Here is a 57,671-nt window from a genome sequence, read left to right on the forward strand (position 1 = left end):
AACCATCTGTAGGATCGTTCAACTGATCAGGAAAATGCTTAAATGATCAGTGTTATCCTGTGAGAGGGCTTTTTTATGTCTAAGCAGTCATAGCCGCGTCGTTTAAGACTTTCGCTCCGCGCAACATGGCTTCGATTAATTCGCCTGCATTGAATTTCTCTAGCGCTTCATGTGCACCCACCTGATTAGCTCGGTCAACACAGATCTCACTGGATAGTGAAGTATGTAAAATACAGTAGGCATGACTGAGTGCGCTGTCGTTTTGTACTTCAAATGCAAGTTCATAACCATCTAACCCGGGCATCTCGATATCACTCACGAGAAGATCAATTGCTGTACCTTTTGCAGCCTCACCTCGCATCAGGTCAATAGCATCTAAACCGTTGTTACAAATGCTATAAGGGATGTTGATGCTGTCTAAGGCATCAGACAGCTGCTTTCGTGCAATCAAAGAGTCATCAACCAATAGAATGTTCAGAGCTTTTAGGCGTTCTCTCTCGACATCAGTCAGCATCGGAATATGTGCGTTTTCATAAGCAGGGTAAATCTTAGAAAGTAATAACTCTACGTCGAGCATCTGCACGATACGATCTTCAAAACGTGTAATGCCGGTAACAAACACATTGGTTCCTACACTTGCGGGTGGCGACTCAATACTCTTCCAGTCACATTCAATGATTTTATCAATCGAACGAACCAAGAATGCTACAACGGTTCTTAAGCAATCTGTCACGATGAGCACACAGTCTTGGTATTCCGTCGGTGTGATCGGCCGAAACCCAATAGCTGCGGACATATCAATAACTGGAACCGTAAGATCGCGAATCGTGATGGTACCAATCACATGGTGATGAGAGTAAGGAATTTGGGTCATTGGCTGGAAAGGAACGATTTCTCTGACCTTAAGCGTGCCTATCGCAAAACTTTGAGTGAGGGATAACTTGAACATCAGCATTCCCTGTGACTGACTCGCTTTACTTATCGGTTTGGCCATAAGTGGCTCCTACTTAATACGCGCTTAATCTATAAGGATTAATTTAAAGGGAAATGGCATCCGCAGCAAGTCACTATGCGGTTTTTAAAGATCTTTAAGGGGGTTGTTTTCGGTTATAGAGTGAAGAATGATGATTCTTGGGTTAAAATCACGCTAAACGCAGGCGTTTGATGGACTTTTGTCGACAAGTCGTTAGCCGTAAGCTGAATTACAACAGTCAGTACTCTGATGAATTCTACGTAATCATCACAAATAAACTGACCGCAACAAACTGAGAATTATCATGGCAAGAACAGCAGCAGCGCTTCATATATTGGTGAAGCATAAAGAATTAGCAGAAGACATCATGACGCAGCTTAAAAAGGGCGCTAAATTTCAAACGCTAGCGAAGAAGCATTCAACCTGTCCATCTGGTAAAAAGGGCGGCGACCTAGGCGAGTTCAAAAAAGGTCAAATGGTGCCTCAGTTTGATAAGATTTGTTTCTCTGGCGAGACGCTTGTACCACACCTGGTAAAAACAAAATTTGGCTGGCACGTAGTGAAGGTTCTTTACCGAACTTAGTTATTAATATGTGTTAGATTGAATAAAAGGAGCGTAGATACGCTCCTTTTTTGTCATTTTTGGGCGCATTTAAAAACATTATGGCTGAGTGTTCATCCCGGACGTTATGCGATAATTGGCGCTACGCCCTTAGCTATCCACCTTGACTAATCGGTGGGAGGAGGAGGGGTTTTAATGAGTAACTCATATAATAAATACCATTCTTAAGGAAATTTATGCAGCTTTGCCTTTTAGCCTTTGTATTTATCTAGAAAGCTGTAAACGAGTTTGGTAGGAGAACAACATGGAGAGTTCAGCTATGTTAAGCACCCCAGCGACAGATGTTATATTGCATGCTTTTGACTGGTGCTACGCTGACGTAATGAAGAACGCCCCTCTGATTCAAGAGTTGGGTTATAAATCTGTTTTAGTCTCGCCGGCAATGAAGTCGTTACGAGGGCCTAAAGGCTGTGATCGAGATACAGGTACCCAATGGTGGCAGCGCTATCAACCCCAAGATTATCGTGTGATCGATAATCAGCTTGGTGATACGCAAGACTTCACTGCAATGGTGAACACGTTAAAGCAACATGGGCTTCGTACCTATGTGGACGTTGTGTTTAACCACATGGCTAACGAGTCGAGTATTCGCGGTGATTTGACGTATCCAAATCAACAAGACATGGCGTCTTACCAACAAGATTCTGAGTATTACGAATCCGTTCGTTTGTTTGGTGATCTTTCTAAACCTTTGTTTGATGAGAACGACTTTGTCGAAGCGTTTGGTATCAAGAACTGGAAAGATACTTGGGAGGTGCAAAACGGACGTATTACTGGTGGAGCAAGCGATCCAGGCCTGCCAACGCTGTTAGACAACGACAATGTGGTTACACAGCAGCGAGCTTACCTAAAAGCCTTGAAAGTGATTGGTGTGAAAGGGTTTCGCATCGACGCAGCGAAACACATGACACTGTCACATCTACGTAAGGTTTGGACTGATGATATCTGTGAAGAAATGCATATCTTTGGCGAGATCATTACTGACGGTGGTGCAACCAAAGAAGAGTACGAACTGTTCCTCGAGCCTTACCTTAAACACACTCGTTTAGGGGCGTATGATTTTCCGCTATTCAATACCATCTTCAAAGCTTTTGAAGAGCAGGGCAGTTTTAAGTCTCTGATCAACCCATACTGTTTTGGTCAAGCTCTGTCGAACATGCGAGCGATCACTTTTGCTGTCACTCATGACATTCCAAATAACGAGGTGTTTTTGGAACATGTGATGGATGAAGTCGACGAGCAATTAGCTCACGCCTTTATTCTTGGACGAGATGGCGGTGTGCCGCTTGTTTACAGTGAGCTCAGCACCAGCGGTATTCTGGACAAGAGTGGCCAACCTCGTTGGCTTAACGACTGGCAAGCGCCTTATATGAAAAACATGATTCAATTCCATAACCATGTTCATGGCGAAGCGATGCAGGTGGTTGAAGCGAATGATGACTTGTTGGTGTTTGTTCGTGGCGACAAAGGCATTGTGGTGATTAATAAATCGAAACGAAGCAAGACGGCCTCATTAAATTGGACAGGCGCTGTGACGGATCTGTTGTCTGGCGAAGTGTTCGAATGTGTTGGTAAGGACTTAACTATTAAGGTTGAATCCAACCAGTGCATGATGCTGACGACCAACTAGCTCGAGCCTGTTACGAGTTAGAAAGCAAATTTTGCAAAGAAAACCCCGCTTACTGATTACCAGTAAGCGGGGTTTTTATTTAAAGCTGTTTATTGCTTACTAAACAGGGTGTTAGTTAAACAAGGTGTTAGTTAGCTAAACGCTAAGGCGGTTAAACCGTAAACTTGTTTAATAGTTCGTCTTGTTGGCGAACATTGTCAGTTTGAACTTGCATTGCTGTGTTTGCGTCTTGAGCTGCGTTCGATACCTGTGTTGAAAGGTCTTTGATCTTAACTGTGTTGTTGTTGATCTCTTCCGCTACTAAACTCTGCTCTTCAGCTGCTGAAGCAATCTGAATATTCATATCAGAGATGCGCTGAATCGCGTCGCGGATGCGGTCAAGTGAAGAGTTTGCTTGCTGAGCGCGTTCAACGGCGTCAGTGGCTGTGTCTTTACTTTGATTCATCGCGTTAGATACAGAGCTTGCACCCGCTTGGAGCTGCTCAATCATGTTGCGGATCTCTGTGGTCGATTCTTGAGTACGTTGCGCTAGTGTGCGAACTTCATCGGCAACGACAGCGAAACCACGGCCCGATTCACCAGCACGCGCCGCTTCAATAGCAGCATTCAATGCAAGTAGGTTGGTTTGGTCTGCGATATCGTTGATTACTTTAAGAATCGTCTCGATATTTGCTGTTGCTGATTCAAGTACTTGTACTTCTGCAACCGCTTGGTCGATACGCGCTGAAAGGTTATCAATCGCTTGAGTCGTGTCACTTACTACAGATGTACCGTCTAGTGTCGCATCGTCAGCTTCACGAGCCGCGGCGGCTGCGCCTTGAGCGTTGTTTGCTACTTCCGTTGCGGTAACGGCCATCTCGTTCATTGCGGTGGCTAGCTGTTCAAGCTCTTGCAGCTGAGTATTCATCGCATTCGCTGACTCACCCGCGCCTTTTACTGTGATTTCAGTGCCACGTTTAATCTCAACACCAATCGCTTTGGATTGAATGATTTGATTTTGCAGGTTTTCAGTAAAGGTGTTGAAGCCTTTCGCAAGGTCAGAGAACTCTTTATCTGTATTGGTATCTAGACGTTTAGTTAAGTCACCTTGTCCGCTCGCAACATCTTGAATGGCTTGGTTAAGCGTCTCAAGCGGGCGCATTAACACACGAATAAGGACGGTTAATGCAATGATGCTGAGAATAACCGCAATTAAAGAGTAGATTATCGAGCTGTTTTTCAGATCTTCAACCGTTTGGAATGCGATCTCTTCATCAAGTATTGCGCCGATGTACCAATCTTCACTTGGGATGTGAGTGAAGTTCACTAGGAATTTTTTACCGTCGACTTCAATTTGTTGAGATCCCTCGCGAATAGTCGCTTGTGGCAGGTAGCTTGATAGCGTTTCGCCATTGTTCTTAGCATTAGGGTGAGCAATCGTCGTGCCGTCGGCAGTGACTAGGAATAAGTAACCCGCGTCAAATAAGTTCACTTGGTTTACCAAGGTCGCAAGGTTGGTTAGTTCTAGGTCGTAGAACATACCTGCAGTGAAACGGCCGTTTTCTTGCACTGGCGTACCAATTGAAATGATGACTTTCTTGCTTGATACGTCCACATAAGGGTCGGTAACAACTAAACTGTTTTTGGACTTAGCATCAATGAACCAAGGGCGGATTCGTGGGTCGTAATCCGGGCCAGCTTCCCAACCATCATCATTTTCAATAACGAAACCGTTTGCGTCATAACCAAAACCAACCGCGAGAAAGCTGCCTTTAAGTTTTGGCTTTTCTAGGATGTTTTGAACGTATGTACGATCTTGAGGGTTGATTTCGATGACTTCAGTCGTCGACTGAGCCAGTGCTTTTTTAGCATTCATCTCTGATGCTACGGTGTTCTTAATCCCAGAGACCATCTCTTTCAGGCTTGCATTGACGTGGTTCTCTACAGCACTTTTTACGGTGTAAAGTTGCTGTATTGAAAGCAATGATACTGTCACTAATAGCAAGGCTGATGATGCTGCAACCACCTTATGGCTAAATTTCATTGTGTTTTCCTCTTCTCACAAGCTTTGCGAAAACTAAAGTTAATCGTGTTTTGTAGTTATATATATCGACAGGGTTGAAGTTTACTTGAATGTAATTTCACAAAATAGACTACAAAAATACAACAACCCGCACAACGTAAAATTCAGTTAATTACATACTTGCTACTTTTGCTATTTGGTTCAATGAGTTGAAGAGTTAGCTTAATCAAAGGTAAAGAAAGTGAGGAGGGTATTAATTTGGCGAGTATGCGTGTGGTTTATTATATGAGGGAGAGGTGTAAGGGAATTAATATGAAATCAAATGATATTCTCAATTCGTATATTGGCGATATTTTAAACCGGAGAGTGAATATATTAGGCGAAAAAAAGCCCCACAAAAGTGAGGCTATTACAAATCAGGTTATTTATTACACTGTATCAGTACGTCTAATTTAAAATATTAGATGCGCTACACCTGCGATAACTGGAAGCGTAATTAACGTACGTAGAATAAAGATAATAAACAGTTCTAAGATGTTCACTGGAATCTTACTGCCTAGAAGTAGAGCGCCTACTTCAGACATGTAGATCAGCTGAGTTACCGACATTGCTGCAATAACAAAGCGAGTCATCTCGTTGTCGATAGAAGCGGCAAGGATCGCTGGGATGAACATATCCGCAAAACCAACAACAATGGTTTCAGATGCTGCAACCGCTTCAGGTACTCCAAGTAGCTCAAGGAATGGAATGAAAGGCTGACCTAGGAATGAGAACACAGAGGTGTATTCTGCAATCACCAATGCCATTGTACCTAGCCCCATTACAACAGGAAGAACGCCGAATACCATGTCGACTGCGTTACGAATGCCTTCACCAAATACAGACTTAGCAGACTTCACTTGTGATGCCTTATTTACCGCGAGTTCAAGACCCCAAGAGAAAGTCGAGTGACCCGCTGGGATTGCATCAGCATCTTTGTGAGGCTTTGTACCATCAATGAAGGTGTCTTTCTTCATGCTCAGTGGAGGAAGGCGAGGGATGATTACCGCGGCCACAATACCTGCTAAGCAGATTGCTGCGTAGAAAGGTAGGAATAGGTGCTCTAGTTCTACTTGAGCAATCACTACAAGGCTGAACGTGATAGATACTGCTGAGAAAGTCGTACCAACAACAGCGGCTTCACGTTGAGTGTAGAATTTCTTCTCGTACTGTTTGCTTGTAAGCAGGATACCAACGCTGCCGTCACCTAACCAAGAAGCCATACAATCGATAGCACTACGACCCGGCAGGTTGAAGATTGGACGCATCACTTTACTTAGTAAGGTGCCAAACAGTTCTAACAAACCGAAGTTAAGTAGAAGTGGTAATAGTAAACCGGCAAAGATGAATACTGAAAATAGAGTCGGCAATAGGCCCTCTAACACCAGACCACCGGTGTTTTCTTCCCAGATAAACTCAGGGCCAACTTGGAAGAAAGCCATGAATGCTGCAGCACCACCGATAATACGAACCAACAACCACAGTGGAGATGGGTTGAAAAGGCCGTTTAGAAATGAATTCGATGTAATGAATGTAGGTTTGAAAATGGTGCTTAACACGGAAGCTACAGACATGAAGGCAACGATTGCAGTGATAATAGCAACTAGAGACTCACCGAAAACCGCTTGAATTGATTTGGCTAGAATAGCGACAGGGATCGTGAGATCACCTTGGTAGCTAATTGGCGCCATGAAGAGGAACAAACCAATTAGAGATGGGATTAAGAAAACCCAGAAACTGCCTTTAGATTTCTCTGGTTGAGCAGTATTCGTGTTGTTAGACATGTTAATTATTCTCGTATTTCTACATGTAAAAAAGCCACATCCTTGGCATTTTTATTCTCTAAACATCCGTATTTTCTCATTGGGTGCAAGATTACCGAGTATTAATATCACTTGCAATACTATTCATCAAATATCGCTAAATATTCACGCAGGTTATTCTGCAACAAATTATGAGTTTAGAATAAAGTGTTGCAGATGTTACATATTCTCATGGTTATTACTAGGCGTTTATAAATTTACTGAGGCTTCAGTTCGATAAGTTAGGTAGAGCCAGTAGCTAAACGCGACAATGAACGCGAAAGAGGCAGGGAAAGCCAGTGCCAAAATTTCAAAGCGCTGGAACAGGCAAGCACCACTTAAACCACCAAACAGAAAGCCAACAACGATGAACATAAGAAGTTTGGCTTTACGGCGGTCAAAAGGCATCCCCTTTAAGCGTGCGCCAATCATGATCCCAAGGTCTGTGATGATCCCGCTCATGTGTGTGGTGCGAATGATCGCCCCGCTATAGGTGGTGATCATTGCGTTCTGCAACCCACACGCGGCTGAAGCGAAATACTGGCCTGAAGTGTAGCCTTGTAACAGTGCCCAAAGCGCCAAGAACAGCAATCCACCCTCAATACATAGCGCAACACCGTAACGGCGTCCTAACTTCAATGCTTGATTTTCGATAAAGAATCCGCTGAACGCGGCACCTAGCATAAAGCTCATAATGATTAGCAGGAGGTGCATAGAAGTTGAAGTCGGCGTGAGCAGGCTGCTGCCAAGTAAAGACATGGTGCCTGAAATATGGGAGATAGCTTGATGTTGGAAGCCGAGTAAACCAATAGCATTAACGCTGCCAGCAAGGCCCGCTAACAGTAAGGCGCCGTATTCAACCCAGCGAGGTAGTTTAGAAATCATGTGGTTCACCCTGGGTTAAAAAGAGGAGCAGATTATAACGCTAGCGAAAAGATACGCTAGCGTTGTAGAACGTTGATATTTGATCTTAGGCAACAGTCTTGCAGTTTGTTCCAATACTGTTGCTTTATAGAGAAAATGGTCAGTAACAGGCTAGTTGTAGTGACTCATCTGGTGGTCAAATTTGACCCATCCGTGTTTGCGTTCTTCGTAGACTGAAAAGCTTGGTAGCGGAAAGTCTTGCTCTTTAAATAGTCCGAGCGGGACGACATAAAAATCGGCGGCGGCAACCGACTGCAATAGCATGGCAGTGCCACATTTAGGGCAAAACTGGTAGGTGACTTCATTGCCCGTGTCACTGATACGTGAAAAGGAGGTGACCTCTCCGTTGAGTGTCACTTGTTCTATGGGAAATCGAGCCTGAACCCCGAACACACTTCCGGTGCGCTTCTGACATTCATAACAATGGCATACGGAGGTGCGTTGAGGCTCGCCTCTGCAGACTAAATTGACGGCTCCACAGCGGCATTCGCAACTTCTGATATTTCTCTCTTTAATATGATTGATATCCATCCATGCTCCACTTCTGGTTAACCCTGTATTGATAATTATACTAAAGCCCTTTATGGTCTGCACAACTGGATGAAAACAAAAGAATATAATTGCTCATGAAAAAGAAAATCTTACCTATACCTCTGATTTTACTGATTCCTATTATCATGCTGGTTGTGGTGATACTGGCGGGTATTTATCGCTTTAGCTTAAGTGACGAAGAGATCTTGGCGAAGTTTCCTTCTTCTCAAGTCAGTTATGACCCTGTTGTTGAAACCGTTTTTGATTTGAAGACGACTAACCCATGGACAATCAAAGTTCCTGAAACCAACGCGTACGCCTTTATTAATGAAGTCGATGGACCAAGATCAATCGCGTTTGGGCGGTATGACTCCGGTGTTGAGCGTGGTGTGGTCACCGTAGACACCAACAACCTTTCAAGAGTCATACTCGGCGAGGCGAGTTTCTTTGTTGCACCTATGTGGGTATCTAACCAAGGCAGTGGCGTTTTCTATTATCTTGGCCTGTTTAAACATGACCAGCATCGAAGCCGTGTCGTGTTAGTTGACCAATTCTTTCTTGGTGACCGTGTGAGAATCCAAACTTTAGAGATTACTCAACTGCTCGATTCACAAAGCAAACTCTCTGGGGAAGGTTTTATCGGTTTTACTCGACATTCTGCGGAACAATCTTTTCCAGAATTGCAATCTGAAAAGGTGTTAATGAGTTTTTCTTTCAATGCGCAATCAATTGATGAGCAATGACATTTTTGTTAGGGCAAGGAACTGTTGTTTATGTGAGCTAAATTACATATTATCTTAAGTAGATGAATGAAATTTAGACACACTTAGCTTTGTGTCTGCTTACTTTACAAATGGAGCTTGCGAATGATTAATAAACGTTTTTTTAAGACGAAAGATGAAGTTGAAGTGACTTTCGAGCTAGAAGCTCAAGAAGCTAATTCCGTATCTATCGTTGCCGACTTTCTGGATTGGAAAGCGACCCCAATGAAAAAACTGGCGAAAGGGAAGGTTTACAAGTTTAAAACTCGTCTTCCGAAAGATGGCGAGTTTCAATTTCGCTACCTAGTTGATGATCAACAATGGGTGAACGATGCGAATGCTGATCGTTATATCCCGAATGAATTTGGTGAAGATAATTGCTTGGTATCGACAGTTAACGTTTAATTGAAATAGCATGACTTAATTGAAATAGTATGAATTAGTTAAAAAGCAGGAACTAGATGTTTCTGCTTTTTAATGTCTAAATCGTTGGTTCATTAATTTTTTGAGTTGTGCCTATTTCATTAACGGTAACTCAATGACTTAGCCGAGATTGCGCAGATTCACATCATATTATGACAATGCAATGATGATTTATACGCCTGAAAAGCATATCCTGTGCTTTTATATCGTAGAAAGACCTGTTTACCGTGTATTCAAAAATATTTTCCTCTCCGTTTGCTGAGCTTTCACCTGTAAAAAAAGCAGCAATTTTAGGACTGCCACTTATTGCAGTGATTAGTGTTGCTTTGCAATATTCACAATCAAGTCTGACGAAAACGATCGATCTTGATTTGCCAGACTCAACCGTTATTGAGTCAATTCTGTCACCTCCTTCTGCTACCGTTATTGAGCCACCGACGTTTGAATATCAAATTCAATCAGGTGATAACTTAAGTAGCATCTTCACTCAGCTTGGGTTTTCTTATAACTCGATGATGAGCGTGATGGAAACCGATTTGAACTTCCTTGCGTTAGACACGCTTCGTCCGGGTAATACATTACGCTTTTGGCGTGACGAAGCGACGGGCAACCTTTCAAAAATGGAACTTCAATTTAGTGTCGCGGACAAAGTGGTTTATCGACTGCTTGATGACGGCAGCTACGAATTCGAAGATATTTCTATTCCGGGTGAATGGAAGCAGAAACCTCTAGTGGGTGATATTCAAGGCAGTTTCTCTATGTCAGCGAACAAAGTTGGCCTGAACAGTATTGAGATTGACCATATTGTGACTCTTCTCAAAGATAAGCTGAATTTCAGCCGAGACTTACGTGCGGGTGATCAGTTTGAAGTGCTTCAAAAAGCGCAATTCGTTGATGGTGTCGCAACCGGGAAACGTGAAATAGAAGCCATCAAGATCATGAACCGTAACCGTGTTGTTTCAGCGTACTTACACACTGACGGGCAATATTACGATGCCAATGGTGATAGCTTACAACGCGCTTTCCAACGTTACCCTGTGAGCAGTGGCTGGCGTCAAAGTTCTCAGTTTAATCCTAAGCGCTTACACCCTGTGACTGGGCGAGTCTCTCCGCATAACGGCACAGATTTCGCGACGCCAATTGGCACACCCGTTCAAGCAACAGGTGATGGTAAAGTGATCATGACTCGTAAGCACCCATATGCGGGTAACTATGTGGTGATTCAGCATGGCAGCACATACAAAACACGCTACCTACACTTGAGTAAGATCCTCGTTCGTAAAGGACAAACGGTATCTCGTGGTCAGCGTATTGGCTTATCAGGTAAAACGGGCCGAGTGACGGGGGCGCACTTACATTACGAATTGATCGAACGTGGTCGTCCTGTCAATGCAATGAAAGCGAATATTCCTATGGCCGACTCTGTGCCGAAAAAGGAAAAAGCGACATTCGTAGCCGCTAGAGATGAAGCCGACAAGCTATTAAAGAAAGCTTTAGAAACACAATTGAATAATAGTTAATAGTTAATAGTTAATAGTTAATAGTTAATAGTTATTAGCTGACTGTATGCCGTCAAGGTAACCGTTAGCTAGATGGTTGCGAGTAATGATGTAGCCTTTAAAGCCGTGAGTGCAGAACTAAATACTTAAATGTTTAGTGATACGCTCGCGGCTTTTTGATTTTAGGTTGAGGTAGTAAACGGCGTTTAGGCTAGAGGTTCTGAGTGAGTGACGTAGCTAACGATAGCTTCTGGTCGCATAGGTGGAGAGTAGAGGTATCCTTGAATTTTGTCACACCCCATTGCGTGCAGCTTTTCTAGTTGCTCAAGCTTCTCTACGCCTTCCGCAACCAATGACACATTGAGTCTGTGTGCCAGTTGAATAATCAACCACACAACACTTTCGGATGTTGAGTTTGTCAGCAAGTTTCGAATAAAGGTGGCATCAATTTTAATACAATCGATAGGATAGCTATGAATGTAATTTAAGCTTGAGTAACCAGTACCGAAATCATCTAGAGCGATCGTGAACCCTTGTCCCCTTAGAAAGTCGAGTGCTGACTTTGTTTCTTGAGTTGGAGATAACAGCACGGTTTCGGTTAGCTCAATGACAAACTCGTTTGCTTTAAAGTGATGCTGTTCAATCGTTCGAGTGAGATAGGAAATATAACGCTTAGAATCGGTAAGCTCGTGAGCGGAGCAGTTTATTCCAAGCTTAACTTTGTAGCCTAAGCCTCGCTCCAATATTGTTTTAGCGCGGCATACCAATTCGATGATCCGTTCACCCAGTTCCACGATCAACCCCGACTCTTCCGCTACCTGAATGAACTCCACTGGCGAGATGTCGCCATGTCTTGTGGTTTTCCAACGAGTTAACACCTCGAAGTAATCCCATCGTGTATCAATGTGATCAACGATTGGTTGTACAACCACGTACATTCCATTGTCATTAGGTGCCTGACTGTCTGATATGGGGCTGTCAAGCTCACTTCGTAAGGCGGCGATTAACTCGGTTTTCCTTTGGTAACGAACCCTTAGGTGAGTGTCGTAACATTGAATGTATGTATCTTGACTATGCTGGCACTCTTTTAGTGCCAAACTGGTGTTGAAGATGATTTGTTCTACGTCTTTATTATCTCCATCTGACCGGGCAATGCCGATACTGACGTCGAAATCGATTTTGATATCAATACTATTGTAACCTTGCTTTATCTTATCCAGTATTTGCTCGCAAACCGCTATTGGGTCTGAATGATAGGTAATGAATGCGAACTCATTGCCAGCCGTCCGGAACGTCAGGTTGTTGTCGGGCAAGGTTCGGCGCAAGGTCTCTGCAACGAACTGAAGCACCTTATCGCCAATATAATTACCGTGCATATCATTAATGGCTTTGAAGCTATTGATGTCGAGCAGAGCGAGCGTGAAGGGAGTGACACTCTGCTGAGTGATCGATTCTAAGGTGTCTGATAAGCAGCTACGGTTTAATAGCCCAGTTAGACTATCGTGTGATACTTCGTAGCTGAGTTGATTAACCAGTTGCTCAGAACGGTCGTTGAACCACATTTCACGCAAGGTGTGAATGACGATATCTGCGAACAACTGGTGGTGTTTTATCACGTCTTGTTGCTGATCTGTACTCATAGGCGAACTAAAGGTTGAGAAAAGCACACCCATGACTTCGCCACTTTGACTGCGTGCTGGGATAGCGATTGAGTTTTGTGAGGTGATTTCTTGCCTAAATGCTGATGTTGGGAGTGACTGAACGATATACTGAGCAAATGAGCAATCTGGGTGTTTTTGATTAACGGCTTGTTGGTATATGTGACCATGGCGTGCGTTTATTTTGTCATGTAGTACATGGTCAGAATGGGCAATGACCAAAGGAACCATTTGATCGGGAAAGTGCTTTTTCTCAATGATACTGGTGTATTGAGTACCGAAGGTTTGATGCAAAGTAAGCACGGCAGACTCTAAAAGGTCGATACCTTCCAATTTGAGTAAGCGCCCAATGCGCTCTGTGTCTATCATGCTATTGCGTGTATGTTGAGTCATAGTCACCATCCGTAGCCAACCAGAATCGTGTGTAAGCTGTATGTGTATGATCTTGTGTATACGATCTTGTAGCAGCACCGTCTTAAATATTAACAATGCTACTTGCATTAATAATCTTGATATGCGTCTAGTTTATTATTGGTCGTGTTGTGTGATTTTTCAAATTTAGTGCGATATATTTCACAAAATTTGACTATTTCTTTCTTTGTCTAGCCTATCTTTTAGGTGGTCTAAAAATAGCTTGGTTCGTGTATGTGAGTAGTCAAGCTTAGGGTAGTACGCGTAAACCATCACTTCGTCAGCTGTTATATTTGGTAATACTGGAACCAGTGTCCCTTGTTTAAGATCCTCTTTGATCATTGCTTTGATGGTTAACAGTACGCCCATTCCTCGCTTGGCGGCATGAAACAAAGCCTCAGGGTTGGTGGTCGCAAAGTTACCGTTCAAAGTGATGCGCTGCCCTTTGGTGAGTGTGACTTCACGGGTAGGGCGCTCTCCCCATATTAAGGAGTTGTGTTGTTCTAAATCTTGCTCGTTGATGGGATAACCATGTTTAGCCAAGTAACTTGGTGCGGCATAAAAGCTGGCTTTGTGTTCAAATAGTGGTGTTTTCTTGAAGCTTAACGAGTTGAGTTGTTCCAGTTCACGACTGATCACCAGGTCCAAGCCAAGCTCAGGTAATTGACCTGGCGTGGTGGTGATAAGCTGTACTTTAATGTCTGGATACTTTTCTAAGAAGTCGTCCATGTATTGCACGAGAAACTTAGAACCAACAGCAATGGTTGCGCCAATCTTTAGCAGGCCCGCAGGCGTTTGGTTAACCGATCGGGTTTCATCAATAATCGATTGCCAATTATCGAGCTGATCTTTGGCTCGCAGATAAAAGAGAGCTCCCGCTTCGGTTTGGCTGATTGAGCGCGTGGTGCGCTTTAATAGTTGAGTGCCAATACGTTCTTCTAACCAGTTCACTCTTTTGCTGATCGCTGAGCTGGTGGTATTGAGTTTACGCGCTGCGCCATTGAAGCTGCCTTCTTCCACCACTTTTACATAACTTTTTACGTTAAGAATCCAATCCATACTATTTCCTGTTGGGACTTAATTAAATTCCAATTTAGCTAATTATCAATTATTGGTTTTGAATGTAAACTCATCTGATGAACAAATAACAAACGAATAGGGAATTTTTTGAGCCAATCGACCTTTAAAAAAACACCGCTACTCTTAGCCATGATGATCATAGCTACAGGACAGGTAGGGGTGAGTATCTATTTACCATCATTGCCGCTAATTGCTTCAGACTTAAGTGTGACTCAGGTAGATGTACAGCTGCTCGTTACGCTGTTTCTTGTGGGTTTTGGCTTGTCTCAGCTATTTTACGGGCCGATGTCCGATGCCGTGGGGAGAAGACCTATCTTCTTGTTAGGTCAGGGTGTTTATTTGATTGGTACTGTTGTTTGTGTTGTTTTTTCCGACAACATGACGGCGTTAGAGGTTGGTCGCTTGTTGCAAGGTCTAGGTGCGGGTAGTGCCTCGGTTCTTGGGCGAAGTGTGCTGCGCGACAGCTATGATGGCCTTCAACTGACCAAAGCACTGTCTTATATTTCGGTCACCGCTTCGATCATGCCGATTATTGCGCCCGTGTTTGGTGGTTGGATCTCATTCCACCTCGGTTGGCAGGCGGTGTTCCTGTTTGTTCTTGTGTATTTACTGGCGATATTCACTCTCGGCTATTTTGTTCTTCATGAAACTTTACCATACGGGAAGAGCCGCTTTGAAGTCAGTCAAGTGGTCAAGAACTACGGCCGTTTGTTGACGAATCGCCAAGTGTTGACCAGTGCCAGTTATAATTGGATGAGTTACATGGCGAGTTTGGTGTCGCTATCACTGTTTCCATTCTTAATGCAAGAGCAATTGGGGCTGACAGCCGCTGAATACGGATCGTTGATGATAGTCCCTTCGGCTGGCTTACTGATTGGTAGCGTGGCTTTGAACTTGCTCAATCGTAGGTTTAGTACACCACAATTGATGAGTCTTGCGATTTTGATCATTTTAGCTTCAGGGACTTGGTTACTTACTCATGAGTTATCCATCTTTAACTTAGTGTGGGCATTTACGTGGTTAGCTATCGCTCAAGGTATCTCCTTCCCTCTATCGATCAGTATGCTATTAGAACCTCATAAGAAGAAAGCGGGCGCAGTGTCGGCACTGTCAGGTTCAATTCAGATGTGTTTGGCGGGTTTACTTGGTGGATATCTAGTCGAGAGTTGGGTGACGACTCACCTACAGCTCGGCGTGTTTTATCTGATTATTGGTGCTTGCATGGCTACAGTACTTTGGTCTTCAACGAGAATGAACAAGAAAGCCACGGCTACCGAAGTTGAGTACAGTTAAGCAGCTGAAGTACAGACCAGTTAAACAGCTAGCTCGCTATAGTTCAGCATACAGTCGTTAATACGTTGTATTTGTATGGATGGTTTTCTACAATACCTGCGTCCATTTAATAGGTAATAAACATGCAGCAAAATGAATTTGAAGTACTGGTAAAAGCTATCTGCGCACTAGATGGCCTGCCTCAAGCACTTGAGTTATTGAAATCCAATGAGGATACAGAAGTCGCTGAGGCTGCTGGATCACTAACAGGTCAATTTGCGCTAGCTGAAGTTGAAGGCGAAAAGCGTATTTACCACGTGACGCTTCAAGAAAATGAACAAGGCGAAGAGCAAGAGTACATCGAACATGTGATGAATGAAGGCGATGACTTAATCAAATTTGCAGCTTGGTTCTTTGAAACTATGTTCGAATTAAAGCAAAAAGACACATACCAAATTGCAGGTAAAACTTACAGACAGCCAAAGCGTAGCTAGTTTTTTTAACTGTTTGTTTTCTAAGTTATTTCTTCATGTTGGTTGATTTCTAAGCAATTAGGTTTCTAAAAAACTATTTTTAAAGCAGCTCTCTTGAGCTGCTTTTTTATGGATGTTTAAATGAAAATTTTAATTGTAACTTAATGGTGATATTACACTAAAAATGTGATTTAGATCTTGTTTTTGGGCGCTTTAAGTGTAGAATCCGCGCATAAGAAAATCGATTATGTGCGGAGATAAGCATGAATTACGAACTAGGCCACGCATACCTTGGTCAAATGGTAGCAAAAAACATGATGCACGAAGCATTGTATGGCAAGCCAAAGCCAAAAAAAGCATCATTCATTAAGCGAATGATGAAGAAAATGGCGAAATAAGCATTTTCAAAAACGGATTTTAAAAAGGCCTTAAACTTATTTAAGTTTAAGGCCTTTTGCGTTTTAGCGATTAATGAAGGTCATCGCTCGTTTTGTTGTGGATGGACACAAAAAACACTGATAAAGCTTCTGACTAATGACTGTTACTGAATTCAGCCTGTCGATTGGTTGGATAGGTCGACAACATTATTCGGGATGGTATCTAAACCGTTCTCTTTCATCCACGCTTCTAAGTTGTCAGCTCCACCAATGTATTTACCATCAAGCCAAATCTGAGGAACTGTTACTGGTGTTTTCTCACCAATGTGCGCTTTTACCTCTGGAATCATACGATACAAAGCTGCGCTGTCTTTTACGACATCGTGGTATTGGTATTCAACACCCGCTTCATCAAGCATTTTCTTGGCCTTAACGCAGAATGGGCAGGTCGCTTTTCCGTAAACAATGTTGCCTTTTAGGCTGTCTCGTTTGGTCCATTCTTTAATTACAGATTGAACCAAAACACCGCGATTAAGCGCTTCACCTTGGCTGACTACCTTGCCTTCAACAACAAGGATAGGAGCATGCCAAGAACCCAGTTTTAGCGGCTCCCACCAGTGAGATAACCAATCTTTCACTTCCAGTTCAACATCGACATCTGATAACTCATTCTCAAAAGTATCCTTAAGAATGTCTTTGGTAAGGGTGCATTCTCCACATGGGATGTTAACTTTAAATGGACCCCAGCTGCCTGCCCAACGGTATAGTGTAATCTTGACTGGTTTCTTCATGCTTACGGCCTCGTTTGAATTCTCTTATCCATATAGAACGGACAGTCGAACTATTTATTTCATCGATCCTAAACTTTCTTTATTTTCGCCGGTTTTTTCGTTTCCCAATGGGTAATAAATGCAACTGACGCAATAATAATAGCAGCCCCTAGCCATAAACGACCCGGTGGAACCCAACTAAATACAATCCAACCCGCTAGAACATTTAACGGTAATTTTGCGTGGTCAAAAGGTTGCACAAACGAAGCATCAGCAACAGAATAGGCTTTTACAATTGCCCATTGAGCGAGTGCCGTCATAACACCGATAACAATCAAGATAGCCCAAATTGTACCGCCGCTTGGAGTCTGCCAATCTGGCGCGGCAAGCAGGATGTTAAATGGTGTGATTAATAGCAGCAAGTACACCACCATGGTTGAAGGACTGTCTTGCGAAGAGAGTTTTTTCACCATGAGTGAGTAGCATGCCCAGAAGAAAGCGGCGCCAACCGGTAGCAGTGTTGCCCAGTTAAAGTCTTCTGCCCACGGCTCTAGAATCACCATAGCACCAGCGAAGCCGGCTAAGGTCGCGCCCCAGCGAGCTGCCCCAACTTTCTCTTTGAGGAAAAGTCTTGAGCCTATGGTTGCAAACAATGGCGACGTCATGAGAAGGGCAATGCCTTGCCAAATAGGTACTGGGTAAGCCAATGCCCATATCCAAAGTTGAATACCAATAACAGACAAGAAGACACGGAATACGTGCAACTTTAGGTTGTCGGTTTTTAGCGCGCGGCGAATGCCCAGCGTTTTCAGATAAGGAAGAATAGCGAACAACGCGATGGCGTATTGAATGACGGCAACGGTGGTAGAAGTAAGTCCGAAATGAATGCTAGCGACTTGAGTTAGGCTATTAATAACGGCAAAGGCTAGGCCTGCGGTTAGCATCCAGCTAGCGCCTTGGATCGGATGGTGTTGTGACATGATGCTTCTAATTATTTGATGTGGTTCACCTATGATACGGATTTAGCACCACTTAACCAGAAAAAGCATTGATGAAGTTGGTCAGAATATTTGAATATGAAAAAGGTTGAGCAACCGCCCAACCTTTCTAGTCTCTATCTAAAGTCGATTTAGATTAGAAATCGTAGCGGACACCTAGGCGAAGTGTGTCTTCACCAGCTGTCACGATACCTTTTGCATTTTTAACTTCGTCTAAACCGTTAACGTAGTAAGAAAGGTATGTGCGGAAATTGCTGTTTAGTTTGTAGTAACCGGCTAATTCAATACCGTCGACAGCGTCTACTTTTGCTCCGCTGTTGATTTCATCTTCCTGGTAAGTATATACGACTGCAGCAGATACTTGCTTGGTGAATTTGTATTGCGCTGCAAACTCCATAGCAGTGAATGACTTAGCATCGGTACCTGTCGCTTTATCATCTAGGTCGCCTGTTGAATAAGTCGCTGCTAAGTACAGGTTGTCTAGAGAATACGCTAGGCCGGCAAGGATTTGGTCTGCGCTACCTTTATTTTCCCCTAGGTCTTCACCTGAGTAGGCTAGGCCAAGATCTAAGCCCATTGGCAGTGAGTAAACACCAGAAATGCCGTAGCCGTCAGAGTCTTTTTTGCTGTTGGTTTGGTAAGTGGCTTCTAGTTGCAGGGCATCAAAGCCGCCACGGTATGCAAATACACCATCTTCTTTATCAGAAGCTGCACCGAATGCTTGCTGCACACCAGAAAACTCAGTGATATCTGTAAAGTCAGATACGATAACTGAAGCCATATCTTGGCGACCGACAGAAACGGCTTGGCCGTCAAAATCAACACCTGCGTACATGTAACGGTTTTCAAACTTATCAGAACCTGTGTCTTGCTCTGCTTCGTAGAAACCGAATGCCGTTGCAGTATCTGTAAGTTCTGTTTTACCACCAAGGTTTAAACGGAAACGAGTTTTATCTTTCATTGAACCTTCAACTTCAGCACCACCGGAACCAATGAAATCACCACGGAATTCTGCACGACCGCCAATTTTAAGTTCTGTACCATCAGAGCTATAAACCGTTGCTGCTAACGATGAACCTGAAACTAGTGCCGCTACCACTGCAGAAGCTAGAACTGCCTTTTTCATAATCACTTACCTTGTATTTTAAAATCCGTGAGCAATGCGCTCTCCGTTTCGATATGAAACTAATTTAGAGCAGCTAAATTAAGCTTTCATTTCTGTAAAATTACATTTTCGTGAATAGGGAACTTTTTAAGTGTTGATTTTATTGTACTTTTATTTCAGGGACCTGAGTGGTTTGTGAATGGGTATACCACTCGTATTTCCTTATTCGGTTACTTTTTCAAGTTTCTATTTGGGTGAGGTGATAATGATATGGGTGAACCTTATGGTGAGGTTAGAGCTTCTTCATCTTATTAACTGTTTGTACTGATTAAGATATCCTCTATGATGCCAAAACTTAGAAAAGAATAAATTTTGCTCAACAAGATGGAGACGTTGGATGAAAACAGAGTACTTAGGCGATGTTTTACAAGGTAGGCAGGTTATTGGCGCCTTAAATGTTGAAGACTTATTGATTGGAGAGCATCAGTTTTGGTTTCAAGTAACCAGTGATGGGTTAGGGCAACCTAAAAACATGCCGGTTTCTGTTTTCAAAGGCAGTCAAGACGGCCCGAAGTTGCTGATCACTGCCGGGATTCATGGTGATGAGCTAAACGGTGTGTTGGCTGCTCAGCAAATTATCCGAGATTTAGTAGGCAACACATTAAAAGGCACGGTGACAGTTGTACCAACTGTGAATTTGTCTGGCTTGCTTAACCACAGCCGCGATTTTATCTCTTCGGATCCGGGCTCTTGCCCTGCCAACCTTAATCGACTCTTTCCGGGGGATGCACACGGCTTAGCCGCGGAGCGATTCGTCGCATCTCTGTGGGATCGCTTACTCAAACACAACGCGACATTTGCTGTTGATCTGCATACCCAAACTCGTGGTGCCGTGTATCCACTTTATGTGTTTGCTGATTACCGAGTAGAGCAATGTTTGGAGATGGCGAGGTTAATGCAGCCCGATTGTGTTCTTAATGATCCCGGCGATCCGGGTATTCTTGAAACGGTCTGGAATCGAAGTGGAATTCCGAGCATTACAGTGGAAGTCGGGATGGGGAAATTTACTCAACCTGACATGATTCAACGAGCCGTAGATGGTGTTTTTAATATTCTTTCTTACTACGAGATGCTTGATGCTGAAGGTTTACGAGACAAAAAGCCACTGCCAAGTATAGATTGGATAGAGGGCAATAATGTGGTGTCTATCCGCGCTGATATTGGTGGATTTGTGTTGCCTCAGGTCGAGCTTTTACAAAGCGTAGAGCAAGATGATCTTTTGGCGATTCAATACGACGCTTTTGGTAACGAATGTCGTCGTTATCATGCGCCGTCTGCCGGACGTGTACTTAGCTATAACGTGGATGCATTAAGGGAGCCGGGGGCGCTTGTCTGTCGACTATTGAGTTGAGATGCTTTTAGTTGAGAAGCTCCCAGTTGAAAAGCTCTTAAGTAGTAAGCTCTTAATTGGTAAGCTCTGAGTTGAAAAGCTCTTCGGCGGGCATCTCTTTGTTAATCTGGTGCATCGTCATTTGAAACGTGTAAAAAAAAGACCGAGCAGGGCTCGGTCTGATAGCTTTTCTCTGGAGTAACAGCTTTTAGCGTAACTAGTATCGCTTTAAGATCTCGATGATCTCTTGCTCTGTTTCCGCTGCGATAATGGCATCAATGTCATCATCATTTTGGAACAACTCTGATAGCGCCATAATAGTATGGATATGGCTATCTGAGTCCATCGCTGCCAGAGTGATTGAAAGGTAAACGTCACCGTTGTCTTCCGACTCTAAATCAACACCCTTTTTGAATACTGTCACCTGCAGTGATGCTTCGTTCACACCATCTTCAGGACGAGCATGAGGCATCGCAATCTTTGGTGCTAGAACATAGTACGCGCCGATGTCTTTGTGCTTTTGCTTGATAGCTTCAACATAGCTTGCTTCAATTTTCTTGCTTGCTAACAGTGTTGAACAGGTTAAATCAATCGCAGCATCAACCGTTAGGTTCTCTTCAGAGTTGATGATAACGCCTTGGTTACCGATTAAATCGAATAGGCTCATGAAACAATCCATCCTAGAATCAGACCAACAACACCGAAGTCGAAGTCAGCAAATGTTGTTGCTTCAAGCCCAAGACCACCCAGTACTGGAAGTAGTAGCATTGGTAGGAAAGAGATACACAGACCTTGCGTGAATGAACCTAGAATTGCACCACGTAGACCGCCAGTCGCGTTACCGTAAACACCTGCCGCACCACCTACGAAGAAGTGTGGAACCACACCCGCTACAATGATTGTCCAACCAAGTGCACCTTGAACTGCCATTGCTAGTAGGCCAGCCGCGAAAGAACAAAGGAAACCGATTAGTACCGCGTTTGGTGCTACTGGGAATACCATAGGGCAGTCTAGAGCAGGTTTTGCTCCTGGTACTAGTTTGTCAGAGATACCTTTAAATGCAGGAACGATTTCAGCAATTAGCATCTTCACACCTTGCAATACGATGTAAACACCACCAGCAAAGATTAGAGATTGCATGAAGGTAAATACAACCCAGTTTTGACCGCTTGATACTGTTTCTACAAACTCGCCGCCCGCAATAATAGACGCAAGCATGAAGAAGATAGCCATTGTTGTTGCTACGGCTACTGGCGTATCACGCAGGAACATTAAGCTTTTAGGAACTTGGATGTCTTCTGTTGATTTTGATGTGTCACCGAATTTGCTACCAATGAAGCCAGACACGATGTAAGACAGTGTCGAGAAGTGACCAATAGCCAGTTGATCAGTACCCATCACTTTTTCAGTGTACTTTTGGCCTAGCGCTGGCATCACAACCATTAATGTACCCACAATGATAGAGCCGATTGCGACTAGAACTGTGCCTTCAATGTTTGCTGTAGACAGAATTACCGCTACTAGCATAGACATGAACATTGTGTGGTGACCCGTTAAGAAAATATATTTTAAAGGAGTAATACGAGCCAATAAAATATTCACAACGAATGCGAAGAACATAATTAGAGCCATTTCATAACCGAATGCTTCTTGTGCTAATGCAACAATTGCTTCGTTATTTGGAATAACACCACTTACGCCGAATGCTTCAGTAAATACAACTGAGAAGTTATTTAGTGCGCCAACAAGAGCGCCAGCACCAAAACCTAAAATTAGGAAACCCATTACGGTTTTAATTGTGCCTTTTAGAATGGTGGAAATATCAGCTTTCTGTGCAACAAGGCCAATGAAAGCAATTAAGCCTACCATGATTGCTGGCTCTTTTAATAAGCCGAGCATGAATTCGAAAAAGTTCTGCATAATTTTGACCTTACATGAAAGTTTTTAGTTGTTCTTCGATTGATGCTTTGTCAAAAATATTTTTAAGGCTGATTATGTTCTCTTTTCCGCCTTCTTTCAGTTGGTTTGCAACGTCTGTCGCTGCTACCCAAATATCCGCGTTGCTTGATGCAGCTGATGACAGATCTTCGTGATCAACTTCCGCTTCGAAACCGATTTTTTTAGCCACTTCTTTCACTGCCATTTCCATCATTAGTGAAGTACCAAGGCCGTTACCGCAAACTACAAGAATCTTTTTCATAATATTTGTCTCAATTGGATTTTAGGGGTTGAGAAACTGCGTTCTCTTATTGTGTGGGAGCATAGTAATGGAAATATTGAGATTTCAATAAGATCTCTATCACAAAGCTAAAATGAGATTGTGACGGAGGTCTCGCTTGTGTGTGGTAAAAATCCAGAGTGAGACTTTGATCAAATTTAACTTTTCACACGAATATGCAACGTATCTATTGAGAAAGGTTGGGGGGGAATGTATTTGTCTATTGGAATGTAAATATATAGAGGGTCTGTTGAAGAAAATAGAGAATTAATCGTATCGACCGTAGTCGGTAAGCATTTTCTTAAGCATGCTATTAACGTCTTTGGTCTTTTTATTTCTTTTAGTTAGTTGGCTAAGAGAAGTCGGTTTTGGCGAGGTAACATTTTCACCATCTATTTCTTCGGTTTTATCTTTCATTTTCTGTACGGCAGGCAATAACATTCTAATTTCTTCATTATTGATATTGGTCAGAACCACAATATTTTCAGATTCAACTTGGGTAATAGTTAATATGCCATGCTTAACGGATTCAACCTTTTCACCAATCATAATTGATTCAGGTGCGACAGAGCGATCGGTTAACTGACCTGTACGTAATTTCGCCGCACTGATAGCGCGGATATTTCCGGTGTTTTCAAACGCAACAATAACAGTATAGGTATTATAATACTCAACTACTGTCACATAGCCGTGTCTATTTGTTTTGAATCTAGCTCCATTGTTCATGTCGTGCGGAGCTTCCATTTTCTTCACGTGTTTCCTCTCTTAGTCTCAATGGCAGTTATATCTAATCAGCTCGTCTCGTTTTATAGATAATGAATGGGTGAGATAATACAAAGTATATACGCATCTAAACTTAAGATGAATCTTGAAGTCATAGTAAATGAGGGAGAACACAGAAAAGTGGTAATAATCACACAGAATTAACCGAGAGGTTACGCAGCTCTCTACATAGGTTGAACATATCACATTCATTTCATGATCTTCATTTACAACGCCTGCTGCTTAAAGTTTTATTGGGTAATTACTCAATAAAACCAACCTGATATGTGAGCCAATTTATATAAATAAGAATTGTATAAATTATTGATTTAATGAATGTTTACTGAGTAAGACAATTTTTGTTAGAACACCATCTTCAAAACAATAAGATAGGTAAATCTAATGACAAAACTCGTCAGTTTGCTCCTTGCCACAATCACGCTAGGGCTTTCAGGTTGTGCAACAGTATTAACTCCAGAACAGAGTGCGCCACAATTGAGTGTCGTACCTCAAGAAAAAGCACTGACTATTGCAGTGATTGATAAACGCCCATACGTTTTAGACCAAGATAAAGAGCCAAAGTTTGAGGGCATTATTCGTAGTTCTCTCGGTATTCCTTATTCACACAACACGGCGACACAACAGCCGATGTCTCAGTTTTTGACGGATAGACTTGTTGCGGGCTTAAAGAAGCAGCAAGTGACGGTGGACTCAGTCGAGACGACACCAAACGAAGACATCACTAAAGTCGCTGAGCAGATGAAAGCGTTCGACAATAAGTCGATGATGTTCGTCTTGAATGAATGGAAATATGATTTCCATGCGTTTACGGATAACTCTTGGTACAACGTAAATGTGATTATTTACGACGAAGTAGGTAAGAAACTGCTGAGCAAAAACTTCCAAGGCGAGAACGATGTGCCAGATGGTGGTGTGATCATTAATGAAATGCAGCTTATCTATAAACAACGTTTCGAAGAGATCTTCCAAGACGTTGAAGTGAAAAGTGCATTGCTTAATTAATTTTGCCCATTTCGATAATATCCTTTAGAAAGCCACACTTTGTGGCTTTTTATTTTAAACTTCCTGCCTCGACGTTCTTTTTGACTGATAAGTTAAAAATGACGATAAACACTGCGTTTTGTTTAATCCTTGACCGCGCGATCGTTTGCGTTGAAAAATGTGATGAAAGTCTCACTTAACTGTTTATACTTCTTTTCCGGTTTTAAGCCGGTGCTTAGCCAATACAAGCCGTCACATGGATATGTGAATGACCCCACGGACCGGACCAGCTACGTTCCACTGCTTGTATAAGGTGATTTTTACATGAACAACTCGTTGTTACATTCGCTAACCCTGTTAGCTCCTTCATCGCGTAGCGTTTTGCTTGCGGTTCTTTGTCCTATTCCTTTGATGTCATTCGTTTGGCTCATGTTCACTCTTTAAGGATTACTAGGACACATTATGAATATTCTATTTGGTTTTGTCGGTGTTCTTGCACTGATTGCTTGTGCGTACCTGCTATCTGAAAGTCGTTCTTCGATTAACTGGAAAACAGTCTCTCGTGCACTATTACTTCAAATCGGCTTCGCGGCTTTGGTGTTATATTTCCCTTGGGGACAATTGGCGCTAACAAGCCTAAGTAATGGCGTTTCTAGCCTGCTTGGTTTTGCAGACGCTGGTATCGCATTCCTTTTCGGCGACCTTGCAACTGAAGGTTTCATTTTCGCGATACGCGTACTTCCAATCATTATCTTCTTCAGTGCTCTGATTTCTGCACTTTACTACCTCGGCATCATGCAAAAAGTGATTCAAATCTTGGGCGGAGCGGTGCAAAAACTGCTAGGCACCAGCAAAGCTGAATCCTTGGTAGCGACAGGTAATATCTTCCTTTCTCAGGGTGAGTCTCCTCTTCTTATTCGTCCGTTTTTAAAGTCTATGACTCGTTCGGAACTGTTTGCTGTAATGGCAGGTGGTATGGCGTCGGTAGCGGGTAGTGTGCTTGGTGGTTATGCTGGTTTAGGTGTTGAACTTAAATACCTTATCGCCGCAAGCTTCATGGCAGCTCCGGGTAGTCTGTTAATGGCGAAGATCATCGTTCCTGAGCGCAGTACACCAAGTGACTACGACCATATCGAACTCGATAAAGCTGACCAAAGCAACGTGATCGATGCACTGGCAAGCGGCGCGATGAACGGTATGAAAGTCGCAGTGGCTGTCGGTACTATGTTGATTGCATTCGTGAGTGTAATTGCGATGGTGAACACTGGCCTAGAAAGCTTAGGTGAGACGTTCGGTTTTGCCGGTATTACGCTGCAAGCTATCTTTGGTTACCTGTTCTCACCACTAGCATGGCTGATCGGTATCCCAAGTGATGAAGTATTGATGGCGGGTTCTTACATTGGTCAGAAGATCGTAATGAACGAGTTTGTTGCTTTCATCGACTTCGTTGAGAACAAAGCGCTGTTATCTGAACATAGCCAAGTCATCGTCACTTTTGCTCTATGTGGTTTTGCTAACATTGGTTCTATTGCTATTCAGCTGGGTTCAATCGGTGTTATGGCACCAGAGCGTCGTGCTGAAGTGGCAAACTTAGGCTTGAAAGCAGTCGCTGCTGGTACGCTTGCAAACCTAATGAGTGCGTGTTTAGCGGGTATCTTCATCCTGCTTTAAGCGAGATTCAGTTCAAGCGCCTAAATTCAGTTGAAGCGGGCACCTTTCTTGCGGATTTAACGTGAGAAGGGTGTCCGCTTTTTTGTGCCTGCTCGTTAAGTTGATTCAGATTTTGAACCACCACTTTTATTGCTATTCGGTGTATAAGGCTCACTCGGAAGAGTAATAGAGCAAGCCTGTTTTATCCGATATACTTGAATATCATTAGGTTGCGATTAATAGCATTCGGCTTCAATTAAGAAAATCCGGTTTCTATTAAGAACACTCGGTTCCGAATAAGAATATTCCGTTCCGACTAAGAATACGGCAACCAAGCTCAAATTTATCAAGGGTCTCTCTATGAACATGCGCGTTCTCATCGGTCTTATTGCTACCTTCATTGGCTTGTTTGCGATGGTTTATCTTATTGCTGGTGGTACTCAGTTTCCTATCTATCAGTGGCCGCAAGAAGCGTATCTCGGTTTGGTGTTTAGCGTAGTATGGGGCGCTGGCGTCGCTGCATCGGTGGCTTATGTCTTCTCAGCTTTGGTGTTTGTGACTGTCGCCGTGGTTTGTTATGCGGTCGGTTATAAAATCGGTGGGCTCTTTTCTTCAAATTCTGACGTCTAAGTTTATTGAGGCGTACTTATGTTCATTGAAGTGAGATTTGTTTGAATGCACTGGCTCGATCGTTGGAAAGTGTATCGCTATCATCGAAAGCAGGCTAACCGCTCGAATGGCGATAAGGCTAAAGCTTTAGGGTGGACCAGCGAAGAGAGCCAATTATGTCGCTTTGAAGTGATTGCTCGTTCGGCTGACTTCGAAAAGAAGAGTATTTTAGATTTAGGTTGTGGCTATGGCGAGCTGTTTGAGCTGCTCGATAGCATCTATCGCATTCAATCTTACACCGGCGTTGACCAACACGCAGGCTTTTTAAAGAAGGCGAAGCAGAGCTATACAGAAGATCGTTGTCGGTTTTTGTCGGGTGATATGAGCCAAATGAGCCTTGAGGTACACGATGTAGTTATCGCCAGTGGCTCATTGAATTACATCTCTCGCGACTCGGATTATCTGACTAACATGATTACTCGTATGTTTGGACTAGCGAATCAGACGGTGATTTTTAATCTGCTCAATTCAAGCCAATATCCTTCACGCAATACCTTGATGAGTTATCACCCTCAAGGCGTATATCGATTCTGTAAAACACTCTGTGACGATGTCTCCTTGGTAGAAGGATACGCAGAAGGGGATTTCACGATAGTGATGAACAAAATCTGCCCCTGAACATAAGACTAAGCTTGAGTGAAGTGATTGTTTGGTAAGAGTTAAAAAGCCGCAGACCTTGAGAGATTTGCGGCTTTTGGGGTTTTAAAATCAACTTAAGTATTACGGCTAGTGCTTCAGCGGTTGATTTTTAAGCAGTCCGTAAGGGATGTTAGTAAATACTTTTGGGTTACCTTCATAAGTCGGTGCTTCGTTCACTTGCTGCCAATCGAGTAGCATGATAGCGAGTACGTTGCGGTGCTCTCCATATTTGAGATCAAAATCACCGGTGACCGAAGGGATCATGCCTTTTGTCTTATCGATAGATGCCTGGATTGCGAGCCTAGTTTTCTCTACAACCGGGTCATTCTCTAGACCGGCTAGTAAGAAAGTCAACCCAACCTCAGCAATCACATCCTCTTTAGCTCGTAACAGGATCGTATCGATGTTTTCTCTGAAGTAATCGTAGATCCATTGGTGTTCTTGCTCGCTTACTTGGTGCTGGTAATACTCAGAATCTCCAAAGATCACATGTGTCATACCATAGATCTTATTGCCGTATTGCTGGCTTGAAAGCTTCTTGTCTTTATCGTCTGGGTAGGCTTTTTTGAAGGTATCGACAAATTCATCAACGACATCTTGTTCACCCAATTGGCGCAGCCAATAGACTTGATTAGCCAATTGAGCGGCCCATGCTTTCACCATGTCTTCGTTAGTAACATATCGAGAAAAGTCATAACGGCGAATGATTTCACGCAGTTTGGCATCGTTCTTGTGTTCTAAACCGTACTCATTGGCGCGCGCCATAGAGCCGAGAAGGTCAACACCAAGATATAGATATTCTGGCATGTGCTTGGTGATGTTGTAGCGTCGAACACTGCGTTCATCGCTATCGCCAACATAGGAAGCAACACGCTTTTCTGAGTACAGTACGATTTGTTCCATGGTGTGAACATCATTCGACAAGCGGCTGAGCTTACTTGCGACACGTGCCATGTCACTCCATACCGCGGCAGAATATTTGTCGTCTAATGTTTGTCGATACATACGCAAACCATAGTGACCCTCTTTGAATGCAGGCAGAGTGTAAAGTTGGCTTTCGTAGGTTGTGCGAATCAGATCGGCGGATTGTTTAAAAGATTGCTCTTGAGAGTCGAGAACACCAGCTTGTGATTGAACATTTGGTACGATTGTTGCTTGTATGTTAACGGGCTCTTGTATAGTAACAGTCTGTTGTGTGTCAAAAGCCGTTAGCGTATCTGAAGTAGCTTGTGCGTGAACCGCAACCGCAACTGAGATTGATAACAATGTGCACAGAGTTAGCGTTTTTAGCTTCATGTTCGTAAGGTACCAAGCTGATTAATTGTGAATATAAAATAACACTCATGAATCTTTCAATGTAAGGTTTTGGTCAATACATTGTAATCTTTAATAAGATTGATTCGATATTTGGTTCAGTAATCAATGTGTCTAATGGACTTTAAGTGATGAATGACTCAATAATGAAATGAGCACTAGGCTAAGTGTATGTATTTAAATAGCTTAACGGCATACTTAAAGAGTTAGTCTGATATGAGCAAATTTAAGAACAAAAAGGTTTAGGGGGTCTGAATGCCAAGTGGTTCTAGCAAGCAATGGCCTGCCAAATTATTATCTTTACTGTTTTTTTTAGTGGTAATGAGTGCTATCGAGTTTTTTCACTCTAAAGAGTTATCCTACCTGAAAGATGAATCCTACTCTGAGGCAAAAAAGCAGCTATCGATCATTCGTTCTCGAATCGAAGCCGCGATCGTGTCAGATATGTATATCCTCAATAATTTTTCGACCTTAGTGACCATAAACCCTGATGGTGAGGTGAAAAATTGGGACAAGATTGCTGAAAGTATTATTAAAGATGGTTTCCATATTCGTCTTATTGGGCTAGCCAAAGACGACATTCTAAACTTTGTTTACCCAATGGAAGGCAATGAGCAGATTCTCGGTATTAATTATCGTGATTATCCAGACCAATGGGAGTCTGTTGAGATAGCCCGTAATCTTGGCAACACCTTTATTGCTGGTCCTTTTGAGCTGTTTCAAGGTGGCCAAGCTATCATTACGCGAACTCCGATCTTTCGAGACCCGCCTTTTAACGAAGACTATTGGGGTGTATCCAGTGCCGTTATTAGTTTAGATGAGCTGTTTGAAGATGTCGGAATTGGGATACTCGAAAACAAGTATAAACTCGCGATTCGTGGTGCAAACAGTTCGGGTAAAGATGGCGCGGTCTTTTATGGCTCTCAGGACGTATTTGATAATGCTTTTGTGACTGAACAGGTGAGCTTCCCATACGGTGGTTGGTACCTTGCTCTCTCTGGTAATGAGCATGTGTTGATGGATGTGCAGTGGTATCGAATTCAAGCAGTAAGGTTGGTGGGTTACACCATAATGTTAGTGCTGGCGTTTGCCTTCTTTACTATTTATCGCCTGTACCGAATTGCAGATAGTCGCTCTATGCATGATGAACTCACCATGCTACCTAATCGTCGATACTTTATGTACAGCCTAAAGCAGGCGTTCAAAGTCACCCAAAAGCAGAGAGCAAGAACCTTTGCTGTGGTAAATATCGATCTTGATGGCTTTAAAGCGATCAATGATACTTTTGGGCATGCGGCTGGCGATCAAGTGCTTATTGAGTGTGCTAATCGCATTAAGAGTGAGTTACGTGGTTCAGATATCGTTGCGAGAATCGGTGGTGATGAGTTCTTAGTTTTGTTACCACGCATCATTGATGATCAACATGTCTCTTCGATTGTAGCTAAACTTCGAAGAGCGATATGTAGCACACCTGTTGTTTATGATACGCACTCGATTTATCTTCGAATTAGCGTTGGTTGGGTAATTCACAACAATAACTACAGTGGTGTCGATGCACTACTCAAAGCGGCTGATGAAAAAATGTACGAACAGAAACGACAAATTTTATAGGTTGGATTGGATCTGCTATTAGAATTTAGTTGCTGAATGTGGGGAAAAGCCTCAGAATACCGCGCTTTGCTCCTTATCAATCCTATTGATGAGCGAAAGCTGTAGCAACGACTTATTTCTGCGCGTTGCTCATACTAAATGTTATTCAACTGAGAAAATAATCTATGAGTTTTACCTCCCTTGGCCTTTCTGAACCGATCCTTAAAGCTATTGAAGCACAAGGTTACGATAAGCCATCACCAATCCAAGAGAAAGCCGTACCAGCTGTCCTAACGGGCAAAGATGTAATGGCCGCTGCTCAAACAGGTACAGGTAAAACTGCTGGCTTCACGCTACCTATTCTTGAAATGTTATCAAAAGGCCCTCGCGTACGTCAGAACCAAGTTCGTGCACTAGTGCTAACACCGACCCGTGAACTTGCTGCGCAAGTGAATGGCAGCGTAGTTAAATACGGTATTAACTTACCGCTTACTTCTACGGTCGTGTTTGGTGGCGTGAAAATTAACCCTCAGATGCAAAAACTTCGTAAAGGCAGTGATGTGTTGGTGGCAACACCGGGTCGTCTACTTGACCTATACAACCAAAATGCAGTGCGTTTTGATCAGCTAGAGATTCTAGTATTAGATGAAGCTGATCGCATGTTAGACATGGGTTTCATCCGCGACATCCGTAAGATCTTGGCTTTTCTACCTAAGAAGCGTCAGAACTTACTGTTCTCTGCAACGTTCTCTGATGATATTCGTAGCTTGGCTAAAGGCTTAGTAAACAACCCAGTTGAAATATCGGTAAGCCCTGCAAACTCAACAGCACCCACTGTTGAACAAAGTATTTATCCAGTAGATAAAAAGAAAAAAGCGCCAATGCTAGCTAAGCTGATCAAAGATAATGATTGGCGACAAGTGTTGGTGTTCAGCAAAACAAAACACGGTGCAAACAAGCTTGCTCGTTTCCTTGAAGAGCAAGACATCACTTCTGCTCCTATCCATGGTAACAAGAGCCAGGGCGCGCGTACTAAAGCCTTAGAGAACTTTAAAACCGGTAAGGTGCGAGTACTCGTAGCGACCGATATCGCTGCTCGTGGTATTGATATCCCACAACTTCCTCAAGTGGTTAACTTCGACCTTCCAAACGTATCAGAAGATTACGTTCACCGTATTGGTCGTACTGGCCGTGCTGGTGAAGTGGGTAAAGCAATTTCATTGGTTTGTGCAGATGAAGTGGGTGAGCTATTCGGTATTGAACGCCTTATTCAACAAGTACTGGAGCGTCGTGAACTGGAAGGTTTTGCACCCGTAAACAAATTACCAGAATCTCGCTTGGATTCGCGTCCGATTAAGCCTAAGAAACCGAAAAAGACACGCGAACACTCGGATGGCCAACGTTCTGGTGAGAATGCTCGCGGCCATAAGCCAGCAGGCAAGAACAAGCGTCATGTAGCAGGTAATGGATCTGCTCCAAAGCGTAAGCCTAACTCAGGCAACAAAGCTTCAGACAGCAACTCTGCAGCTGCTGGTGATGATAAGTCTTTAAGAAATAATGGCAGCAACTATAAGCCTTCTACGAATAGTTCTGGCAAGCCAGGTGGTGCAGGTAAACCTAAAAAGTCTGGTTTCGGTGGAAGTAATGGTTCAAGCAAACCGTCTAACAAGTCAGCAGGTAACAAGCCTACAGGTAACAAACCTTCACCATCTAGAAGCCGTTCTAAGCCTGCATCTCAGAAATAGTAGCTCTTTGGTAGACAGAACGTTGAACAGATAGCTTTGCAAAGATTATATAACGAGATCGCTTCGTAAGAGGGTTCTCGTTTAGTGACGATTTCCTGCTATCGAACTCGAATCAGCGCGAATATTGAATTTCAATGTTCGCGTTTTTTTATGGGTGTAATTAAGCAAACAAGAAGAGGTTTCTTCAGAGTTGAAGCTATCGAATTTATTGAAAAGTAGGTATTTATAGGAAGAGAAATTAATCTTTAATGATCTATTAATAACAACATAATCACTAGCGATTTGTTGGGTTTTGCAATTTGCAATTTCAGTTTGCAAAACAAACAGGCATTTATGGCGAATACGTGTTCAGATGCGTAGTAAATACGTATATTTAAAGTTGGCACGCATAGTGCATTAGTAATAGTGACCCTTCTTAAGCCGAGGGTCACCTAGCCAACTGACGTTGTTAGTGAACCCATATTGTTCACACAAAATATATGACCAATCACCCTTTTGTGATTGGTTTTTTTTTGCCTGAATTTTGAGTTCTACTTGTTGGTATTACTTTTTATTAATTGTTATTACTACACTTATTATTAAGTGCAGTTAGCTCAAGCAAAACAAGCAGAGCACGACAATTTACTAATCATGCTCATACCATTCTTGCGCTAACACTCACCACACTTTGAGTAACAGCTTGGTTGGCGCGGGCATTCTCCACCTCGGGAGCAGATAAGCCTAGCCTCTGTCTCAATCCCACGTTCAATCCAATTTATATTTAGAATCTTGGCTATTGTCGTGAGATCTTTCTTGATGTTACGCGGGATTACCACAGAGCCACCATTGTTAACGCATGATGCTTTAAGTTGCTCTGCAATGTCTCTTGAATTACCGCCTTGTGCATCAATTGCAGGGTTAAGGTCTATGCCAGCACACAATACGCGATTGTTACCTGCAGGGTCCGTCATATTGATGGATTCACAGCAGTAGATTCTTGGTTCATCACCCACATTTAAAATAGATATTTGAGCCGAACTCCCTGCGCGAGGTTCTGACAATCGACGGAACACAGCCCAATGTTGACATGGATCGGCAACAGTTCTCATATTTCCCCAAGGCAGTGGAATCCCGTTCCCGCGGTATACCGCCTTGAGTTTCCCTGGCCCATAAGCATCAAAGTAGTGCCAGTGAGGGTAGGGCGATACTACCGTCATTCGACGCATAGCAACAGAGGGGGAAACCCCCGCTCTTTTGTGAACGTCGATTTCGTAACCAGTGCGGTCAAGCAACTGTCTAAATGGAACTTTCGGGCAAAGAAGTGCGCCAGCAAAGAAGCTAGATTCAAAGTCTCGCCATGCTTGAAGAATATCTTGAGAATTAAGTTGCGAAGAGCCTGAAACCTGGTTGTCGTCCCATGTGTTGTTGTTGCCGACCGACAACACACTCTTTAAGCCTTCTTTGCTATGCAGAATACAATGGCCAATATAGACCGATAAATCGTATTTCAGACGAGTGGGGTACTCTTTCAGGATTTCGTTTAAGAAGATTGTGCTAGGAGGTTCAAAGAACGAAGTGACTAGCTGTTTGGCATTAATTCCGAGTTCATCAACAACGTCTTTCGGTGTGCGTGTTACCCAACGGATGTTAATTCCTAGGCTTCTAGCGATGTCTATAAGGTCTTCTACGCTGAGGTTAAGACGTTTTAAGCCAACTTCTTCCGCTGCGCGCTCAAGGTCAGGGAAGTGGTTCTGATTGCTTTCTTGGTGTGCTCGAATCAAGAGGTGTGCAAACTGGCGACCTGAGATCCCCGTTTGAGATAGCATCTCTGGAATTGCAATTTGCAGGATGTCGTTGGAGAAAAGAAAGCTAGGCTCGAGTGCCATGCCACTTATCCCACCACGATTCCCTTTATCAGGAGCAATGGCTTGTTGTTCAGATTCGTCGTCAAGGAACCAGGTTGGGTTCTTCTGAAAGACCTGCGCGATTACTTCTAGCATATCGATGCTTGGGACGCGCTTTCCACGTTCAATCATTGAAAGGTAAGAAACGGAAGGTGCGTATTCTGGGTTGATTCTAATACAACGCGCAGACAGATCTTCCATCGTTAAATGGTTACGTTTTCTTAGGTTGCGTATTTTCGTACCTAGGAAATGAGACTGACGAACTAAACTTTTTGACAAGGCCATATTTGTAAAATTCACATTGTAAAATTTTTGTTGTGAAATTGTAGGCAAAAAAGCGCTAGTCTACAAACTAAGCAATTCACAAAATTACAAATAAGTTAAACGTTAGTTTGGAATAATTGCTCTAGGACACATTTTTGCTATAAAAATCGGTGAATGTTCACCGGGTTGGTCAAGAGGGAAAGACTATGAATATGCTTACATTCGATAAAACAGAAATCCAAAAACAAACAAAACCATTTATCGCTGAAGCTGTCTTTGCCGTGGAGACTATCAGTGCCAAACAGCAAACTGAGAAGCAACTCAAAGCGAAGCAACTGCTAGACAGATTGTTCCCATTAGAGAACGGCTCACATCAAGATGTAACGAGCTACGTAGTTGATTACCGCCATATCATGGCTTATTTCAAAGATGGCCAACACAGCGGTCTAAAGCATCCTAAGCAGTTTGTAGCTTACATGGGTGAGAAGTGTGACCCAGACTCAATCTTGTTCCGAGATAGCAGTGGAAGCCATTTAGAAGTGATGTTTGGTTGTCATAAAGGGACGGGGTGTATTGAATTGGTCGATATCGATGATATTCAGTTAGAGTCGTGCACCACGTTTGGCCAGTCGCCAATGGAAGCGGTACAAACGAATACTGAGCGTCAAGGAATCACTACAGCAATACGTCACTGGATCAGCCTAGTTCAAGGTGATGAGAAGGGTAAACCAAAAGCATGCAGCGAAGACAAAGAGTTCCGAGCTAAGAGCGGTGAGGATTACTGTCTTAACTATTGCTACGCCCTTTAATGTCACAGCTACATCTTTGGTATTTATGAAAGATGTAGAACCAGTGTAGTGTTAAATACTCTGAATGTATTTAGCATTAAACACTGACGACTATGCATAAACGACAAAGCCCCAACCATTAACCTACTGGTTATTGATTGGGGCTTTTTGCTTTCGATGTTAATTACGAGTCTATTTTTGTGCCTAGAGCCTAGAGCCTAGAGCCTAGAAACCAGGGTTTAGTAAGTACGCCGTTTAACTGTAAATTTGTTTAGATGATTGCAGACTACAGCGGCATCACTCTATTTCGACCAAGTGACTTCGCTTCGTAAAGTAGCTTATCAGCGCGTTCGATCAGTGATTGTGCCGATTCACAGGGTTCAAGCTCAGCAACACCAAACGATGCGGTGATGCTACCTACCTGTTGCCCGCTACGACGATCTTTAATCGATAGCTTTTCTAGAGAGCGGCGGTTGGTGTCTGCAAGCTGACGTGCAATGCGTAATGATTTGTTTGGCACGATTATCGCGAACTCTTCACCACCAAATCGGTAAGCAGAAATCCCTTCACGGCACATTTGTTTTAATTTGCGCGCAATGCCTTTAAGAACCATGTCGCCAAATAGGTGGCCATAAGTGTCGTTGAAGTTTTTAAAATGATCGATATCGAGAAGAATTAAACACAGAGGTTGTTTCGCTTCACACAAGGTTTCTATATCACGGTCGAAAGAGCGACGGTTATAGAGTGTCGTTGTGCTGTCAAAGAGTGCATCTTTCTGCACTTCGACTAGCTGAGACTTTAGCTTAGTGATTTCTGATGTCGCAGAATTCAACTGAGAATTTAAAAATTGAGTAGAGTGACGAATATGACGAGATTCAGAAACTAACTGACGAACTAAAGACATGACTTCATCGATCGATAAACTTTCATTGTCAACGCGGGCTAAATCTTCGAAGCTTTTATCAATCATCTCAGAAAAAGCAGAGGTATCGGTCAGTGTGTCATTCATCGAATTCGAAACTTCCGAGACCAACAATTCTAAATTGGCGCGGAGGTCATTGATATTGGTTTCAGACTTGCTAGCAACATAATTATTGTAAAGCTGCTCACCAACGGCTGGAGGACAAATGCCATAGTATTCCAAGATACCATCCATGTCTTTAGTCAGCTGTGGGATAGCATTGTCAACATAGGTGTACCAAAGTGCATAATTTGCAGGTGTAGTAGACACCCGGTTCTTCATCATAAGAGGCACCGCTTTTTTTAGATTTGCGGTGGATTTTTGAAATTCGTCTTTTTTCATGATTTTTACTGCAGATACCAAACTAACTAAGCCACTGCGACCAAGATTAGCGGATTTTACCGATCTTTGCTTTAAAAATTATATAATTAATGGATGAGGATTGGGTAAATAACTCGTTTTCATTATGGAAATCGATTGCATATTTATATCGAATAATAAATAGGGTGTTATTTGACCAAAGATGAGAGGTCCGGTTTTGGGGGGCCGGCTGTTGGTGAGTGTGGAAGAGGTAGTAACTCAGTGGAAGTTTTATTTCAGGTATAAAAAAGCGCCGATAAAAATCAGCGCTTTAAAATTCTTTTTAGCTAAAAGCTAATTATTGAGCAACAACGTTTGCTGCTTGTAGGCCTTTTTGACCGTTTTCAACTTCGAAAGAAACCTTTTGGCCTTCTTTCAGAGTTTTGAAACCTTCAGAAGCGATAGCACGGAAGTGTACGAATACGTCAGCGCCGCCGTTGTCTTGAGAAATGAAACCGAAACCTTTCTCTTCGTTAAACCATTTTACAGTGCCAGTATTTGTGTTAGACATAATTTGTCCCTTATTCATAAATTTTCTAAATTGTTGATTGCATTACTGCAATGCGCTGATAATTGAATTATTTAATATTGCTAAGAAATAAGGAAAAACTACTTACAAAAACGGGTAACGATTTTACATGTCATTTTTTACTATTCATCTAACTTAAATAACTCCGGCTAACAGAGCGAGTGCATGTTAACACAGTCTTTCGGGTTGTACACTCATTGATTGATAAATCAGCGAGTTTTTTTGTCATGTTGCGCTCGTTAACAAAAACTACCTACAACAGCTGATAGGTTTATAAAGTTACACGCCATGACAAAGTAAAAAGGAAGCCTAAGCCTCCTTTTCTTCGTTAGTATAGACGATATTAACGCTTAAAGTTGATATCTTCAGTTTGATCTAAATTTATTTTTGTTTTCGCTGGTTGAGTCTCTGCAATCACCTTACCGTGGCGTATTGAGTACTGCACTGGTACTTGGCGGCGCACTGCATCAAAGCCATTGTCAGCAGGAAGAATCAGCAAGCTACCTGGCTTACCTTCTTCGATGCCGAAGTTGTCTTGGATGTTCAATGTGCGAGCAGAGTTCTTGCTGATTAAATCAAGTGAGTTGTTGATTTGGTCGTAGCCCATCACCTGTGTCACATGGAGTCCCATGTGCAGAACTTGAAGCATGTTCGCTGTGCCCAGTGGGTACCATGGGTCAAACACATCATCGTGGCCAAAACAAACGTTGATGTCTGCTGCTAGCATCTCTTTAACGCGCGTTACACCGCGGCGTTTCGGGTAATCGTCGAAACGGCCCTGTAAGTGAATGTTCACTAGCGGGTTTGCCACGAAGTTGATACCTGACATCTTCAATAGACGGAACAGGCGAGATGCGTAAGCACCGTTGTACGAACCCATTGCAGTGGTGTGGCTAGCAGTCACTTTCTCGCCCATTTCAAACTTATGAGCAAGGGCTGCTAATGTTTCCACAAAGCGAGATTGTTCGTCGTCGATTTCATCACAGTGAACGTCGATCAGACAGTCGTACTTGCGTGCAAGCTCGAACACGTAATGCAAAGATTCAACCCCGTATTCACGAGTGAATTCGAAGTGAGGGATAGCACCGATAACGTCAGCGCCGATCTTCACTGCTTCTTCAAGCAACTCTTTACCGTTAGGGTATGAAAGAATGCCTTCTTGAGGGAATGCAACGATCTGGATGTCGACCCACTCTTTCATCTCTTCACGAACTTCAACCATCGCTCTTAACGCAACGAGTGTTGGGTCAGACACATCAACGTGTGTACGAACGTGTTGAACACCGTTAGCTATCTGCCATTTCAATGTTTGCTTGGCACGAGACTTTACGTCTTCGATTGATAGCAGTTCTTTACGCTCAGCCCAACGCTCAATACCTTCAAACAAAGTGCCAGAGATGTTCCAGTTAGGCTCGCCAGCAGTTTGAGTAGTATCTAGGTGGATGTGCGGTTCACAGAAAGGAGTAACTGCAATGCCACCTTCAGCATCAAGGATGTCACCTTGATGATTGATTTGTGCGTCATTATCGAGAATGCGAGAAAATTGACCATTTTCAATCAGAATCTGTTTCAAGCCCTCTTGGTCTTGAAGTTTCGCGTTCTTGATTAATAAGGTTGTCATAGTGTGTCCTTAAGCGGCCTGAGATTTCAGAGCTTTTTTGTTCAATAGAGGATTAAGCACGAGGTAGCTGATTGCACCACCTAACACTGCGTTCAAAGGAACAACGCCAGGTAGGAAGTGACCAGCGGCTACGCCAGTTGCTACCGCGATAATGCCAGCCCAGTTAACGGTTTGGAACTCTGCATTTGCAAAATCTTTGTAACGTTTACGGTTCGCGAAGAAGTCGGCGATGATTACGCCACCAATTGGTGGAATCGCCAGCGAAAGGAAGGTTAACCAACCAACGAAGTTGTTGTATAACCAAAGTGCGAAAATCGTACCGATAATGCCGTTAATGATAGACATTGTAGTACTTGAGCGACCAGTGATGTTAGATAAACCCAAACCGGATGCATAAAGTGCATTTTCATTGGTTGTCCAGATATTCAAGCCAAGCACGATGATGGCTGGAAGCAGCAGACCTTGCGCGATCATCACATCTGAAATATCAGCCTGACCGGTTGCTGCTGCTCCTGCAGCGCCGAAGATAAACATCAGCGAGTTACCGATGAAGAACGCAACCATTGTAATTAACACGGCGCTTGCTGGCTTTTTACCAAAGCGAACGAAATCGGCAGTTAACGTACCCGCACTTACAAACGAACCTACAACCATTGCTAGCGCAATTGAGAAGTCCATTGGCGTCTCTGGTTTAATAAGTTGCAGTTGCTCTAGTCCACCAACACTGTCTACCGCAGTCAGTACTGAGTAACCACCCAGAATCGCAATCGCAGGCACTGCAATCGCTGAAAGCACCATTAGCGCTTTAATGCCGAAGTACACTGTACCCGTCATCAACAAGCCAGATACGATAATCAAGGTGTTGGTATCAATGCCCGTTGCTTTTTGTACTGGAATAGCAAACATCGCAACACCCACACCAAACCAACCGACTTGTGTACCACCAAGTAAAGCAGAAGGAAGCCATGAGCCTTTAGTACCGAAAGAGAAACGAGCAAGAAGGTGGGTAGAGAGGCCAGTAGATGAGCCGATGTAGCCAAGAAAAGAAGTGTAAATACCGAGGATTAGGTTACCGATGAGAACGGCGAGGAAGAAATCGTTGAATGAAAGACCTGTCCCGAGTGAACCACCTGTCCACATACTTGCAGAGAAGAAAGTGAGTCCAAGCATTACCATGGTGAGTGAAGCGACTCCTTTCCTAGCCGATGTAGGAACCGGCCCTAGACTGTAGTTATTATCAGCAGCCATTTTTTACCTCCGCAAATGATCAAAATTAAAATTAACGGTCGCCGTATTGCAGGCAAACGTGCGCATTATGGTGATATAAATCACATAGTCAATGCCAATTTTGTCAATAAGGGCCCCTAAAAACCAGTTATTGCAGTAATTATATTGTAAAACATAGGGTTATTTTCTGCCTTTATTTTAAAAAAATAAATAGAAAACGTTTTCTATAATGCGTTGGTTATCTGCTGTTCTTGGTTGGCTATGAATGCTTGTTATTATACGTCTGAATGGGTGTCTGTATCGAAAAAGAGGGCGGTTGGCCAAACTGCAGGCAAAAAAATAGCCAATCGCAATAATCGCAATTGGCCTATATATTTTGTGAACAAGAATAGGTTCACTAACAACGTCAGTTGGCTAGGTGACCCTCGGCTTAAGAAGGGTCAATATATACATTGCAGTTAGTGTGCCAACTTTTAAAACCACGTAAAACGGCAGTTTTATAGCAATCTGGTGCGTATTTGAGCGTTTAATTTGCGTTTTTGCAATGCCTAATTGCAAAATGCAATTGCGATTTGCAACTTTAGAGTGTTTATTCGTTTTTCGGGTTTGTGTTCTTTCTGGCGACGAATGGTGAAATAAACAAAAAGCCCGTGCGATCTAAGAGCGCACGGGCTTGGGTATTGCTTCGCCAATAGGAAGTATTAGATGGAGTAGAAGAAGTACAGTTGAGACTTCATTCTAATGATGATCCCGCGTATTACGTCTAGGAACGCCATAAAGCTGATAGGCTTCTCACCGCTTACCCACGCTAATCCGACAGAGCCAACAGGAATATCGTAACCCTCTGCCTCATCAATTTTTAAACGAACAAAGTGGTGCTTGTTCTGAAGGTTTTTGCCTGTGGTAACACGAACCTGCTCATCGATACCCAGCAAACTTGCTTGCGCTTCACCAGTGGCTTCTACAATGCCTTCTACGGTTGCAGAGAACACTTTTCCTGGGTATACCGCTGTCGCAAATTCCGCAGGTTGACCGACCTTAATATTACGAATCGCTTGGTGGTTAACTCGCATCAGCACGTACTTCTCTTCGGTATACATCTGGATACGAGGCATCATTGAAACACGCTGACCTTCACGAAGAATAAAGTTCGTTACAAAGCCGTCAGTCGGTGCCGTGACTTTGGTGCTGTTCAAGTCCCACTGTGCTTGTGCCAGTGTTGCCTTTGCTGAATCGACCTCAGTTTGCTTCTTGTTCACATTGGTTTCAGCTTTGTGGATGTTCAACTTCGCATTCTCGGCATCGACTTCTTTCTTGCTAAGCTGAGATTCCAATGTCGTAACGTTATACGTCGCTAAGTCTACCTTTGCTGTTTGTTGGTCGATGTCAGTTTCAGTGATCGTATGTTCTACCACTTTGTTTTGCTTCTGGTAACGATCAAGCGTCTTTGACTGCAGTACTAAGTCAGTTTTAGCCGAATCTATTTGTGCGACTGAAGCTTTGATGTCTTCAAGCGCCGATTGATAGCTGACTTTTGCAATGCTCACTTCTTGACGAGCTGTGTCTAAAGCGACCTCTGCAGATTCAAGTTGAACGCTGGCTTTGTCTCTTGCGATGACATATTTAGTGTCATCAATTTCGTAAATTAGCTGTCCTTCAGTCACATCCTGGTTTGGGTCGATGTGGACTTTGGAAGTTTTTCCCGACACATTAGTTGAATCGGGACGCAGCTGAATGTGTGGTGATTGAACGACTGAACCTCCAGAGAGATCCATCGGAGTGTAGTTAATGAGTCCAACCCAAACAAACAATAACCATGATGTACCACCTAGATAAGAAAATGCTTTGGTGCCCTTATTCCATGGCATACCAATAAGCCTAAGTAGATAGATGAACAGTGCCCACAGAGCTAAGCCTTCTAACATGTTTGGCTCTCCCCATCTTGATCATTCTTAACTTGTTGTTCTGTTGGTTCCGCAGGTGCTTTCCATGTGTCTCTCAGGTTTATGATGGCTTTTTCCATATCAACAAACGCTAAAATGACGGCAAGTACCCATACCCAGTGCCATATGAAGCCAATCCAAGTTAAAGCTGTGATTAAACCGAGCTGGTGATGCTCTTTACTGTGGGCTTTATTGATTGGTAATTCATGAACACGCCAAAAGCCGTAACATGCAGCTGCGATTGTTGCGACCAACACAACGCCAGCTACGACGTGTAATGCGGTGTCTGCGCCTGTTCCAACAAATGGGACACTTAGTAAACTCATTGATCAACCCTAAGTAAAATTTGAACGCCGAGTGTGATGGAAGTTGGATTTACAGGTTGTAAATTTACTAATTACTTCGATAATGGCAATTATATGATTTGATCTATGATCTCCTTTCTAAGGGTTAGCGACTAATGAACAATTGTAACTTCTTAAGAGCGTTAGGGATTTTGGGTATTTATCAACACGCTGTCACAAACCCTGTGGTTAATACGGAGCGTTTAGGTATTCCGAAGTCTGTGTTTACTAACTCAATGAATCTTATTCCGGTCAATGAAGTCGATAAATGGTATGGGTTTCTTGAACAGCAAACTAATGATCCAGATATTATTCTGAAACTGTCTGACCGAGTGGATATTGAAAAATTAGGCCCGTTAACCAACTGGTTTTTTTCTGGACATGATCTTGCTTCTACGATCCGCCGAGTGAACATCGGCCTGCACTGTTTACAGTCTGGTGCGTTCTTATACGGTGCACAGGTAGGGACAATGATTAAATGGTGCTACGACAATCCTGCTTACTCAGAAACGGGTAAAGTGCATGACTCAATAAGAGTCGCGGTTTTCATTATGAAGATTTTACGTCGATATTTGGGTGATGACTTTAAACCCGTCGCGGTTTCAATAGCCGGTCGTCGAGAGAATGTTGACCTCTACCATGAATATTTCGGCTGTACGATTCAATGGGGACAGCCTCGCACAGAGGTTTGGATCCCGAGTGAATCGAGGTTATCCATCAATCAATCACTATCGAACAGTAAAGCAAATCTGGCGATGAACTTTCATGACTTGGATAACTATCTAAACATGCCAGATGCTGGTGATGAACATAAGGTCACCTATGAGATGATCAACTACAGTCGCCACTTTGGTTTACCAACCCTTCACAAGGTTTCCAGTTTATTAGGGCTCTCTGAGCAGCAGTTTCAACGCCGTTTGCATAAATCGGGCATCAATTTTTCTACCATTATGGGGTATGCGTTAAGCAACGTGGCGGTAGAGCTACTGATGTATTCAGTGCCAGTGGAAGAGGTCTCGAAGAGGTTAGGTTATACCAACGTCGCGAGCTTTAATCGGATGTTTAAGAAACATCGAGGTTTGACGCCTAAGCAGTATATTGAGCGTTTTGATAGTCAATACTGATCATCATTAGTCTTCATCTAGCTTTTTAAAATGAGTGGATAGGTAAACGATTATCCAAGTGCTAAGGACAAAAGGCGCGGTAAGTGGTAGCAGTGACAGTTCATGAAAACCAAGTGTGATGAGACAGCTCAACAGCATGCCTAATAGGATTAACGGCCAAGGAATTCGCGGATAGAGCACAAGTGCTAGAGTGGCAAGAGTGGCGTTGTACCCGTAAAGACCTTGCTCAATTAGCGCGCCAGAAGCGCCAATCATGTGGCTAAAAACAGTGCTGATTAACACTGTGAGTACTACCCATAGTGCATGCTTGATATTGTTGAGTGCGATGGCAACCAAGATGACTAGACCCGATAGTGCATTATCGATAAAGCTGACTTGGCTGATCCCTTTCAATAACGGGAGCACCGCTGTTGGTAAGCTGAACCACGAGTCTACCTCAAGACTGATGATGGGTATCAATGCGGAGTTGGATGGAGAAAATGCCGATAGCTCCAAGGCTGATTGGATAGCATAAATCAGCCAAGAGGTGAGGATAAAGGCACTTGTGTAACCGCGATACTTCTTAAAGCTAAACACGATCTTGGCGATGGGTACGGTAATGAGCGAGCCGAGGGCTACTACTAAAATCAGCCACCCATTTACTTCAAAAAAATTCCCGATGAACAAAGCAATCAGTGCGCCATTTAGTGCATACATGCCATTCTCAATATCATGAGACGGTTTATTGGTCAGTAAGGAAAATCCGTAGCTGCAACTCGCACCGAATAAGGTAAGCAAAGCCAGCGCAAGTGACTCGATAGAAATGGCAAACAATAGCAGAAACGACGTCATGACCGACGGAGTGAAATAGACTTGCCCAATACCGTTGAGCAAGCCTTGAAGTGGGAGAGTTTCCTTATTCTTCTGCATTGTCTGATTAACTATTTAGTTATGTTAAAAATTTGATAAACCAGATTGTATACAACTATCCTTCGCTGACCACCTTGTCGTGCTAATTTTGATACCATCGTTCGCCATAGGCTGCTTGATAATCAGGCTTATCGATAACGCCTTCTTGCTCAGGCACCGTTTCTAATGGCCCTACGACCGTTCGATAAGGTAATACGCCAGCCCATACTGGGATATCCATATCGGTTTTATCATCATTCACACCATGTTTACCAATCTTCACGGAGGCTTCCGTTAAAGGTATCGCCAAAAGCTCGGTTGCGGTGAGCTCTTTCTCATTACTGAGCCTGACTTCGTCGGTTCTTCCCGGCGCGATTTGCTCAATAAAGATGTTCAACAAGCGATCCTTTTCTTGGTTGTTATCAATAACTGAAAAAGAACCCAATACCACAGCAGAACGATAATGCGCACTGTGATGAAATGCAGAGCGAGCTAACACCCAACCATCGAACAAAGTGAACGTTAAACAGGTAGGCTCTCCTTTTTTTAAGCCTTTCAACAAGCGGCTGTTTTTTGCGCCATGGATGTAGACCATATCATCCACTCGCCACGCGAGCATTGGGATAACCATTGGTCCTTGTTCGCCTTGTAATACAATGTGTGCGATTAAGCTCTCATCTATGATTTGATGAAGTTTCTCTTGTTCAAATACGGCTTTGTGAGCCCCTTTTTTAATCGTGGTTCTTTTCGTGTTAGATAACATAATCGCTCCTTAATCATTGCCTTTTGATTAATGTAGCGATTAACTGGTCTATTAAATAGAGCCACTTTTAAACACTATTTGGATCCAGTTATGCAGCCTATTGATGTCGGTGACCTGCAGTTAGACGAGCAACATGACACACGTCAAACCGCCTTGTTTCATGCGATCAGAGAAAAGATTGTTCAAGATTTATGGAGTAAGGGCAGTAAGTTACCTTCTACACGTAAGCTAGCCGTCGAGTTATCGGTGAGTCGAAATACAGTGATTTATGCGTACGAGCAACTGGTCACCGAAGGCTATATCGAGAGCAAGCAAGGTTCAGGGTTTTATGTCTCGGTTGAACAACCAGAGCACTTTCTAAGTTTGTCTCAGTCAAACAGTGCTCAGGGTACACAGGTTAAGCACGTAATAAGTAAGTCGAGTGCAAACATAGCGAAACCTAACGACATTAACCGCAGCTTTGCGCCCGGAGTCCCTGACTTAGATGCGTTCCCTTTTGCGAAACGGCAGAGATTGCTGCAACGTCACTCTACACGTCAGAACATTGCGGGTAATCAAGAGGTTCAGGGAAGCTTGGCCTTGAGGGAAGCATTGAGCGGGTATCTTGCGAGTAGTCGCTCGGTTCACTGCAGTGCCGATAGAATCATCATCACCGCAGGTGCGCAGCAAGCCATCTCAATTGGTCTGATGGCGACGTTAGCGATGGGGGACAAAATCCTTGTGGAAGAGCCCGGCTATCGACAAGTGCATAAAATCATCGATCTGTTGAGGCTAGAGCTAGACGGTGTGAGTGTGCGTGAAAAGGTTGGATTAGATATTGAAAAAGTGCTGTCCAGTAACGCCAAGGCTCTGTATGTCACGCCGAGTAACCAATACCCAATGGGCACGACCTTGAATACCGAGCAACGACTTAAACTGATCGATTGGGCCAATCAACATCAGTCATGGATCATTGAGGATGATTACGACAGTGAGTTTCAGTTTGCTCATCGCCCTTATACCAGCATGCAAGGGTTAGCGGGAAAGTTAGGGTTCGATGATCGCATCATCTATGTCGGATCGCTGAGTAAGGTGATGTTCAATGGCTTGCGACTAGGTTATTTGGTGGTGCCAGAAAGTCTGGTGGCGAAGTGTCTTGAGATTAAAGATGCGCTCACTGGAGACACGGCCTCACATACACAAGAAGCGCTGGCGGACTTTGTACGTGAAGGCGATTTATTGCGCCATATTAGAAAGATGCGTCGTTCATACAAACTCAAGCATGAAGCGATGATAGAAGCGATTAAAAGTGAGTTTCATGGCGATCTTGAAGTGATCAGTCAGGCTGCTGGGCTACATGTGACAGTGAAGTGGTATCAAGGGATATCTGAACATGAGTGGAGCCGTAGAGCAGAGTTTGAAAATATCATCATTCGTCCTTTTGACTTTTATGAATATGGATCAAGTGATGCTCGTGATTGGAGTGGTGCAGTGCTGGGGTTTGGTAATATCCGACTGGCTGACATAAAGCCGAAGATCAAACAGATCGCTCGGCTTTTTTATCAGTAATATTGGTAGGGCTTGTTTACAATTTTCTGATTCATCACTAATCGAGTTACAACTTGTCGATAGAGACGGTGGGTTTACCCAACCATTTGCGCCAAGGGAGTGACGATGTCACAAAAACAGTCACTGCATAGAGCATCGACCAACTTAGGCAGATAAACACCAAGGTACAGATGACCAGTGAAATCATGGCTGTGTATCTCGATGCGCCAGTCAGTAATCGGCAGGCCGCTAACATCGCAAGCAGATAAACTAGAACAAAAATACCATTGGCGAGTTTAAGAAAGAATTCGAGATCCAAATTAGACAGCTCGCCGATTACACACGAAATAAGCGCAATAAAGCCGATTGCTAAGGTTGGATAAAGTGGTACGCCACGGCTGTTGAGCTGCGCCATTTTATTGGTCGGAGTGTGTTGGCGAGCTTGAGCCCAAATCATGCGAGACAAGCTTTGGGTGTAAAGGTTTAGGCTAGCAAAACAAGCAAAGAAGCCAAGTACACTGATGACGGTTTTAAAGCCATTGCCAAACAGTTGCTCTGTCACCCACGGGATAGAAGCCGCATCAAATTCCGGCGAACCATAAGCGCCTAGCTTGATAATAACCACTGAACAAGCCCAGTACACCAAGCCTGCGACGAAACACCCGGTAATGATGGCGATGGGGAAGTCACGCTGTGGATTCTTAAATTCCTCTCCCATGTGAGCAAAGGCTTCGATTCCTACAAAGCACCAAAACATAACCGCCAGTGCTGCACCAATAGACCACATTGAATCGGATGTCATAGTCGGAACTGCGATGTCAGCTGCTGTGATGTCGGCTTTCCAGACAAAAGCGCTGACTAAAGCAAAAATCGACAAGGCAATCACGGTTTGCAAGCGGCCTGAAGACTTACTGCCCATCAAATTGACGGCAATAAGCAGAGCGATGGTAAAGGATTGAGCACCTAATGGTGTGTCGAGTGGTGCTGGTAACAGTTGTTGAGCAAAGCCTCCTGCCAATGCAATCGCCGCTGGAATACCGACAGGAATAACACTCACAAACAACCAAGCCACACTGGTTTCTAATCGCTCGCTGAATGCTTGGCGCACAAAATAGGCCGTGCCTCCTGCATTGGGGTAGCGTTTCCCTAATGCTGCGAAGGTTAGTGCAATCGGGCAAATGGCGATAAACAGGATTAACCATGCTAATAGCGATAACTGCCCTGCAATGCCTGCTGCGATAGCTGGGATCATAAACAATCCTGTGCCAAGCAAGGTCGTAGAGAGTTGTCCAATTCCTGAAATAAGCGTGATTTCTTGTTTGAGTTGCGTCATTCGCTGTCCTTGCTATTGGCTTTGATATCGGTTTTATGGTGCAGTCTTGTGAGGCTGAGATTGAAAGCATACATTGTCGACATCAATAATACAGCTAGCGAAACGTCTTAAGACACCGTCAATTTAACGGTATTAATTTGATTAAGCGTGAAAGTGTCGGCGGTCATAATGGCTGTTATAAGTAGGAAAGTTGTGTCAAATTAGGCGTTATAAATAGAACAATAAATGGAAAGAATCAGAAGCATGGATAAATTTGATCGCCAAATTTTAGATATTCTAAAAACTAACGCTCGATGCTCAGTGAGCGATATCGCCAGAGATGTCAGCCTGTCTCGCTCTGCAGTGAACGCCAGAATCAAGAAGCTGGAAAACGATAAGATCATCACAGGATATTGTGCACAGGTGACCGAGCCTGATTTAACGAAGAACGTTGGCGCTTATATCTCTTTGAAGTTTGACATGTCGAGCAGTAACCATAATTGTGAGTCTTACGCTAAAAATATCTACGCCATTAACGGTGTGCAGTGGTGTCACTCTATTAGCGGTGAGACCGACATGATGCTTTATGTTGAAGTTGAAAGCATGGAGCGTTTGAACCAAATTCGCGACCAGCTGCAAGGCTATCCTGAACTTCGACATCTTATGACTCATACTGTCTTAACGGAATTCTTCAACAAGCAAACTTCGTCTTTTAATATGTCTTGAGTTGATGCCGCTTACCTTCACCGTGTCGTCATTTGTCAGTACTTACTCAACTTATTCTTACTCGCTCTATTCTTATTCACTCTAAGGTTGCTGATGTTAGGTAATATCAATTTAAATTTACTGCGGTCGCTGCATGTACTTCTTGAAGAGTGCCATGTCAGTCGAGCCGCTCAGCGTCTGCACATCACGCAGTCGGCGGTGAGCCGTCAACTGGCTCAGCTTAGAGATCTATGTGGTGATCCTCTTTTGGTTCGTGATGGGAACAAACTGGTTCCAACCAACCGCGCTTTATTGCTTAAAGGCAAGCTCGACGACTTGCTTGGCGAGTTTGACCACTTATTAGATGATAAGCCATTTGATCCACAAGATTGGCAAGGTGAATTGGTGTTGGCTTCGAGTGATTATGTTGCTCAGTATATTTTGCCCATTATTGTGTCCGAGGTGTCGAAGGACGCGCCTCATATCAACTTGGCTTATCGTCTATGGCAGCCTAACTTCCTTGAAACGCTCAATGAATCAGGTATTCATTTGGCGTCGAGTATGTTCCCCAAAAAGCCGGATCATGTCTCAAGTATCAAGCTCGGAGAGGATAAATCCGTGTGTTTGATGAGAGCCTCTCATCCGTTGGCTAAGCAATCAGCCATAAGCTCGGAAGACATCGTGAGTTACTCACATATCAAAGTCACGGGTGGGGGAGACAAAGACAGTTATTCGGATATTGCGTTAAAGAAACAGGGACATAAACGCAGAATCGCGTTGCAGGTACCGTTCTTTTCATCGGCGGGAAACGTGTTAATGCAAGACGACTACTTGATGATTGTGCCGGAGCATATTGCTTATAACTTGGGTCGTCATCTCGATGTCGCTTACTTTTCTCTGCCGTTTGAGACAGAAATGCATACCTATTGGCTGATGTGGCATCCTAAGTATGACAACGACTCTGCCCATAAATGGGCTCGAGAGAAAGCGTTTAAAGCCATTCAAAAGTCGAGTTACAATATAAGTATGATTTCTAATCATACCAGTGATGATAATCTTTGATTTCAAATAATACCTACTGCGGCTTATTGTAAGCGCTAAGTATTGAGTATTAATTGTAGAGTGTTCAGCTAGAGCGCTTTGTTTTACTAGGAATGGAATGATGACAGTAACAATTTGGTTTTCTTTGTTAGCGATTTGCTTGTTGGGTGCAATGTCTCCGGGCCCAAGCTTGGCGATGATCGCTAAGCATAGTTTGGCTGGTGGCCGTATGAACGGACTTATCGCAGCTTGGTCACACGCTGCGGGCATAGGTATTTACGCGTTCGCAACCATTGTCGGTTTAGCCGTTGTGCTTGAGCAATCACCAATGTTGTTCAAAGGGATCAGTTTAGCGGGTGCAGCGTATCTGCTCTATCTCGGTGTAAACGCGTTGCGTTCGAAAGGTGGAGTTGCCGCGAAATTGGAAGCGGGTGAACAGATGAGCTACATACAGTCTGCTCGCGAAGCTTTCTTGATCTCTATCTTGAGCCCTAAGATCGCTCTGTTCTTTATCGCTCTATTTAGCCAATTTGTGGCGTTAGGTAATGAACTGAGCAATCAAGTGATTATTGTCTCAACGCCGCTGATTGTTGATGGCCTTTGGTATACCTTTATCACTTTGGTGCTCTCTAGCCCGTTGATCGTAGAGCGCATTCGAGCAAAAGCGCAGTTGATCGATCGATTATCAGGCGTGGTGTTGATTCTGCTCGCTGTGCGCGTGGTGTGGACGATATAGCGGTAGTCCATATATTGGTAAGAAACGATATCCATTAAAAAGGCTCACTAGACGTTATCTAGTGAGCCTTTTTGACTTCTATGGATTGGTTTCGAAAGACTTGAGCTTGTTAACCTTCCGAATTCAGAACTGCATCGAGCTTTTGCATCGAGTCTGAAAAGTACGGGTTGTAGGTCAAACGCGCATGGTTTTTGCCTTCTTCACGATATCCCCACGCTGAGTACCACACTTCACTTGTGGCGTTGCACTGTGCTTCAAAACCTTCCTCTTGACCATTGGAGCAGATCTTCTCGCTACCATTGATCCCGTAGTAAGGATTGTTTGGTGAGAACAGTAAGCCCATATGAGAACCGTTCGAAATACGTTGCTCTGGGATCTTCATGCTGTATTGAACAGCGCGAGGATCGTCAAGTGTGGTTTCCCCTTGCCAAATCAACACGTTATTTGGGTTGGGCATCGATTCAGTAAACGCTTGTTGAACGAAACTGGTGTCAATCACACTGTCGCCTTCACTCATCATAATAAACACTGGCTTATCGAAGTGTTTATCTTGTAAGTCTTCACGAACCACTTCTGATGTCTCATAGTAAACCGAGGCACCATTCATTGGCAGTGAGTTGTAACGCAATACATTGTCTTCAGGATCTTGATCCGCCCAAGTGACAAAGTAGCTTGCTAGCCCTGCATATTGAACCGCAGACGAACTCGGTTGGAACGCAGGAGAAAATAACAGTAATCCAGAGATCTTAGGATCGTTCATCGCCTGCGAAGTTACGAGGTTCGCGCCTGTTGAATAACCGCCAAGCCAAACAGAATCATACTCTTGCTCCAATAGCTTCGTATGATGAGCTACAACACCTTGCCAATCTTCTAAGTTTGGCTGCATTAAGTCGCCAACACGACTGCCGTGGCCCGGTAGCAATACCGTTCTCACTAGGTAGCCTTGTTCTGCTAAGTGCGTTGCGATGTCTTTAAATGAGTACGGAGAATCACCTAAACCATGTACCAATAAAACTGCCTTACCGTTAGGTGCCGCAGGTTTGTATTCGGTGGGTGAATTGAGTCGAATCTCTAGCTGCTTGTCTTTGGTCATGAATACACGGTTTTTCAATAACCAATCTTGAGTTTCATTGACGTAGGCATCAAAGCTGTCTTGCTGATATTCAGGCAAGTTTGGAGATGTTTCGTAAGCAGGTATCGTTGTCTCGTTGGAACAACCAACGAGACTTAAAGTCGTTAAGGCGAGTAGCGTTAGAATGGTATTTCTATGCATTTTTTGATGTTGTCTCTGTTGTTCTTTTACTATGTCTGAAACTGAAGTTTAGATTACTTTCTGCTTGAAAGGTCTTCGTATTCACCTTCAATAACACCGGCATCACTGGTAGATGATTGACGTGTGTTCATGTGAGCTCCGAAACCCTGTTTTTTCATTTGATTCTGAATGCGCTTGCCAGTGATTAAAGCTGCAATAGCTAAAGGAATAGCAAGAATCAAGCTCGTGAATAACGCCAATAGGCCAGTAAACAACGCAACAATCGTAACTAAGATATTTTTCATATTCATTCCTCTTTTCTCTATGTTGTTACTATATCGCTTCCATTCTGAACGAAACATGAACACCGTTAATAAATATCAGAGAGTCACTATGACACAGGTGTGTGTGGATTGAGAGTTTATATGTAGTCATAATCACGCACTAAAATTATGGAATAACAGTAAGTTCCATAAAATCAATAACTTAAAAGTTGGCACGCTTGATGCTCTATAGGGGGTGGAATAAGTCACTGTAAGCAAAGTACTTACAGCTAATAAAAAATTACTGGAGCCCCTTATATGTTCTGTATTCAATGTGAACAAACAATTCAAACCCCAACCGTAAAAGGCTGTTCTTTCGCACAAGGCATGTGTGGAAAAACCTCGGAAGTATCCGACCTTCAAGACGTGTTGGTGCATTCTCTTCAAGGCGTTTCTTTTTGGGCAAGCTTAGGTCGCGCTTGCGATGTTATTGATACAGAAGTTGATGAGTGGGCGCCAAAAGCGTTCTTCGCAACACTGACTAACGTTAACTTCGACCCTGCTCGTATTATCGAATTCGCACAACAGTCTCATGAATTCAAGCAGCGTTTAGAGCAAAAAGTTCGTGCAGCAGCAACATTGATTGGTTTTGAAATTCCAGAGCTTTCTGCAGCAGCACAGTTCGATCTTCCAACAGATTCTTCAGAGCTATTGGCACTTGCGCCTCAAGCTGCTGTAAACCGTGGTCACGATTCTCAACACGAAGATGTGATTGGTCTTCGTCTTCTTTGCCTATACGGCTTAAAAGGTGCGGCAGCCTACATGGAGCACGCTCGTGTTCTTGGTCAAACTGATGACGCTATTTTTGCTGAATACCATGAAATCATGGCGTTCCTAGGTACAGATCCATCCGATCTAAAACAGTTACTTGATACATCAATGCAGATTGGCTTGATGAACTACAAAGTAATGGAAATGCTAGACAAAGGCGAGACAGATACCTTTGGTCACCCTCAACCAACAACCGTGAATGTGAAGACTAAAAAAGGTCACTGTATTCTTGTTTCTGGTCACGACTTACATGATCTAGAAAAGATTCTTCAACAAACTGAAGGCAAGGGAATCAACGTTTACACTAACGGTGAGATGCTACCAGCACACGGTTACCCAGAGCTAAACAAGTACCCACACCTTGCGGGTAACTACGGCAGCGCTTGGCAGAACCAGCAAAAAGAATTCGCTAACTTCCCTGGCGCAATTGTAATGACGTCTAACTGCCTGCTTAACCCTGATGTAGGTTCTTACGCAGACCGTCTATTTACACGCAGCATCGTGGGCTGGCCGGGTGTTGATCACCTTGAAGGCGACGATTTCAGCGCAGTAATTGATTGTGCACTAGCGCAAGAAGGTTTCAAACACGACGAGATCGAGCAAATGATCACTGTCGGTTTTGGTCGTAACGCACTGATGGAAGCGGCACCTGCGGTTGTTGAGCAAGTGAAAGAAGGCAATATCAAACACTTCTTCCTAGTCGGTGGTTGTGACGGTGACAAATCTGAACGTAGTTACTACACAGACTTCACAGCTCAAGCGCCAGAAGATTCAGTAATCCTGACATTGGCATGTGGTAAATTCCGTTTCAACAAAAACCAATTCGGCGACATTAACGGTATCCCACGTCTGTTAGATGTTGGCCAATGTAACGATGCTTACTCTGCGATTCAGCTTGCTATCGCACTGTCTCAAGAGTTTGATTGTGGTATCAACGAACTTCCGTTAACGCTGGTTCTATCTTGGTTCGAGCAAAAAGCGATCGTTATCTTGCTTACTCTGTTCGCTCTAGGTGTGAAAGGTATCTACACAGGCCCTACAGCACCTGCGTTCCTAACTGAAAACCTACTTAAGATTATGCAAGACGAGTTCGATATGCGTTCTATTTCAACGCCAGAACAAGATCTTAAAACAATCTTAGCGGCTTAATTTAAGCCAACCTGAAGCCTCGTTGTTGTGACGTTTTTAATAAAACAAACAGCTGCGAGGCTTTTTCGATTTAAATATTTAGTCATTTAATCATCTAGTCACTAGCAAGGTACACGAACTATGTATGCATGGTCGGATAGCGATTCAATCAATTTAGTGTGTTTAAAGAAATGGCATGAGACGCCAGATACGGTCAGCTTTGAGCTTGGCAGCGTTCCACAAGACTTACATTTCAACTTTAAGCCAGGGCAATTCATTACTCTGGGTTTAGATATGCCGACGAAAACCGATTACCGTGCCTATTCTGTGGCTTCTTGCCCTGAAGATAATCGCCTGAAGCTGACGGTAAAGCGTGTGGAAGGTGGCTTGGTTTCGAACTTTATTGTTGATGAACTTGATGAAGGTGATGAGGTTTCTGTATTGAAGCCTGCTGGTGCGTTTAACTGTATTGATTGCATGCCAACGACGACCAAAAAAGTGACGCTAGTGAGTGCGGGTTGCGGTATCACTCCTGTGATGGCGATGGCAAAGTATTGGTTGGCTCAAGGCAGTGATATTGAGATCGACTTCGTCCACATGGCACGCAATAAGCGTGAGACCATTTACTTTCAAGAACTGCATCAATTAGATGAGGCGCACAGCAACTTCAATCTTAAATTGCTGCTAAAAGACAGTGAAGGAACATTAGCTCCTCAAGGTCGTCTAGACAAGAGTTGGTTGGTAACACTAAGCCCAGATATTTTAGACCGAACTGTTTATCTGTGCGGCCCAGTTGGCTTTATGCAAAACATAGAAAGCTACCTGAAAGAACTAGAATTCAACATGGAAAATTTCTATCAAGAAAGTTTCACGCCAGCGAACCCAAACACGGATTCACTAGCCAATAGCAATACAGCTTCAGAAGAGTCACAAGCGGAAGCGTCTGCAGATTCAAATGGTGCCGTTAAGGTGTTTGTACCTGCATTTGGCGCAGAAGTAGAAGCGGAAGCGGGTACACCACTGGCTGATTCATTAGAGAAAGCTGGTGTTCCGATTATTATTGCCTGTCGCAGTGGGATTTGTGGTTCATGCAAGTGCAAAGTAACCAAAGGTTCAGTGGAATCAAGCAGCCAAGAAACATTGACACCAGAACAGATTGAGCAAGGTTATGTCCTTGCGTGTTCGAGTACGATTCAGTCAGATGTTGAGGTTGAGCTGTAACAGGTGTGAAGTCGAGCTTTGTTAGAGTGAAGAAGACAAAGTTGGCGTAATAGAGACCAAAATTAAAGTAACAGATGTAAAAAGGCCACTTAGATCAGATAGAGAGAGCAGATCTAAGTGGCAACCTTCCTGTTTATACGGGGGAGTAAAACAAGAAGGGTTGCAAAGCCCATAATAGACTTCGCAGATATAATTATTATGTTGTGGAGCCGTTTGCGCTGAGTTAGTTACAAGATCGAAGTCGTTTAAACTTCAGGGTATGTCTTGTAACGAACACCCATCATCTGTTCCATACAGTGAACAACTTGGCAGCTGTAGCCAAACTCGTTGTCGTACCAAATGTAAAGAACAGCGCGGTTGTCTTGCGCGATAGTTGCAACACCGTCAACCACACCTGGGTGGCGAGAACCAACCAAATCGGTAGATACAATCTCGGTTGAGTCGGTGTAATCAATCTGTGCAGATAAAGTTGAAGATAGCGCCATTTCACGTAGGTATTCGTTCAACTCTTCTTTGTTTGTGCCTTTCTCAAGGTTTAGGTTTGCTACTGCCATTGAAACGTTTGGCGTAGGTACGCGAATCGCATTACCTGTTAGCTTACCTTCCATTTCTGGCATCGCTTTTGATACCGCTTTAGCAGCGCCAGTCGATGTCAGTACCATGTTCAATGACGCAGCACGACCACGACGATCACCTGAGTGGAAGTTGTCGATTAGGTTTTGGTCATTGGTAAATGAGTGAACCGTTTCGATGTGACCTGATAGGACACCAAACTTGTCGTGAACCGCTTTTAATACTGGCGTAATTGCGTTTGTTGTACAGCTTGCAGCAGAGATGATCGTATCTTCTGGTTGAATGTCATTTTGGTTTACACCAAATACGACGTTCTTGATTTCACCTTTGCCTGGCGCAGTCAGTAGAACTTTCTTCGCACCATTACACGCAACGTGCTGGCTTAGGCCTTCAGCGTCACGCCACACACCTGTGTTATCAACCACAAGTGCATTCTCGATACCGTAAGATGTGTAATCCACTTCTGCTGGCTTGTTTGCGTAGATAACTTGGATGAAGTTACCGTTAACGATGATCGCTTTACGTTCTTGGTCTACAACGATGCTGCCGTTGAATTGGCCATGAACAGAGTCACGACGTAGCAAGCTTGCACGTTTTTCTAAGTCACCATCTTTGCCGCCACGAACAACAATTGCACGTAAACGCAGTGGGTAACCTGGGCCACTTTTCTCGATCAATAGACGAGTGAGCAAGCGGCCAATACGACCAAAACCATACAAGACAACATCACGAGGTTCTGTCATCGCCTCGCCTTCAAGCGACTCTAAAAGTGCAGTTTGTAGGAAATCATCCAACCCGTGTGTGTCTTCGCGATCTTGCCAGAATGTATGAGCAAGGCGACCAACATCGATACGACATGGAGACAAGTCCATAGAGAGAAGGTGTTGAATGATGGGTTGAGTCTGTTCTGCGGTAAGCGGAGAACCTGTGTAACGTTTTGCGATGCGGTGAGCTTTGATGATGTCGATAGTTGTTGCGTTAACCAGTGTTTTACCGAAGAGGATAACTTCAACGCCTTTTTGGCGGTACAACTGACCTAAAGTAGGAGCGATTGATTCAGCAATAGTTTGACTAGTTTGCCAGTCTAGGAGGTGCTTTTCGGGACTCATCTTTACTCGGGACCTTTCACGTTAATTTCTGCAATCATAGCGAATGTAGGGTAGCCATGAGTGCATGGGGGAGTTGAGCTATCTAAGCTTTGGTGGTCTTTACGCCACTTAAATTTGCTTGATATGCCTTGTGTGTAATTTGTAATTTTTATGTGGCAGGATTGTAAGGTACGACGAGTTATTCTGCTAGGAAAAATAAACATAGATTAATTGTCTGAAAATTGGCTTTTAATTGGTCATAAATTAAGGTTTTAGTGTCAAGAAAGGCTATTGACTTTAACAGTCTGTAGCACTTAATTTTCGCCAAAAAATACTCAGATCAAAACATGATGTGTAATAAAGGGAATTGCGATTATTGAAGATGTGATCATTAGCACTAGTTACACTTAAAAAGTAAACGACAGATAAGGTATTCAGCGAGTTTTCTTGTTCGACCTTTGAATAAGCTGAGTTTGAGTACAGAAAGTTCGTGACGCAAACGATTAGATCTCACAAATTTGACTTAACTTTGGTGTTTATTGGTTTCTAGAGCAGTGACTTGCGGTCATCTAGAGGCATAACCTTATCCTTTCACTTGTTTAAAACAGACCTTCCTCCTTAAATCCTGTGTGTGGATAACGACTGACGCGAATTCCCTATGATTAGCTCATAATGTCATTTGTTCATATTCAATTTGATCAATAACTCCTGTTAATGTCCTATTCTTATATTGGGCTAGGTAAAAATACTATCGGGAAAGGAGTCGTTATAAAAATGATAAATATGTCAATTAGATGGCGTCTTATTTTTCTTTCAACAGTTTCTGTATTCATCATGTTTGGGTTTACAGTCAATGAAGTGCTCAAGAACGATAAGAAGATGAATCACCTTGAAGCAACGCGAATTAAGGTGGAAGCACTTCAATCTTTTAATGCTGTTTCAAGTGGTGCTTATCAATGGTTAGTGCTGT

At 43.3% G+C, this 57,671-nt stretch carries 52 protein-coding genes (1 of these 52 running past the window's edge); 24 read left to right on the top strand and 28 right to left on the bottom strand.

Annotated elements, in window-relative coordinates; genetic code table 11:
* Positions 1 to 79: 79 nt before the first annotated feature.
* Positions 80 to 994 carry a chemotaxis protein gene (locus tag ACED42_RS11335; RefSeq protein WP_269334661.1) on the bottom strand — a complete coding sequence of 305 codons (915 nt, stop codon included), beginning with the start codon at positions 992 to 994 and terminating at the stop codon, positions 80 to 82.
* 283 nt (positions 995 to 1,277) lie between these two features.
* Here ACED42_RS11335 and ppiC point away from each other — a divergent pair, with 283 nt between their 5' ends.
* Both ppiC and ACED42_RS11345 read left to right on the top strand, forming a co-directional pair.
* Positions 1,278 to 1,556, top strand: coding sequence for a peptidylprolyl isomerase PpiC (gene ppiC / locus ACED42_RS11340; RefSeq protein ID WP_009845728.1), 279 nt, complete (start codon positions 1,278 to 1,280; stop codon positions 1,554 to 1,556).
* A gap of 283 nt (positions 1,557 to 1,839) precedes the next feature.
* Positions 1,840 to 3,225 carry an alpha-amylase family glycosyl hydrolase gene (locus ACED42_RS11345; RefSeq protein ID WP_009845727.1) on the top strand — a complete coding sequence of 462 codons (1,386 nt, stop codon included), beginning with the start codon at positions 1,840 to 1,842 and terminating at the stop codon, positions 3,223 to 3,225.
* Positions 3,226 to 3,376: 151 nt separating this feature from the next.
* Here ACED42_RS11345 and ACED42_RS11350 read toward each other — a convergent pair whose 3' ends face one another.
* From ACED42_RS11350 to ACED42_RS11365, 4 genes are all read right to left on the bottom strand, one after another.
* Positions 3,377 to 5,248 carry a methyl-accepting chemotaxis protein gene (locus ACED42_RS11350; RefSeq protein ID WP_012600268.1) on the bottom strand — a complete coding sequence of 624 codons (1,872 nt, stop codon included), beginning with the start codon at positions 5,246 to 5,248 and terminating at the stop codon, positions 3,377 to 3,379.
* Positions 5,249 to 5,679: 431 nt separating this feature from the next.
* Positions 5,680 to 7,050, bottom strand: coding sequence for a YjiH family protein (locus ACED42_RS11355; RefSeq protein WP_012600269.1), 1,371 nt, complete (start codon positions 7,048 to 7,050; stop codon positions 5,680 to 5,682).
* A gap of 228 nt (positions 7,051 to 7,278) precedes the next feature.
* On the bottom strand, positions 7,279 to 7,953 hold the full coding sequence (locus tag ACED42_RS11360; protein ID WP_009845723.1) for a YoaK family protein: 675 nt from the start codon (positions 7,951 to 7,953) through the stop codon (positions 7,279 to 7,281).
* 150 nt (positions 7,954 to 8,103) lie between these two features.
* Positions 8,104 to 8,586, bottom strand: coding sequence for a GFA family protein (locus ACED42_RS11365; protein WP_198592248.1), 483 nt, complete (start codon positions 8,584 to 8,586; stop codon positions 8,104 to 8,106).
* A gap of 32 nt (positions 8,587 to 8,618) precedes the next feature.
* On the opposite strand from ACED42_RS11365, the gene ACED42_RS11370 reads away from it, so the two are divergent.
* From ACED42_RS11370 to ACED42_RS11380, 3 genes are all read left to right on the top strand, one after another.
* Entirely contained in the window at positions 8,619 to 9,266 is a 648-nt protein-coding gene (locus ACED42_RS11370) for a hypothetical protein (protein ID WP_012600272.1), read from the top strand.
* Between the two features lie 123 nt (positions 9,267 to 9,389).
* On the top strand, positions 9,390 to 9,689 hold the full coding sequence (locus ACED42_RS11375) for an isoamylase early set domain-containing protein (protein ID WP_012600273.1): 300 nt from the start codon (positions 9,390 to 9,392) through the stop codon (positions 9,687 to 9,689).
* Between the two features lie 245 nt (positions 9,690 to 9,934).
* Positions 9,935 to 11,227: a peptidoglycan DD-metalloendopeptidase family protein gene (locus ACED42_RS11380; RefSeq protein WP_017102768.1), complete on the top strand. Its 1,293-nt coding sequence runs from the start codon at positions 9,935 to 9,937 to the stop codon at positions 11,225 to 11,227.
* Positions 11,228 to 11,412: 185 nt separating this feature from the next.
* Here ACED42_RS11380 and ACED42_RS11385 read toward each other — a convergent pair whose 3' ends face one another.
* Complete coding sequence (locus ACED42_RS11385) at positions 11,413 to 13,257, bottom strand: bifunctional diguanylate cyclase/phosphodiesterase (RefSeq protein WP_029222882.1); 1,845 nt, start codon at positions 13,255 to 13,257, stop codon at positions 11,413 to 11,415.
* Between the two features lie 180 nt (positions 13,258 to 13,437).
* Positions 13,438 to 14,334, bottom strand: coding sequence for a LysR family transcriptional regulator (locus ACED42_RS11390; protein ID WP_102249389.1), 897 nt, complete (start codon positions 14,332 to 14,334; stop codon positions 13,438 to 13,440).
* A gap of 108 nt (positions 14,335 to 14,442) precedes the next feature.
* Between ACED42_RS11390 and ACED42_RS11395 the strand changes: the two genes are divergently transcribed.
* The 3 genes from ACED42_RS11395 (at position 14,443) to ACED42_RS11405 (ending at position 16,498) form a co-directional block, all read left to right on the top strand.
* Positions 14,443 to 15,648 carry a multidrug effflux MFS transporter gene (locus ACED42_RS11395; RefSeq protein WP_012600277.1) on the top strand — a complete coding sequence of 402 codons (1,206 nt, stop codon included), beginning with the start codon at positions 14,443 to 14,445 and terminating at the stop codon, positions 15,646 to 15,648.
* A 122-nt stretch (positions 15,649 to 15,770) separates the two neighbouring features.
* Entirely contained in the window at positions 15,771 to 16,121 is a 351-nt protein-coding gene (locus ACED42_RS11400; RefSeq protein ID WP_004731829.1) for a hypothetical protein, read from the top strand.
* Between the two features lie 242 nt (positions 16,122 to 16,363).
* A complete protein-coding gene (locus ACED42_RS11405; RefSeq protein ID WP_012600279.1) occupies positions 16,364 to 16,498 on the top strand; it encodes a hypothetical protein in 135 nt (44 codons plus the stop codon).
* Between the two features lie 152 nt (positions 16,499 to 16,650).
* On the opposite strand, the gene ACED42_RS11410 is transcribed toward ACED42_RS11405, so the two are convergent.
* The 3 genes from ACED42_RS11410 to ACED42_RS11420 form a co-directional block, all read right to left on the bottom strand.
* Positions 16,651 to 17,268: a glutaredoxin domain-containing protein gene (locus ACED42_RS11410; RefSeq protein WP_012600280.1), complete on the bottom strand. Its 618-nt coding sequence runs from the start codon at positions 17,266 to 17,268 to the stop codon at positions 16,651 to 16,653.
* Positions 17,269 to 17,336: 68 nt separating this feature from the next.
* Positions 17,337 to 18,227 carry a DMT family transporter gene (locus ACED42_RS11415; protein ID WP_102249388.1) on the bottom strand — a complete coding sequence of 297 codons (891 nt, stop codon included), beginning with the start codon at positions 18,225 to 18,227 and terminating at the stop codon, positions 17,337 to 17,339.
* A gap of 154 nt (positions 18,228 to 18,381) precedes the next feature.
* Positions 18,382 to 19,371, bottom strand: a complete 990-nt coding sequence (locus ACED42_RS11420; RefSeq protein ID WP_029225491.1) for a porin — start codon at positions 19,369 to 19,371, stop codon at positions 18,382 to 18,384.
* A gap of 376 nt (positions 19,372 to 19,747) precedes the next feature.
* On the opposite strand from ACED42_RS11420, the gene ACED42_RS11425 reads away from it, so the two are divergent.
* On the top strand, positions 19,748 to 20,761 hold the full coding sequence (locus ACED42_RS11425; protein WP_371702611.1) for a succinylglutamate desuccinylase/aspartoacylase family protein: 1,014 nt from the start codon (positions 19,748 to 19,750) through the stop codon (positions 20,759 to 20,761).
* Positions 20,762 to 20,957: 196 nt separating this feature from the next.
* On the opposite strand, the gene ACED42_RS11430 is transcribed toward ACED42_RS11425, so the two are convergent.
* The 4 genes from ACED42_RS11430 to ACED42_RS11445 all read right to left on the bottom strand — a co-directional run bounded on the left by ACED42_RS11430 (position 20,958) and on the right by ACED42_RS11445 (position 23,702).
* Positions 20,958 to 21,407 carry a PTS sugar transporter subunit IIA gene (locus tag ACED42_RS11430; protein WP_009845709.1) on the bottom strand — a complete coding sequence of 150 codons (450 nt, stop codon included), beginning with the start codon at positions 21,405 to 21,407 and terminating at the stop codon, positions 20,958 to 20,960.
* On the bottom strand, positions 21,404 to 22,660 hold the full coding sequence (locus ACED42_RS11435; protein WP_009845708.1) for a PTS ascorbate transporter subunit IIC: 1,257 nt from the start codon (positions 22,658 to 22,660) through the stop codon (positions 21,404 to 21,406). Before ACED42_RS11435 ends, ACED42_RS11430 begins: the two co-directional genes overlap by 4 nt.
* 10 nt (positions 22,661 to 22,670) lie before the next feature.
* Positions 22,671 to 22,940, bottom strand: a complete 270-nt coding sequence (locus tag ACED42_RS11440) for a PTS sugar transporter subunit IIB (RefSeq protein WP_009845707.1) — start codon at positions 22,938 to 22,940, stop codon at positions 22,671 to 22,673.
* 285 nt (positions 22,941 to 23,225) lie between these two features.
* On the bottom strand, positions 23,226 to 23,702 hold the full coding sequence (locus tag ACED42_RS11445; RefSeq protein ID WP_009845706.1) for a hypothetical protein: 477 nt from the start codon (positions 23,700 to 23,702) through the stop codon (positions 23,226 to 23,228).
* Positions 23,703 to 24,122: 420 nt separating this feature from the next.
* On the opposite strand from ACED42_RS11445, the gene ACED42_RS11450 reads away from it, so the two are divergent.
* From ACED42_RS11450 to ACED42_RS11465, 4 genes are all read left to right on the top strand, one after another.
* Positions 24,123 to 24,743: a hypothetical protein gene (locus ACED42_RS11450; RefSeq protein ID WP_017100968.1), complete on the top strand. Its 621-nt coding sequence runs from the start codon at positions 24,123 to 24,125 to the stop codon at positions 24,741 to 24,743.
* Positions 24,744 to 25,184: 441 nt separating this feature from the next.
* Entirely contained in the window at positions 25,185 to 26,393 is a 1,209-nt protein-coding gene (locus ACED42_RS11455; protein WP_009845705.1) for a NupC/NupG family nucleoside CNT transporter, read from the top strand.
* A 339-nt stretch (positions 26,394 to 26,732) separates the two neighbouring features.
* On the top strand, positions 26,733 to 27,002 hold the full coding sequence (locus ACED42_RS11460; RefSeq protein WP_371702613.1) for a hypothetical protein: 270 nt from the start codon (positions 26,733 to 26,735) through the stop codon (positions 27,000 to 27,002).
* Between the two features lie 45 nt (positions 27,003 to 27,047).
* Positions 27,048 to 27,659 carry a trans-aconitate 2-methyltransferase gene (locus ACED42_RS11465; protein WP_017100967.1) on the top strand — a complete coding sequence of 204 codons (612 nt, stop codon included), beginning with the start codon at positions 27,048 to 27,050 and terminating at the stop codon, positions 27,657 to 27,659.
* Between the two features lie 108 nt (positions 27,660 to 27,767).
* Here ACED42_RS11465 and ACED42_RS11470 read toward each other — a convergent pair whose 3' ends face one another.
* A complete protein-coding gene (locus tag ACED42_RS11470) occupies positions 27,768 to 28,976 on the bottom strand; it encodes a DUF3541 domain-containing protein (RefSeq protein ID WP_371702615.1) in 1,209 nt (402 codons plus the stop codon).
* A 273-nt stretch (positions 28,977 to 29,249) separates the two neighbouring features.
* Between ACED42_RS11470 and ACED42_RS11475 the strand changes: the two genes are divergently transcribed.
* Positions 29,250 to 30,605, top strand: coding sequence for a diguanylate cyclase (locus tag ACED42_RS11475; RefSeq protein ID WP_135441906.1), 1,356 nt, complete (start codon positions 29,250 to 29,252; stop codon positions 30,603 to 30,605).
* A 164-nt stretch (positions 30,606 to 30,769) separates the two neighbouring features.
* Positions 30,770 to 32,329 carry a DEAD/DEAH box helicase gene (locus tag ACED42_RS11480; protein WP_371702617.1) on the top strand — a complete coding sequence of 520 codons (1,560 nt, stop codon included), beginning with the start codon at positions 30,770 to 30,772 and terminating at the stop codon, positions 32,327 to 32,329.
* A gap of 650 nt (positions 32,330 to 32,979) precedes the next feature.
* Here ACED42_RS11480 and ACED42_RS11485 read toward each other — a convergent pair.
* On the bottom strand, positions 32,980 to 34,512 hold the full coding sequence (locus ACED42_RS11485) for a DUF3612 domain-containing protein (protein ID WP_017097047.1): 1,533 nt from the start codon (positions 34,510 to 34,512) through the stop codon (positions 32,980 to 32,982).
* 170 nt (positions 34,513 to 34,682) lie between these two features.
* Here ACED42_RS11485 and ACED42_RS11490 point away from each other — a divergent pair, with 170 nt between their 5' ends.
* Positions 34,683 to 35,285, top strand: a complete 603-nt coding sequence (locus tag ACED42_RS11490) for a malate synthase (protein WP_009845698.1) — start codon at positions 34,683 to 34,685, stop codon at positions 35,283 to 35,285.
* Positions 35,286 to 35,550: 265 nt separating this feature from the next.
* Here the strand turns inward: ACED42_RS11490 and ACED42_RS11495 are convergent, their stop codons facing one another.
* The 6 genes from ACED42_RS11495 to ACED42_RS11520 form a co-directional block, all read right to left on the bottom strand.
* Entirely contained in the window at positions 35,551 to 36,567 is a 1,017-nt protein-coding gene (locus ACED42_RS11495; RefSeq protein WP_371702620.1) for a GGDEF domain-containing protein, read from the bottom strand.
* Between the two features lie 316 nt (positions 36,568 to 36,883).
* Positions 36,884 to 37,096 (bottom strand): cold-shock protein, encoded by a 213-nt coding sequence (locus ACED42_RS11500; protein WP_004730009.1) that lies wholly within the window; start codon positions 37,094 to 37,096, stop codon positions 36,884 to 36,886.
* Positions 37,097 to 37,457: 361 nt separating this feature from the next.
* Positions 37,458 to 38,735, bottom strand: coding sequence for a cytosine deaminase (locus ACED42_RS11505; protein WP_371702621.1), 1,278 nt, complete (start codon positions 38,733 to 38,735; stop codon positions 37,458 to 37,460).
* Positions 38,736 to 38,744: 9 nt separating this feature from the next.
* A complete protein-coding gene (gene codB / locus ACED42_RS11510) occupies positions 38,745 to 39,983 on the bottom strand; it encodes a cytosine permease (RefSeq protein ID WP_371702623.1) in 1,239 nt (412 codons plus the stop codon).
* Between the two features lie 680 nt (positions 39,984 to 40,663).
* On the bottom strand, positions 40,664 to 41,887 hold the full coding sequence (locus ACED42_RS11515; RefSeq protein ID WP_371702625.1) for an HlyD family secretion protein: 1,224 nt from the start codon (positions 41,885 to 41,887) through the stop codon (positions 40,664 to 40,666).
* Positions 41,881 to 42,231: a hypothetical protein gene (locus ACED42_RS11520; RefSeq protein ID WP_012600300.1), complete on the bottom strand. Its 351-nt coding sequence runs from the start codon at positions 42,229 to 42,231 to the stop codon at positions 41,881 to 41,883. The genes ACED42_RS11515 and ACED42_RS11520 overlap by 7 nt, the downstream gene beginning before the upstream one ends.
* A gap of 134 nt (positions 42,232 to 42,365) precedes the next feature.
* On the opposite strand from ACED42_RS11520, the gene ACED42_RS11525 reads away from it, so the two are divergent.
* Positions 42,366 to 43,373 carry an AraC family transcriptional regulator gene (locus ACED42_RS11525; RefSeq protein ID WP_017097042.1) on the top strand — a complete coding sequence of 336 codons (1,008 nt, stop codon included), beginning with the start codon at positions 42,366 to 42,368 and terminating at the stop codon, positions 43,371 to 43,373.
* Positions 43,374 to 43,379: 6 nt separating this feature from the next.
* On the opposite strand, the gene ACED42_RS11530 is transcribed toward ACED42_RS11525, so the two are convergent.
* Both ACED42_RS11530 and ACED42_RS11535 read right to left on the bottom strand, forming a co-directional pair.
* Positions 43,380 to 44,282, bottom strand: coding sequence for an urea transporter (locus tag ACED42_RS11530; protein WP_371702626.1), 903 nt, complete (start codon positions 44,280 to 44,282; stop codon positions 43,380 to 43,382).
* An 82-nt stretch (positions 44,283 to 44,364) separates the two neighbouring features.
* The gene (locus ACED42_RS11535) at positions 44,365 to 45,024 is read right to left on the bottom strand and encodes a pyridoxamine 5'-phosphate oxidase family protein (protein ID WP_371702628.1); all 660 of its coding nucleotides are present in this window, start codon (positions 45,022 to 45,024) and stop codon (positions 44,365 to 44,367) included.
* Positions 45,025 to 45,114: 90 nt separating this feature from the next.
* On the opposite strand from ACED42_RS11535, the gene ACED42_RS11540 reads away from it, so the two are divergent.
* Positions 45,115 to 46,572, top strand: a complete 1,458-nt coding sequence (locus ACED42_RS11540) for a PLP-dependent aminotransferase family protein (protein WP_371702630.1) — start codon at positions 45,115 to 45,117, stop codon at positions 46,570 to 46,572.
* Between the two features lie 46 nt (positions 46,573 to 46,618).
* Here the strand turns inward: ACED42_RS11540 and yjeH are convergent, their stop codons facing one another.
* Complete coding sequence (gene yjeH / locus ACED42_RS11545) at positions 46,619 to 47,884, bottom strand: L-methionine/branched-chain amino acid transporter (RefSeq protein ID WP_371702631.1); 1,266 nt, start codon at positions 47,882 to 47,884, stop codon at positions 46,619 to 46,621.
* Between the two features lie 243 nt (positions 47,885 to 48,127).
* Between yjeH and ACED42_RS11550 the strand changes: the two genes are divergently transcribed.
* The 3 genes from ACED42_RS11550 (at position 48,128) to ACED42_RS11560 (ending at position 50,345) form a co-directional block, all read left to right on the top strand.
* Entirely contained in the window at positions 48,128 to 48,589 is a 462-nt protein-coding gene (locus ACED42_RS11550; protein ID WP_371702633.1) for an Lrp/AsnC family transcriptional regulator, read from the top strand.
* Positions 48,590 to 48,682: 93 nt separating this feature from the next.
* On the top strand, positions 48,683 to 49,630 hold the full coding sequence (locus ACED42_RS11555; protein WP_102249379.1) for a LysR family transcriptional regulator: 948 nt from the start codon (positions 48,683 to 48,685) through the stop codon (positions 49,628 to 49,630).
* A 100-nt stretch (positions 49,631 to 49,730) separates the two neighbouring features.
* Positions 49,731 to 50,345, top strand: coding sequence for a LysE family translocator (locus ACED42_RS11560; protein ID WP_371702644.1), 615 nt, complete (start codon positions 49,731 to 49,733; stop codon positions 50,343 to 50,345).
* A gap of 109 nt (positions 50,346 to 50,454) precedes the next feature.
* Here ACED42_RS11560 and ACED42_RS11565 read toward each other — a convergent pair whose 3' ends face one another.
* Positions 50,455 to 51,618: an alpha/beta hydrolase gene (locus ACED42_RS11565; RefSeq protein WP_371702635.1), complete on the bottom strand. Its 1,164-nt coding sequence runs from the start codon at positions 51,616 to 51,618 to the stop codon at positions 50,455 to 50,457.
* A 53-nt stretch (positions 51,619 to 51,671) separates the two neighbouring features.
* Positions 51,672 to 51,902, bottom strand: a complete 231-nt coding sequence (locus tag ACED42_RS11570; RefSeq protein WP_029222888.1) for a hypothetical protein — start codon at positions 51,900 to 51,902, stop codon at positions 51,672 to 51,674.
* A gap of 276 nt (positions 51,903 to 52,178) precedes the next feature.
* On the opposite strand from ACED42_RS11570, the gene hcp reads away from it, so the two are divergent.
* Positions 52,179 to 53,840 carry a hydroxylamine reductase gene (gene hcp, locus ACED42_RS11575; RefSeq protein WP_012600311.1) on the top strand — a complete coding sequence of 554 codons (1,662 nt, stop codon included), beginning with the start codon at positions 52,179 to 52,181 and terminating at the stop codon, positions 53,838 to 53,840.
* A 120-nt stretch (positions 53,841 to 53,960) separates the two neighbouring features.
* Entirely contained in the window at positions 53,961 to 55,040 is a 1,080-nt protein-coding gene (locus tag ACED42_RS11580; RefSeq protein WP_371702637.1) for a 2Fe-2S iron-sulfur cluster-binding protein, read from the top strand.
* A 245-nt stretch (positions 55,041 to 55,285) separates the two neighbouring features.
* On the opposite strand, the gene ACED42_RS11585 is transcribed toward ACED42_RS11580, so the two are convergent.
* Positions 55,286 to 56,722: a glyceraldehyde-3-phosphate dehydrogenase gene (locus ACED42_RS11585; protein ID WP_009845680.1), complete on the bottom strand. Its 1,437-nt coding sequence runs from the start codon at positions 56,720 to 56,722 to the stop codon at positions 55,286 to 55,288.
* A gap of 813 nt (positions 56,723 to 57,535) precedes the next feature.
* Here ACED42_RS11585 and ACED42_RS11590 point away from each other — a divergent pair.
* A protein-coding gene (locus ACED42_RS11590; RefSeq protein WP_371702646.1) for an ATP-binding protein crosses the window boundary here: on the top strand, positions 57,536 to 57,671 show its beginning. Its footprint extends 2,450 nt past the window's final position; 136 of the gene's 2,586 nt are visible here — the first part of the coding sequence; it begins with the start codon at positions 57,536 to 57,538; its stop codon lies off the right edge, out of view.

It is taken from the genome of Vibrio sp. FF145, assembly GCF_041439075.1.
Taxonomy (GTDB): Bacteria; Pseudomonadota; Gammaproteobacteria; order Enterobacterales; family Vibrionaceae; genus Vibrio; species Vibrio tasmaniensis_A.

Excerpts from the sequence above, each read along its gene's own strand:
- ACED42_RS11335 (WP_269334661.1), bottom strand. The coding sequence starts at position 994 with ATGGCCAAACCGATAAGTAAAGCGAGTCAGTCACAGGGAATGCTGATG.
- ppiC (WP_009845728.1), top strand. The coding sequence starts at position 1,278 with ATGGCAAGAACAGCAGCAGCGCTTCATATATTGGTGAAGCATAAAGAA.
- ACED42_RS11345 (WP_009845727.1), top strand. The coding sequence starts at position 1,840 with ATGGAGAGTTCAGCTATGTTAAGCACCCCAGCGACAGATGTTATATTG.
- ACED42_RS11350 (WP_012600268.1), bottom strand. The coding sequence starts at position 5,248 with ATGAAATTTAGCCATAAGGTGGTTGCAGCATCATCAGCCTTGCTATTA.
- ACED42_RS11355 (WP_012600269.1), bottom strand. The coding sequence starts at position 7,050 with ATGTCTAACAACACGAATACTGCTCAACCAGAGAAATCTAAAGGCAGT.
- ACED42_RS11360 (WP_009845723.1), bottom strand. The coding sequence starts at position 7,953 with ATGATTTCTAAACTACCTCGCTGGGTTGAATACGGCGCCTTACTGTTA.
- ACED42_RS11370 (WP_012600272.1), top strand. The coding sequence starts at position 8,619 with ATGAAAAAGAAAATCTTACCTATACCTCTGATTTTACTGATTCCTATT.
- ACED42_RS11375 (WP_012600273.1), top strand. The coding sequence starts at position 9,390 with ATGATTAATAAACGTTTTTTTAAGACGAAAGATGAAGTTGAAGTGACT.
- ACED42_RS11385 (WP_029222882.1), bottom strand. The coding sequence starts at position 13,257 with ATGACTCAACATACACGCAATAGCATGATAGACACAGAGCGCATTGGG.
- ACED42_RS11390 (WP_102249389.1), bottom strand. The coding sequence starts at position 14,334 with ATGGATTGGATTCTTAACGTAAAAAGTTATGTAAAAGTGGTGGAAGAA.
- ACED42_RS11400 (WP_004731829.1), top strand. The coding sequence starts at position 15,771 with ATGCAGCAAAATGAATTTGAAGTACTGGTAAAAGCTATCTGCGCACTA.
- ACED42_RS11405 (WP_012600279.1), top strand. The coding sequence starts at position 16,364 with ATGAATTACGAACTAGGCCACGCATACCTTGGTCAAATGGTAGCAAAA.
- ACED42_RS11410 (WP_012600280.1), bottom strand. The coding sequence starts at position 17,268 with ATGAAGAAACCAGTCAAGATTACACTATACCGTTGGGCAGGCAGCTGG.
- ACED42_RS11415 (WP_102249388.1), bottom strand. The coding sequence starts at position 18,227 with ATGTCACAACACCATCCGATCCAAGGCGCTAGCTGGATGCTAACCGCA.
- ACED42_RS11420 (WP_029225491.1), bottom strand. The coding sequence starts at position 19,371 with ATGAAAAAGGCAGTTCTAGCTTCTGCAGTGGTAGCGGCACTAGTTTCA.
- ACED42_RS11425 (WP_371702611.1), top strand. The coding sequence starts at position 19,748 with ATGAAAACAGAGTACTTAGGCGATGTTTTACAAGGTAGGCAGGTTATT.
- ACED42_RS11430 (WP_009845709.1), bottom strand. The coding sequence starts at position 21,407 with ATGAGCCTATTCGATTTAATCGGTAACCAAGGCGTTATCATCAACTCT.
- ACED42_RS11435 (WP_009845708.1), bottom strand. The coding sequence starts at position 22,660 with ATGCAGAACTTTTTCGAATTCATGCTCGGCTTATTAAAAGAGCCAGCA.
- ACED42_RS11440 (WP_009845707.1), bottom strand. The coding sequence starts at position 22,940 with ATGAAAAAGATTCTTGTAGTTTGCGGTAACGGCCTTGGTACTTCACTA.
- ACED42_RS11445 (WP_009845706.1), bottom strand. The coding sequence starts at position 23,702 with ATGGAAGCTCCGCACGACATGAACAATGGAGCTAGATTCAAAACAAAT.
- ACED42_RS11450 (WP_017100968.1), top strand. The coding sequence starts at position 24,123 with ATGACAAAACTCGTCAGTTTGCTCCTTGCCACAATCACGCTAGGGCTT.
- ACED42_RS11455 (WP_009845705.1), top strand. The coding sequence starts at position 25,185 with ATGAATATTCTATTTGGTTTTGTCGGTGTTCTTGCACTGATTGCTTGT.
- ACED42_RS11460 (WP_371702613.1), top strand. The coding sequence starts at position 26,733 with ATGAACATGCGCGTTCTCATCGGTCTTATTGCTACCTTCATTGGCTTG.
- ACED42_RS11465 (WP_017100967.1), top strand. The coding sequence starts at position 27,048 with ATGCACTGGCTCGATCGTTGGAAAGTGTATCGCTATCATCGAAAGCAG.
- ACED42_RS11470 (WP_371702615.1), bottom strand. The coding sequence starts at position 28,976 with ATGAAGCTAAAAACGCTAACTCTGTGCACATTGTTATCAATCTCAGTT.
- ACED42_RS11475 (WP_135441906.1), top strand. The coding sequence starts at position 29,250 with ATGCCAAGTGGTTCTAGCAAGCAATGGCCTGCCAAATTATTATCTTTA.
- ACED42_RS11480 (WP_371702617.1), top strand. The coding sequence starts at position 30,770 with ATGAGTTTTACCTCCCTTGGCCTTTCTGAACCGATCCTTAAAGCTATT.
- ACED42_RS11490 (WP_009845698.1), top strand. The coding sequence starts at position 34,683 with ATGAATATGCTTACATTCGATAAAACAGAAATCCAAAAACAAACAAAA.
- ACED42_RS11495 (WP_371702620.1), bottom strand. The coding sequence starts at position 36,567 with ATGAAAAAAGACGAATTTCAAAAATCCACCGCAAATCTAAAAAAAGCG.
- ACED42_RS11500 (WP_004730009.1), bottom strand. The coding sequence starts at position 37,096 with ATGTCTAACACAAATACTGGCACTGTAAAATGGTTTAACGAAGAGAAA.
- ACED42_RS11505 (WP_371702621.1), bottom strand. The coding sequence starts at position 38,735 with ATGACAACCTTATTAATCAAGAACGCGAAACTTCAAGACCAAGAGGGC.
- codB (WP_371702623.1), bottom strand. The coding sequence starts at position 39,983 with ATGGCTGCTGATAATAACTACAGTCTAGGGCCGGTTCCTACATCGGCT.
- ACED42_RS11515 (WP_371702625.1), bottom strand. The coding sequence starts at position 41,887 with ATGTTAGAAGGCTTAGCTCTGTGGGCACTGTTCATCTATCTACTTAGG.
- ACED42_RS11520 (WP_012600300.1), bottom strand. The coding sequence starts at position 42,231 with ATGAGTTTACTAAGTGTCCCATTTGTTGGAACAGGCGCAGACACCGCA.
- ACED42_RS11525 (WP_017097042.1), top strand. The coding sequence starts at position 42,366 with ATGAACAATTGTAACTTCTTAAGAGCGTTAGGGATTTTGGGTATTTAT.
- ACED42_RS11530 (WP_371702626.1), bottom strand. The coding sequence starts at position 44,282 with ATGCAGAAGAATAAGGAAACTCTCCCACTTCAAGGCTTGCTCAACGGT.
- ACED42_RS11535 (WP_371702628.1), bottom strand. The coding sequence starts at position 45,024 with ATGTTATCTAACACGAAAAGAACCACGATTAAAAAAGGGGCTCACAAA.
- ACED42_RS11540 (WP_371702630.1), top strand. The coding sequence starts at position 45,115 with ATGCAGCCTATTGATGTCGGTGACCTGCAGTTAGACGAGCAACATGAC.
- yjeH (WP_371702631.1), bottom strand. The coding sequence starts at position 47,884 with ATGACGCAACTCAAACAAGAAATCACGCTTATTTCAGGAATTGGACAA.
- ACED42_RS11550 (WP_371702633.1), top strand. The coding sequence starts at position 48,128 with ATGGATAAATTTGATCGCCAAATTTTAGATATTCTAAAAACTAACGCT.
- ACED42_RS11555 (WP_102249379.1), top strand. The coding sequence starts at position 48,683 with ATGTTAGGTAATATCAATTTAAATTTACTGCGGTCGCTGCATGTACTT.
- ACED42_RS11560 (WP_371702644.1), top strand. The coding sequence starts at position 49,731 with ATGACAGTAACAATTTGGTTTTCTTTGTTAGCGATTTGCTTGTTGGGT.
- ACED42_RS11565 (WP_371702635.1), bottom strand. The coding sequence starts at position 51,618 with ATGCATAGAAATACCATTCTAACGCTACTCGCCTTAACGACTTTAAGT.
- ACED42_RS11570 (WP_029222888.1), bottom strand. The coding sequence starts at position 51,902 with ATGAAAAATATCTTAGTTACGATTGTTGCGTTGTTTACTGGCCTATTG.
- hcp (WP_012600311.1), top strand. The coding sequence starts at position 52,179 with ATGTTCTGTATTCAATGTGAACAAACAATTCAAACCCCAACCGTAAAA.
- ACED42_RS11580 (WP_371702637.1), top strand. The coding sequence starts at position 53,961 with ATGTATGCATGGTCGGATAGCGATTCAATCAATTTAGTGTGTTTAAAG.
- ACED42_RS11585 (WP_009845680.1), bottom strand. The coding sequence starts at position 56,722 with ATGAGTCCCGAAAAGCACCTCCTAGACTGGCAAACTAGTCAAACTATT.